At 65.6% G+C, this 55,342-nt stretch carries 54 protein-coding genes (2 of these 54 only partly in view); 26 read left to right on the top strand and 28 right to left on the bottom strand.

Annotated features, from left to right (window positions below; genetic code table 11):
• On the bottom strand, positions 1 to 195 hold the 5' portion of the coding sequence (locus AC1DOQ_RS08190; RefSeq protein ID WP_477362013.1) for an IclR family transcriptional regulator domain-containing protein. It extends 579 nt beyond the left edge of the window; only the first 195 of its 774 coding nucleotides appear in the window; its start codon is at positions 193 to 195; the stop codon falls past the left edge of the window.
• A gap of 138 nt (positions 196 to 333) precedes the next feature.
• On the opposite strand from AC1DOQ_RS08190, the gene pcaH reads away from it, so the two are divergent.
• From pcaH to pcaCD, 4 genes are read left to right on the top strand one after another with little or no spacing between them, the layout of a single operon-like run.
• Positions 334 to 1,026: a protocatechuate 3,4-dioxygenase subunit beta gene (pcaH, locus tag AC1DOQ_RS08185; protein ID WP_477250403.1), complete on the top strand. Its 693-nt coding sequence runs from the start codon at positions 334 to 336 to the stop codon at positions 1,024 to 1,026.
• A gap of 11 nt (positions 1,027 to 1,037) precedes the next feature.
• Positions 1,038 to 1,559: a peptidase associated/transthyretin-like domain-containing protein gene (locus AC1DOQ_RS08180; RefSeq protein WP_477362011.1), complete on the top strand. Its 522-nt coding sequence runs from the start codon at positions 1,038 to 1,040 to the stop codon at positions 1,557 to 1,559.
• A gap of 36 nt (positions 1,560 to 1,595) precedes the next feature.
• Entirely contained in the window at positions 1,596 to 2,990 is a 1,395-nt protein-coding gene (pcaB, locus tag AC1DOQ_RS08175) for a 3-carboxy-cis,cis-muconate cycloisomerase (RefSeq protein ID WP_477362009.1), read from the top strand.
• A 9-nt stretch (positions 2,991 to 2,999) separates the two neighbouring features.
• On the top strand, positions 3,000 to 4,262 hold the full coding sequence (gene pcaCD / locus AC1DOQ_RS08170; RefSeq protein WP_477362007.1) for a bifunctional 4-carboxymuconolactone decarboxylase/3-oxoadipate enol-lactonase PcaCD: 1,263 nt from the start codon (positions 3,000 to 3,002) through the stop codon (positions 4,260 to 4,262).
• Between the two features lie 48 nt (positions 4,263 to 4,310).
• On the opposite strand, the gene AC1DOQ_RS08165 is transcribed toward pcaCD, so the two are convergent.
• Positions 4,311 to 5,267, bottom strand: coding sequence for a PDR/VanB family oxidoreductase (locus AC1DOQ_RS08165; protein ID WP_477362005.1), 957 nt, complete (start codon positions 5,265 to 5,267; stop codon positions 4,311 to 4,313).
• Positions 5,264 to 6,319: an aromatic ring-hydroxylating dioxygenase subunit alpha gene (locus AC1DOQ_RS08160; RefSeq protein WP_477362003.1), complete on the bottom strand. Its 1,056-nt coding sequence runs from the start codon at positions 6,317 to 6,319 to the stop codon at positions 5,264 to 5,266. The genes AC1DOQ_RS08165 and AC1DOQ_RS08160 overlap by 4 nt, the downstream gene beginning before the upstream one ends.
• Positions 6,320 to 6,446: 127 nt before the next feature.
• Between AC1DOQ_RS08160 and AC1DOQ_RS08155 the strand changes: the two genes are divergently transcribed.
• Positions 6,447 to 6,959: a MarR family winged helix-turn-helix transcriptional regulator gene (locus AC1DOQ_RS08155; protein ID WP_477362001.1), complete on the top strand. Its 513-nt coding sequence runs from the start codon at positions 6,447 to 6,449 to the stop codon at positions 6,957 to 6,959.
• Between the two features lie 25 nt (positions 6,960 to 6,984).
• Here AC1DOQ_RS08155 and AC1DOQ_RS08150 read toward each other — a convergent pair whose 3' ends face one another.
• From AC1DOQ_RS08150 to AC1DOQ_RS08115, 8 genes are all read right to left on the bottom strand, one after another.
• The gene (locus tag AC1DOQ_RS08150; RefSeq protein ID WP_477362051.1) at positions 6,985 to 8,160 is read right to left on the bottom strand and encodes an ABC transporter substrate-binding protein; all 1,176 of its coding nucleotides are present in this window, start codon (positions 8,158 to 8,160) and stop codon (positions 6,985 to 6,987) included.
• A gap of 195 nt (positions 8,161 to 8,355) precedes the next feature.
• Positions 8,356 to 9,057: an ABC transporter ATP-binding protein gene (locus tag AC1DOQ_RS08145; protein WP_477361999.1), complete on the bottom strand. Its 702-nt coding sequence runs from the start codon at positions 9,055 to 9,057 to the stop codon at positions 8,356 to 8,358.
• Positions 9,050 to 9,811 carry an ABC transporter ATP-binding protein gene (locus AC1DOQ_RS08140; protein ID WP_477362049.1) on the bottom strand — a complete coding sequence of 254 codons (762 nt, stop codon included), beginning with the start codon at positions 9,809 to 9,811 and terminating at the stop codon, positions 9,050 to 9,052. Before AC1DOQ_RS08140 ends, AC1DOQ_RS08145 begins: the two co-directional genes overlap by 8 nt.
• Positions 9,812 to 9,816: 5 nt before the next feature.
• Positions 9,817 to 10,869 (bottom strand): branched-chain amino acid ABC transporter permease, encoded by a 1,053-nt coding sequence (locus AC1DOQ_RS08135; protein ID WP_477361997.1) that lies wholly within the window; start codon positions 10,867 to 10,869, stop codon positions 9,817 to 9,819.
• Positions 10,866 to 11,732: a branched-chain amino acid ABC transporter permease gene (locus tag AC1DOQ_RS08130; RefSeq protein WP_477361995.1), complete on the bottom strand. Its 867-nt coding sequence runs from the start codon at positions 11,730 to 11,732 to the stop codon at positions 10,866 to 10,868. The genes AC1DOQ_RS08135 and AC1DOQ_RS08130 overlap by 4 nt, the downstream gene beginning before the upstream one ends.
• Before the next feature lie 71 nt (positions 11,733 to 11,803).
• Positions 11,804 to 13,006, bottom strand: coding sequence for a 3-oxoadipyl-CoA thiolase (gene pcaF, locus AC1DOQ_RS08125; protein WP_477361993.1), 1,203 nt, complete (start codon positions 13,004 to 13,006; stop codon positions 11,804 to 11,806).
• An 8-nt stretch (positions 13,007 to 13,014) separates the two neighbouring features.
• A complete protein-coding gene (locus AC1DOQ_RS08120) occupies positions 13,015 to 13,659 on the bottom strand; it encodes a CoA transferase subunit B (protein WP_477362047.1) in 645 nt (214 codons plus the stop codon).
• Between the two features lie 2 nt (positions 13,660 to 13,661).
• On the bottom strand, positions 13,662 to 14,327 hold the full coding sequence (locus AC1DOQ_RS08115) for a 3-oxoacid CoA-transferase subunit A (RefSeq protein WP_477361991.1): 666 nt from the start codon (positions 14,325 to 14,327) through the stop codon (positions 13,662 to 13,664).
• Positions 14,328 to 14,523: 196 nt separating this feature from the next.
• Here AC1DOQ_RS08115 and AC1DOQ_RS08110 point away from each other — a divergent pair, with 196 nt between their 5' ends.
• Positions 14,524 to 15,381: an IclR family transcriptional regulator domain-containing protein gene (locus tag AC1DOQ_RS08110; protein ID WP_477361989.1), complete on the top strand. Its 858-nt coding sequence runs from the start codon at positions 14,524 to 14,526 to the stop codon at positions 15,379 to 15,381.
• 20 nt (positions 15,382 to 15,401) lie between these two features.
• On the opposite strand, the gene AC1DOQ_RS08105 is transcribed toward AC1DOQ_RS08110, so the two are convergent.
• Positions 15,402 to 16,490 carry a porin gene (locus AC1DOQ_RS08105; RefSeq protein WP_477361987.1) on the bottom strand — a complete coding sequence of 363 codons (1,089 nt, stop codon included), beginning with the start codon at positions 16,488 to 16,490 and terminating at the stop codon, positions 15,402 to 15,404.
• Between the two features lie 143 nt (positions 16,491 to 16,633).
• Between AC1DOQ_RS08105 and AC1DOQ_RS08100 the strand changes: the two genes are divergently transcribed.
• Positions 16,634 to 17,812: an ABC transporter substrate-binding protein gene (locus tag AC1DOQ_RS08100; RefSeq protein ID WP_477361985.1), complete on the top strand. Its 1,179-nt coding sequence runs from the start codon at positions 16,634 to 16,636 to the stop codon at positions 17,810 to 17,812.
• A gap of 1 nt (position 17,813) precedes the next feature.
• On the opposite strand, the gene AC1DOQ_RS08095 is transcribed toward AC1DOQ_RS08100, so the two are convergent.
• A complete protein-coding gene (locus AC1DOQ_RS08095; protein ID WP_477362045.1) occupies positions 17,814 to 18,275 on the bottom strand; it encodes a MarR family winged helix-turn-helix transcriptional regulator in 462 nt (153 codons plus the stop codon).
• 96 nt (positions 18,276 to 18,371) lie between these two features.
• On the opposite strand from AC1DOQ_RS08095, the gene AC1DOQ_RS08090 reads away from it, so the two are divergent.
• The 7 genes from AC1DOQ_RS08090 to AC1DOQ_RS08060 all read left to right on the top strand — a co-directional run bounded on the left by AC1DOQ_RS08090 (position 18,372) and on the right by AC1DOQ_RS08060 (position 26,758).
• Positions 18,372 to 19,205, top strand: a complete 834-nt coding sequence (locus tag AC1DOQ_RS08090) for a p-hydroxycinnamoyl CoA hydratase/lyase (RefSeq protein ID WP_477361983.1) — start codon at positions 18,372 to 18,374, stop codon at positions 19,203 to 19,205.
• A gap of 96 nt (positions 19,206 to 19,301) precedes the next feature.
• A complete protein-coding gene (locus tag AC1DOQ_RS08085; RefSeq protein WP_477361981.1) occupies positions 19,302 to 20,747 on the top strand; it encodes an aldehyde dehydrogenase in 1,446 nt (481 codons plus the stop codon).
• An 11-nt stretch (positions 20,748 to 20,758) separates the two neighbouring features.
• Positions 20,759 to 22,648 (top strand): feruloyl-CoA synthase, encoded by a 1,890-nt coding sequence (locus tag AC1DOQ_RS08080; RefSeq protein WP_477361979.1) that lies wholly within the window; start codon positions 20,759 to 20,761, stop codon positions 22,646 to 22,648.
• A gap of 56 nt (positions 22,649 to 22,704) precedes the next feature.
• The gene (locus AC1DOQ_RS08075) at positions 22,705 to 23,877 is read left to right on the top strand and encodes an ABC transporter substrate-binding protein (protein ID WP_477361977.1); all 1,173 of its coding nucleotides are present in this window, start codon (positions 22,705 to 22,707) and stop codon (positions 23,875 to 23,877) included.
• A gap of 114 nt (positions 23,878 to 23,991) precedes the next feature.
• Positions 23,992 to 25,731 (top strand): tannase/feruloyl esterase family alpha/beta hydrolase, encoded by a 1,740-nt coding sequence (locus tag AC1DOQ_RS08070; RefSeq protein ID WP_477361975.1) that lies wholly within the window; start codon positions 23,992 to 23,994, stop codon positions 25,729 to 25,731.
• Positions 25,732 to 25,986: 255 nt separating this feature from the next.
• Positions 25,987 to 26,190, top strand: coding sequence for a DUF4148 domain-containing protein (locus AC1DOQ_RS08065; RefSeq protein ID WP_477361973.1), 204 nt, complete (start codon positions 25,987 to 25,989; stop codon positions 26,188 to 26,190).
• Between the two features lie 70 nt (positions 26,191 to 26,260).
• Positions 26,261 to 26,758: a MarR family winged helix-turn-helix transcriptional regulator gene (locus AC1DOQ_RS08060; RefSeq protein WP_477361971.1), complete on the top strand. Its 498-nt coding sequence runs from the start codon at positions 26,261 to 26,263 to the stop codon at positions 26,756 to 26,758.
• Positions 26,759 to 26,762: 4 nt separating this feature from the next.
• Here the strand turns inward: AC1DOQ_RS08060 and AC1DOQ_RS08055 are convergent, their stop codons facing one another.
• Entirely contained in the window at positions 26,763 to 27,776 is a 1,014-nt protein-coding gene (locus AC1DOQ_RS08055) for a Rieske 2Fe-2S domain-containing protein (RefSeq protein WP_477361969.1), read from the bottom strand.
• Between the two features lie 26 nt (positions 27,777 to 27,802).
• A complete protein-coding gene (locus tag AC1DOQ_RS08050; protein WP_477361967.1) occupies positions 27,803 to 28,972 on the bottom strand; it encodes an ABC transporter substrate-binding protein in 1,170 nt (389 codons plus the stop codon).
• A 94-nt stretch (positions 28,973 to 29,066) separates the two neighbouring features.
• On the opposite strand from AC1DOQ_RS08050, the gene AC1DOQ_RS08045 reads away from it, so the two are divergent.
• Positions 29,067 to 29,987, top strand: a complete 921-nt coding sequence (locus AC1DOQ_RS08045) for a LysR family transcriptional regulator (protein ID WP_477361965.1) — start codon at positions 29,067 to 29,069, stop codon at positions 29,985 to 29,987.
• Here the strand turns inward: AC1DOQ_RS08045 and AC1DOQ_RS08040 are convergent.
• Entirely contained in the window at positions 29,984 to 30,880 is an 897-nt protein-coding gene (locus AC1DOQ_RS08040; RefSeq protein ID WP_477361963.1) for a LysR substrate-binding domain-containing protein, read from the bottom strand. The genes AC1DOQ_RS08045 and AC1DOQ_RS08040 overlap by 4 nt on opposite strands.
• A 97-nt stretch (positions 30,881 to 30,977) precedes the next feature.
• Between AC1DOQ_RS08040 and AC1DOQ_RS08035 the strand changes: the two genes are divergently transcribed.
• The gene (locus AC1DOQ_RS08035; RefSeq protein ID WP_477361961.1) at positions 30,978 to 32,180 is read left to right on the top strand and encodes an MFS transporter; all 1,203 of its coding nucleotides are present in this window, start codon (positions 30,978 to 30,980) and stop codon (positions 32,178 to 32,180) included.
• Positions 32,181 to 33,028: 848 nt separating this feature from the next.
• Here the strand turns inward: AC1DOQ_RS08035 and AC1DOQ_RS08030 are convergent.
• On the bottom strand, positions 33,029 to 34,024 hold the full coding sequence (locus AC1DOQ_RS08030) for a LysR family transcriptional regulator (protein WP_477361960.1): 996 nt from the start codon (positions 34,022 to 34,024) through the stop codon (positions 33,029 to 33,031).
• Positions 34,025 to 34,227: 203 nt separating this feature from the next.
• Here AC1DOQ_RS08030 and AC1DOQ_RS08025 point away from each other — a divergent pair, with 203 nt between their 5' ends.
• The 8 genes from AC1DOQ_RS08025 to AC1DOQ_RS07990 all read left to right on the top strand — a co-directional run bounded on the left by AC1DOQ_RS08025 (position 34,228) and on the right by AC1DOQ_RS07990 (position 42,967).
• The gene (locus tag AC1DOQ_RS08025; protein ID WP_477361958.1) at positions 34,228 to 35,505 is read left to right on the top strand and encodes an MFS transporter; all 1,278 of its coding nucleotides are present in this window, start codon (positions 34,228 to 34,230) and stop codon (positions 35,503 to 35,505) included.
• Between the two features lie 27 nt (positions 35,506 to 35,532).
• Complete coding sequence (locus AC1DOQ_RS08020) at positions 35,533 to 36,600, top strand: porin (RefSeq protein ID WP_477361956.1); 1,068 nt, start codon at positions 35,533 to 35,535, stop codon at positions 36,598 to 36,600.
• Positions 36,601 to 36,701: 101 nt separating this feature from the next.
• Positions 36,702 to 38,159 (top strand): FAD-dependent monooxygenase, encoded by a 1,458-nt coding sequence (locus AC1DOQ_RS08015; protein WP_477361954.1) that lies wholly within the window; start codon positions 36,702 to 36,704, stop codon positions 38,157 to 38,159.
• Positions 38,159 to 39,496, top strand: a complete 1,338-nt coding sequence (locus tag AC1DOQ_RS08010) for an amidohydrolase family protein (RefSeq protein WP_477361952.1) — start codon at positions 38,159 to 38,161, stop codon at positions 39,494 to 39,496. Before AC1DOQ_RS08015 ends, AC1DOQ_RS08010 begins: the two co-directional genes overlap by 1 nt.
• Entirely contained in the window at positions 39,493 to 40,518 is a 1,026-nt protein-coding gene (locus AC1DOQ_RS08005; RefSeq protein ID WP_477361950.1) for an alpha/beta hydrolase, read from the top strand. Before AC1DOQ_RS08010 ends, AC1DOQ_RS08005 begins: the two co-directional genes overlap by 4 nt.
• Positions 40,519 to 40,538: 20 nt before the next feature.
• The gene (locus tag AC1DOQ_RS08000; protein ID WP_477361949.1) at positions 40,539 to 41,384 is read left to right on the top strand and encodes a fumarylacetoacetate hydrolase family protein; all 846 of its coding nucleotides are present in this window, start codon (positions 40,539 to 40,541) and stop codon (positions 41,382 to 41,384) included.
• Positions 41,385 to 41,455: 71 nt separating this feature from the next.
• The gene (locus AC1DOQ_RS07995) at positions 41,456 to 42,367 is read left to right on the top strand and encodes a VOC family protein (protein WP_477361947.1); all 912 of its coding nucleotides are present in this window, start codon (positions 41,456 to 41,458) and stop codon (positions 42,365 to 42,367) included.
• 39 nt (positions 42,368 to 42,406) lie between these two features.
• On the top strand, positions 42,407 to 42,967 hold the full coding sequence (locus tag AC1DOQ_RS07990) for a carboxymuconolactone decarboxylase family protein (RefSeq protein ID WP_477361945.1): 561 nt from the start codon (positions 42,407 to 42,409) through the stop codon (positions 42,965 to 42,967).
• 115 nt (positions 42,968 to 43,082) lie between these two features.
• Here AC1DOQ_RS07990 and AC1DOQ_RS07985 read toward each other — a convergent pair whose 3' ends face one another.
• Positions 43,083 to 44,150 carry an NAD(P)/FAD-dependent oxidoreductase gene (locus AC1DOQ_RS07985; RefSeq protein ID WP_477361943.1) on the bottom strand — a complete coding sequence of 356 codons (1,068 nt, stop codon included), beginning with the start codon at positions 44,148 to 44,150 and terminating at the stop codon, positions 43,083 to 43,085.
• An 80-nt stretch (positions 44,151 to 44,230) separates the two neighbouring features.
• On the opposite strand from AC1DOQ_RS07985, the gene soxR reads away from it, so the two are divergent.
• The gene (gene soxR / locus AC1DOQ_RS07980) at positions 44,231 to 44,692 is read left to right on the top strand and encodes a redox-sensitive transcriptional activator SoxR (protein WP_477361941.1); all 462 of its coding nucleotides are present in this window, start codon (positions 44,231 to 44,233) and stop codon (positions 44,690 to 44,692) included.
• A gap of 161 nt (positions 44,693 to 44,853) precedes the next feature.
• Complete coding sequence (locus AC1DOQ_RS07975) at positions 44,854 to 46,743, top strand: glycoside hydrolase family 35 protein (protein ID WP_477361939.1); 1,890 nt, start codon at positions 44,854 to 44,856, stop codon at positions 46,741 to 46,743.
• On the opposite strand, the gene AC1DOQ_RS07970 is transcribed toward AC1DOQ_RS07975, so the two are convergent.
• From AC1DOQ_RS07970 to AC1DOQ_RS07925, 10 genes are all read right to left on the bottom strand, one after another.
• Complete coding sequence (locus AC1DOQ_RS07970) at positions 46,667 to 47,452, bottom strand: SDR family oxidoreductase (protein ID WP_477361937.1); 786 nt, start codon at positions 47,450 to 47,452, stop codon at positions 46,667 to 46,669. The genes AC1DOQ_RS07975 and AC1DOQ_RS07970 overlap by 77 nt on opposite strands.
• A gap of 81 nt (positions 47,453 to 47,533) precedes the next feature.
• On the bottom strand, positions 47,534 to 48,643 hold the full coding sequence (locus AC1DOQ_RS07965; protein WP_477361935.1) for a porin: 1,110 nt from the start codon (positions 48,641 to 48,643) through the stop codon (positions 47,534 to 47,536).
• 75 nt (positions 48,644 to 48,718) lie between these two features.
• Positions 48,719 to 49,357 (bottom strand): maleylacetoacetate isomerase, encoded by a 639-nt coding sequence (gene maiA, locus AC1DOQ_RS07960; protein ID WP_477361933.1) that lies wholly within the window; start codon positions 49,355 to 49,357, stop codon positions 48,719 to 48,721.
• A 32-nt stretch (positions 49,358 to 49,389) separates the two neighbouring features.
• The gene (locus tag AC1DOQ_RS07955; RefSeq protein WP_477361931.1) at positions 49,390 to 50,778 is read right to left on the bottom strand and encodes an MFS transporter; all 1,389 of its coding nucleotides are present in this window, start codon (positions 50,776 to 50,778) and stop codon (positions 49,390 to 49,392) included.
• A gap of 63 nt (positions 50,779 to 50,841) precedes the next feature.
• Entirely contained in the window at positions 50,842 to 51,156 is a 315-nt protein-coding gene (locus AC1DOQ_RS07950; RefSeq protein WP_477361929.1) for a non-heme iron oxygenase ferredoxin subunit, read from the bottom strand.
• A 16-nt stretch (positions 51,157 to 51,172) separates the two neighbouring features.
• Positions 51,173 to 51,655, bottom strand: coding sequence for an aromatic-ring-hydroxylating dioxygenase subunit beta (locus AC1DOQ_RS07945; protein ID WP_477361927.1), 483 nt, complete (start codon positions 51,653 to 51,655; stop codon positions 51,173 to 51,175).
• A gap of 3 nt (positions 51,656 to 51,658) precedes the next feature.
• Entirely contained in the window at positions 51,659 to 52,894 is a 1,236-nt protein-coding gene (locus AC1DOQ_RS07940) for an aromatic ring-hydroxylating dioxygenase subunit alpha (protein ID WP_477361925.1), read from the bottom strand.
• 14 nt (positions 52,895 to 52,908) lie between these two features.
• On the bottom strand, positions 52,909 to 53,607 hold the full coding sequence (locus AC1DOQ_RS07935) for a fumarylacetoacetate hydrolase family protein (protein ID WP_477361923.1): 699 nt from the start codon (positions 53,605 to 53,607) through the stop codon (positions 52,909 to 52,911).
• Positions 53,608 to 53,626: 19 nt separating this feature from the next.
• Positions 53,627 to 54,673: a gentisate 1,2-dioxygenase gene (gene gtdA / locus AC1DOQ_RS07930; RefSeq protein WP_477361921.1), complete on the bottom strand. Its 1,047-nt coding sequence runs from the start codon at positions 54,671 to 54,673 to the stop codon at positions 53,627 to 53,629.
• 15 nt (positions 54,674 to 54,688) lie between these two features.
• Positions 54,689 to 55,342, bottom strand: the 3' portion of a protein-coding gene (locus AC1DOQ_RS07925) for a 2Fe-2S iron-sulfur cluster-binding protein (RefSeq protein WP_477361919.1). The gene runs 306 nt beyond the window's last position; 654 of the gene's 960 nt are visible here — the last part of the coding sequence; its start codon lies beyond the right edge, outside the window; its stop codon occupies positions 54,689 to 54,691.

Here is a 55,342-nt window from a genome sequence, read left to right as displayed (position 1 = left end):
GTGCCGCATATAGCCCAGGTGGGTCAGCGTGATCAGGTAGCGGCGCGCCGCCGCCCGCGTCAGGCCGGTGGCCTCGGCCACCTCGGCGATCGACAGGCGCGAGCGCTCCTGGTCGAAGGCCTCGATCACCTTCAGGCCTTTTTCGAGGCCGCCGACGAGGTCCCGCTCCAGCGGCGCATCAGGTTTTTCGCTCATGTGCAAATTGGCAGGGGTTTTGTGCGAGTATCGCACAAAGTGCGCGCATAGTGAACGCTGCAGCACTTTGCCGGCTTGTCGCTGCCGCCGTCCTTCCCTACCATCGTTTGCACAACAACCCTCCCAAGGAGACTCGCTGTGAAATTCGATGCCATCGAGCCGGGCGTCTATCCGGAACTCGTCTATCCCGCCTATAAATCGACCGTCAAGCGCGGCCCGCTGCAGCCCAACCTGCGCATCGAGGCCCCGGCGCCCGTCACGCGCAACATCGTCGCCGGTCCCCACATCCTGCTGCCGAACGACACCGACCTGACCGCCCACGGCCAGGGCGAGCCGCTGGGCGAGAAGATCGTGGTCACCGGCCGCGTGGTCGACGAGGACGGCAAGCCGGTGCGCAACTCCCTGGTCGAAGTCTGGCAGGCCAATTCGGCCGGCCGCTACTGGCACAGCAAGGACCAGCACGCGGCGCCGCTGGATCCGAACTTCCACGGCCTCGGCAAGATGCTGACCGACGACGACGGCCGCTACCGCTTCGTCACCATCAAGCCCGGTCCCTACCCCTGGGGTAACCACGACAAGGCCTGGCGTCCGGCCCACATCCACTTCTCGCTGTTCGGGAACGTGTACGCGCAGCGCCTGGTGACCCAGATGTACTTCCCGAGCGACCCGCTGTTCGACTACGACCCGATCTTCCAGAGCGTGCCTGACGAAGCCGCGCGCCAGCGCCTGATCTCGCGCTTCAGCCTCGAACACACGGTCGGCGCCGAGATGCTCGGCTACGAATTCGATATCGTCCTGCGCGGACGCGACGCCACCCCGATGGGCCTGTAAGGAGACAGCACATGAGCAAGATCACGACTTCCCAGACCGTCGGCCCGTTCTCCCACGAAGCCTGGCAGTGGGCCGCCGACGCCTGCACGCCCGCCAACCTGAAGACCAGCGGCCCCACCGTGCTGGTCGGCGGCATCATCTACGACGGCGACGGCAACCCGATCAACGACGCCCAGATCGAAGCCTGGACGCCGGATGCCGCCGCCCTCGAAGCCGAGCACATGATCCCGGGCTTCCGCCGCGTGCCGAGCGGCGCCGACGGCGAATTCAGCATGCGCATCGCCGCGCCGCTGGATGCCGCGGCGGGCGAACCGCTGGCCTACATCACCGTGTTCGCGCGCGGCCTGGTCAAGCACCAGTTCACCGCCGTCTTCCTCGAGGACGCCGCCGGCCTGTCCGAGTCCGCGATCCTGAACCAGGTGCCGGAAGCGCGCCGCGCCACCCTGCTCGCCCGCAAGACCGGCGACGGCCAGTACCGCTGGGACATCCGGATGCAGGGCGAGCAGGAAACCGCCTTCTTCGATTATGTATGATGGTGCGTGCATGACAGACAAGCGACGGGAGCGCCAGTGAGTGTATCGATCTTCGACAGTTTTCTGACCACGCCCGACATGGAGGCCGTTTTCGACGACGGCGCGGTGGTGCAGGCCATGCTCGACTTCGAAGCCGCGCTGGCGCGCGCCCAGGCGGCGGAGGGCCTGATTCCGCAGGCCGCCGCCGGCGCCATCGCCAGCGTCTGCAAGGCCGGGCTGTACGACATCCCGGCCCTGGTCCGCGCCGGCCGCCGCGCCGGCAGCCTGGCGATCCCGCTGGTGAAGGAGCTGCAGAAAACCGTGGCGCTGTACGACGAGGAAGCGGCGCGCCACGTACACTGGGGCAGCACCAGCCAGGACGTGATCGACACCGGGCTGGTGCTGGTCACGCGCGATGCCCTGCGCCTGCTCGACGAAGGCCTGCGCGAGCTCGCCGGCCACCTGCTGAAGCTGGCCGAAGACCACCTGTCCACGCCGGTGCTGGCACGCACGCTGATGCAGCCGGCCCAGGTGACCAGCCTGGGCTTCAAGGCCACCGGCTGGCTGGCGCCCCTCGTGCGTGCGCGCGAACGCATGCGCGAGGCGGCAGCACGTGCCCTCCAGCTGCAGCTGGGCGGCGCCGTCGGCACCCTGGCCGTGATGGGCGAGCAAGGCCCCGCGGTGGCGCTGCGGGTCGCCGCCGAGCTGCGCCTGCGGGTCGCGGACGCCGCCTGGCACACCCAGCGCGACGAATGGGTGCGCCTGGGCCTCGAAGTGGCGGTGCTGGGCGGCAGCCTGGGCAAGCTGGCCACCGACCTCGGCCTGATGGCCCAGGGCGAGGTCGGCGAACTGGCCGAGCCGTCCGGGAATGGCCGCGGCGGCTCCTCGGCCATGCCGCACAAGCGCAATCCGGTGTCCACCATGATCGCGCTGGCCGCTGCGCGCCGCACGCCCCAGCATGCGGCGGCCCTGCTGGCCTGCATGGACCAGCAGCACGAACGGGGCCTCGGCAACTGGCAGGCCGAACTGGCCGAATGGCCGCAGATCTTCCTGTCCGTCCACGGCGCCCTGGGCGCGCTCAACGAAGCCTTTGCCGGCCTGGCGGTCGACCGCGAGCGCATGCTGCACAACATCCACGCCCTGCATGGCCTGGTATTCGCCGAGGCGGTATCGAGCTACCTGGCCGGCGCCATCGGCCGGCCGAAGGCGCATGCGCTGCTCGAAGACCTGAGCAAGCGCGCGGCCGCCGGCCCCCAGGGTCTCGACCAGCTGGTACGCGATGCCGTCGCCGCCGATCCGGCGTTGGCCGCCCACGTCGATGCCGCCCGGCTGGCGCGCCTGTTCGATCCGGTGGCAGCCGCCGAACCGGCACGCCGCCTGGCCGAAACCCAGCTGCATGGCCTGCGCCTGTCCATGGACAGGCTGGCAGCCTCCCACCCATTTCATGAATGAGCCACACCGATGAGTTTCGATCCGCTTGACCACGATTTCGAACGCGGCCTGCAGAACCGCCGCAACGTCCTCGGCGACGCCTGGGTCGACCGTTCCCTGAACAACGCGACCAGCTTCAATGCCGAATTCCAGAACCTGATCACGCGCTTCGCCTGGAACGAGATCTGGGGCCGCCCCGGCCTGGACCACAAGACCCGCCGCGCGATCGTCCTGTCGATCACGGTGGCGCTCGGCCGCTGGGAAGAATACGACCTGCACGTGCGCGCCGCCCTGCTGGGCGAGGAAGGCAGCCGCCTGACGCCCGACGAGATCAAGGAAATCCTGATGCAGTCGGCCATTTACGCCGGCGTCCCCGCCGCAAATACCGGCTTCACGCACGCGCTGGCGATCCTGCGTGAAGTGGCGGACCAGATCGGCTACGTGCTGGAGCCCTCCGCTCCCGGCGCGGTCTCGCATTCCGGCCTCGGCCGCAAAGGCCGCACCACGAGCACGCCGGCCCTGCACTACAGCGTGCGCGAACCACGCAGCGGCAAGGCGCCGCGCCATACCGTGGTGCTGAGCCATGCGCTGGGCTGCGACCTGAGCATGTGGGACGGCCTGGCCAAGCTGCTAGCCAGCGACTGCCGCGTGATCGCCTACGACCACCGCGGCCACGGCAGCTCGGACGCCGGCGACGGCCTGTACTCGATGGCGGAACTGGCCGACGACGCCGCCCGCCTGCTGCGCGAACTCGATACCGGTCCCGTGGTCTGGGTCGGGCTGTCGATGGGCGGCATGGTGGGCCAGGAGCTGGCACTGCGCCACCCTTCCCTGGTGCGCGCGCTGGTGCTGGCGAACACCACCAGCGGCTATCCACAAGCCGCGCGCGAAGTCTGGGAACAGCGCATCGTCACCGTGCGCGAACGGGGCATCGAGGCGATCGCCGACGCCGTCATGGCGCGCTACTTCCACGACGGCTTCCGCGCGCAGAAAGCCGGCACGGTGGCCCGCTTCCGCCGCCGCCTGGTGACGACCGATGCGGTGGGCTATGTGGGCTGCTGCAACGCGGTGGGCAAGGTCGACACCACCGCGCGGCTCGGGCAGATCGGGGTGCCGGCGCTGGTGATCGCAGGTGAGCTGGACCAGGGAACGCCGGTGGCCATGGCGCAGGCTTTGGCAGACGGGATTCCGGGGGCGTCGCTCACGGTGCTGAAGGAGGCTTCGCATTTGAGTGCGGTGGAGCAGCCGGAGGCGTTCGACAAGGCCGTTGCCGGGTTTATCGATACCCTCTAAGCCTACGCGTGGGCACGGGGTGCCCACCCTACGATTACAGATCCAATCTTACAGGTCCAACACGAGCATGGGCGTCTTCGCCCGCGAACAACAAGGCGTAAACTGGTCGTTCGCCGCCTGCTCCTCCTCGGTCAGGTACATGTCGCGGTGCTCCGGCACGCCCTCCAGCACCCGCGTCAGGCAGGTGCCGCACACGCCCTCTTCGCAGGAATAGGCGATCTCGATGCCCTCGGCTTCCAGCGCCTTGAGCACCGTGGTGCCGGCCGGCACCGTCACGATCCTGCCGTTCGAGGCCAGTTTCACTTCGAAGGCCCGGTCGCCGCCGGTGTCCACCGCCGCCGCGCTGAAGTACTCGACGTGCAGCTGGGCCGCCGGCCAGCCGAGGGCCTTGGCACTTCCCAGTACGTGGTCGATGAAGCCCTGCGGGCCGCACACGTACAGGTGGGTGCCCGCCTGCGGATTCGCCAGCAGCGCGGCCAGGTCCAGCTTCTGGGCGGCATCGCCGCTGTCGTAGTGGAAGTGCACCTGGCCCGCCAGGTGGGAGGCCGCGAGGCGCTCCCTGAAGGCGGCGCGTTCCGGCGAACGCGTACTGTAGTGCATCTCGAAGGCGGCGCCCTTGGCGGCCAGGGTCTCGGCCATCGCCAGGATCGGCGTGATGCCGATCCCGCCCGCGAACAGCAGGGTGCGCCGTGCCTCGACCAGCGGGAAGTGGTTCTTCGGCGCGCTGATGGTCAGCTTCGAGCCGGTGTCGATATGGTCGTGCATGGCCTGGGAGCCGCCGCGCGAATTGGCGTCGCGCAGCACGCCGATCTGGTAGCGGTGCGTCTCGCCGGGCGGATTGCACAGCGAGTACTGGCGTACCAGCTTGTCGCCCAGGTGCACGTCGATGTGGGCGCCGGCCTCGAAGGGCGGCAGCGGCGCGCCGTCCAGGCGCACCAGTTCGTAGCTGCAGATGCCGTCGGCCTCGCTGGCCTTGCGCGCCACGCGCACGTCGAAGGTGGTCATGCCGCTGCCTCCCCTGCCGACTGGCCGGCGTGCTCGCGCGCCAGCCACTGGTCGATGATGCGGCGCGACTGCACGCCGCCGGCGTCGATGTTCAGCATCAGCAGCTTGCGCTCCGGATGGCGCAGGATGTTCTGCTGCTGCAGTTCCAGCATCTCGCGGTCCTCGCTGAAGATCTTGCCCTGGCCTTCGCGGATGGTGCGGGTGAGCTCTTCGTCCTGCGGCTTGAAGTTGCGCGCCATGCCCCAGAAGTACCAGTGGGAGGTCTCGGTTTCCGGCGTGATGAAGTCGACCACGATGCTGGATGCCTTGTGCGCCGCGTCCGCGTGATAACCGCCCTTGCCGGCGTGCGCGACCCCGACCTCGATCATCACGTGGCTGGGCGCGTTGAAGCGGCAGATCTGCCAGCGGTCGACCGGCACGTCGTCGGCCAGGCCGTTGCCGCGCAGGGCCGCCTGCCAGAACGGCGGCGCGCTGATGTTCTCCATGAAGCGGCTGGTCACCACCTCTTCGCCCTCGACCTTGGTGTTCACCGGCGCCTCGTCGATTTCCTTCTGGCCGATGCTGGACGCGTGCACATAGGTCTCGTGGGTCAGGTCCATCAGGTTATCGACCATCAGGCGGTAATCGCAGTTGATGTGATACAGGCCGCCGCCGTAGGCCCATTCGGGGTTGTCGGCCCATTCCAGGTGGTGGATGGTTGCCGGATCGGCCTTGTCCTTCTCGCCCGGCCAGACCCAGATGAAGCCGTAGCGTTCCTCGACCGCGTAGCTGCGGATGCAGGGGAAGCCGCGCACGCGCTGGCCCGGCATGCTGATCGCCTTGCCTTCGCAGCCCATTTCCAGGCCGTGGTAACCGCACACCAGGTTGCCGTCGCGGACGAAGCCCAGCGATAGCGGCGCGCCGCGGTGCGGGCAGAAATCCTCGACCGCCGCGACCTTGCCCTCCTTGCCGCGATAGAACACGATTTTCTCGCCGCAGATCTGGCGGCCGAGCGGCTTGCCGTCGATTTCATCCGGGGTGCAGGCCACGTACCAGGCGTTTTTCGGGAACATCTTTGTCTCCTATTTGTTTGCGATATTCAGTACACTGAATGTGAGAAAAGTATCACGCGTTTGAGCGACGAAGTAAACTACGATCACGAATATTTTGATGGTGCAGCGCACCAAACAGACGGGAACCATGCCGACCAACAACGCACGCGCCATTGACGCCGCACCGCTCGACCTCTATGAACATCCGGGCCACCTGTTGCGCCGCGCCCAGCAGATCGCGGTGTCGATTTTTTACGACGAACTGGGCTCCGAACTGACGCCGGTGCAGTACGCGATCCTGAGCCGCCTGGCCGAGCATCCCGGCATCGACCAGGTATCGCTGGCCGGACTGGCCGCCATCGACACCTCGACCGGGGCGACGGTGTGCGCCCGGCTCGAAGAGAAAGGCTTGCTGGAACGCAAGGTGATTCCGCACAACCGGCGCCAGCGGGCGCTGAGCATCACGCCCACCGGCGCGCGCCTGCTGGCGGCGCTGGAAGCCGGCGCCCTGCGCCTGCGCCAGCGCCTGCTCGCGCCGCTGTCGCCGCCGGAGCAGGCGCAGTTCATGGCGCTGCTGGAAAAGCTGGTGAATGGGAACAATGAGCAGAGCCGGGCGCCCTTGAATCCCCGTCGTCCCCGCGAAGGCGGGGACCCATGCTGAGCAATGCCCGGCATGACGGGTGGTATTACTCCACGCCCGGATCCTTGAACTTCTCGACCTTGTCGAACTCGACGTTGTACACCCCGCCATTCACCTGCTCGGCCTTGCGGATGTAAACCGTCTGCACGATGTCGCGGGTCGCCGGGTCGATGCTGACCGGGCCGCGCACGCTGTTCCAGGACATGCCCTTCATCGCTTCCAGCAGCTTGCTGCCGTCGCTGTTGCCGCCGGTTTTCTTCAGCGCCGCGTACAGCAGCTGCATGCCGTCGTAGGCGCCGACCGCGTGGAAGTTCGGACGCATGTCCTTGTTGGCCTTGGTGAAGGCGGCGACGAAGGCCTGGTTTTCCGGCGACGGATGGGCGGCCGAATAGTGGTGGCTGCTGACCACGCCCAGGGCGGCATTGCCGATCGAGGGCATCAGGTCGTCGTCGAGCACGTCGCCGGTGGCGATCAGGCGGATGCCGGCGGCGGCCAGGCCGCGGTCGGTGAACTGCTTGAGCACGGCCGCGCCCTCGCCCGAGGGCACGAACACGAACACGGCGTCCGGCTTGGCGTCCTTCACGCGCGCCAGGAAGGGCGCGTAGTCCGGGTTGCGCAGCGGCGCGCGCAGCGAGGCGAGGACCTTGCCGCCGGCCTGGGTGAAGTCCTTGACGAAGACCTTCTCGGCGTCGATGCCGGGGCCGTAGTCGGCCACGAAGGTCACCACCGACTTGATCTTGTTCTTCGCCGCCCACTGGGCCAGCGGCGCGGTCACCTGCGGCAGCGTGAAGCCGGTGCGCACGATGTAGGGCGAGCGCTGCGGGATCACCGAGGTGGCCGCGTTCATGACGATCATCGGCACCTTGGCCTGGGTCGCGATCGGCGCGGCGGCGAATGCCAGCGGGGTCAGGCCGAAACCGGCCAGCACCTGCACCTTGTCGCGCGCCACCAGTTCCTGGGCCAGGCGCTTGGTGACGTCGGGCGAGACGCCACCGTCGTCCTTCAGGATGATTTCGATCTTGCGGCCGGCCACGGTGTCGCCGTTCTGCTGCATGAAGAGCTTGACGGCGGCATCGACCTGGCGGCCGGTCGAGGCGAAGGGGCCGGACATCGGCACGATCAGGCCGACCTTCAGCGGCTCGGCGGCGTGGACACTGCCGGCGGACAGGCCGGCAGCCAGCATGGCGGCGCCGAGGACGATGCTGCGGCGGGTGGGGTTCATTCGGTTCATCGGGCTTATCTCCTGTTTATATTGTTTGATTGTCGTGCACTTCGTGCGTGGGCTCGGGGAGCCCACCCTACCGGCACATTTTCTGGTTGCTGCGGGTGTCGTGCGTGGGCTCGGGGAGCCCACCCTACCGGCATCCGCCGTAGGGTGGGCACACCGTGCCCACGCAGATGCGCGCATCCTGAGAACTCAGGCCACCGCCACCAGGCGGTCCAGCTTGTCGCCATCGGCCAGCAGGCTGGCACTGTCGGACTCGTGGACGATGCGGCCGCGGTCCAGCACCATGGCGCGCTCGGTCAGCGACAGCGCCAGGCGCGCGTGCTGCTCGACCACGATCACCGACATGCCTTCGTCGGCGATCAGGCGCCGGATCACGCGCACCAGTTCCTGCACGATGATCGGCGCCAGGCCTTCCATCGGCTCGTCGAGCAGCAGGATGCGCGGGTTGGTCATCAGCGCGCGCGCGATCGCCACCATCTGCTGTTCGCCGCCCGAGAGCTGGTTGCCCATGTTCGCGCGGCGCTCGCGCAGGCGCGGGAAGATCTCGTAGATGCGCTGCAGATTCCACGGACCCGGGCGCTCCACTACCGTCAGGTGTTCCTCCACCGTCAGCGAAGGGAACATATGGCGCTCCTGCGGCACCCAGCCGAGGCCGGAGCGCGAACGCTGGTGGGTCGGCATGCGCGCCAGGTCCTTGCCGGCCCAGCGCACCGCGCCCTTGTGCATGCGGGTCAGGCCCATCAGCGTGACCAGCAGGCTGGTCTTGCCGACGCCGTTGCGGCCCAGCAGGGCCAGGCTGGCGCCCTCCTCCATCGTGAACGAGACGTCTTCCAGGACGATGGATTCGCCGTAGCCGGCGCTCACCCGGTCGAATGCAAGCAGTTCAGGCATGTTCGGCCTCCCCCAGATAGACTTCCTTGACGCGCGGATCGGCCGCGATCTCCGCCGGCGTGCCCTCCGTCAGCACGCTGCCGCCCACCAGCACCGTGATGCGCTCGGCAAAGCGGAACACCAGCCCCATATCGTGTTCGATGAACAGGATCGTGACGTCGCGCGGCAGCTGGGCGATCACCTCGAACAGCTCGCGGCTCTCGGCCTGCGGGATGCCGGCGGCCGGTTCGTCCAGCAGCAGGATGGCCGGCTTGGTGGCCAGCGCCAGCGCGATCTCGACCAGGCGCTGCTTGCCGTAGGCCATGCTGCCGGTGATGCTGTTGGCTTCGTCGGTCAGCTTCAGCGTGGCCAGCAGGGCCATCGCCTCCTCGACCACGTCGGCATGCTTCTCGACCGTCTTCCACCAGACCTTCTGCAGGCCGCGGCGCTCGCAGATCGCCAGCGCCACCGATTCCAGCACGGTCATGCCGGCGAACAGGGTGTTGATCTGGAAGGTGCGGGTCATGCCCAGCTTGACCCGCTCGTGCTGCGGCAGGGTCGTGATGTCGTGCGCGCCAAGCCATACCTTGCCACTGGTCGGCAGCAGGGCGCCGGTCAGCAGGTTGATGAAGGTGGTCTTGCCGGCGCCGTTCGGTCCGATCAGCGCATGGCGCGCGCCGGGCGCGAAGCTCAGCGAGACGTCGGTATTCGCCTTGAAGGCGCCCCACTGCTTGGACAGCGCTTCGGTGCGCAGGGTGCGGTCGTTGGTGCTCATGTCTCTCATGCTTGCTCCTTGCGCGCGGCCGGCTTGAAACGCCGGGCCAGCTTTTCCAGGCCGCCGAGGATGCCGCCGCGTGCGAACAGCACGATCAGCACCAGCAGCAGGCCGATATAGAACTGCCAGTAGGCGGGATCGAGGCCGGAGATGTAGTCCTGCGCAACCATGAACACGGCCGCGCCGACCAGCGCGCCGTACAGGCGGCCGGTACCGCCCAGCACCAGCATGATCAGCAGCTCGGCCGAGCGCGGGAAGCCGAGCGAGTCGAGGCCCACGAACTGGGTGGTCTGGGCCAGCAGCGCGCCGGCCACGCCGGCGATCGCGGCGCCGATGGTGAAGGCGACCTTCAGGCGGCGCTCAACGTTGGCGCCGATCGCCGGCATGCGGCGGCCGCCTTCGCGGATGCCGCGCAGCGACAGGCCGAACGGCGAGTTGACGATCCGGCGCAACAGCACGAACAGCAGGAACAGCACGCCCAGACTGTACCAGAAGGCGGTCTTGCCGTAGAGGTCGAACTCGAAGCTGCCGAACAGCGGCTTCACGACCATGCCGGACAGGCCGTCGACGCCGCCGGTGATGAAGGCCGCCTTGTTGGCCGCCTCGAACAGCATCAGGCCGATGCCGAGGGTGACCATCAAGCGCGCCAGGTCCTGCCCGCGCACCACCAGGAAGCTGACGATGAAGCCCGCCACGCCGGCCACCAGGGCGGCGGCGAACAGGCCGGACACCGGTTCGCCCCAGCCATGCACCGACAGCAGGCCGGCGGTGTAGGCGCCGAGGCCGAAGAAGGCCGCGTGGCCGAGCGAGACCATGCCCGCATAGCCCAGCACCAGGTCGAGCGAGAGCGCGAACAGGCCGACGATCATGATCTGGCTGACCAGCACCAGGTGGTTCGGGAACAGGAACCAGGACGCCACCGGCAGCAGCCAGAACGCGATCTCGAGCGGCTTCCAGCGGTCGTTCGGCAGGCGCGCCAGGGCGGACGCCGCGGCCGGCGATGCCGGGGCGGCCGGCTTGGCGGAAGACGCCAGCTTAGTGTCGATGGGTGCGCTCATGCTTTCCTCCTGACGAGGCCGAAGGGGAAGAGGATCAACAGCACCACCATCAGCGTGTAGATGACGAAGGCGCCGACTTCCGGCACGTAGTACTTGCCGGCGACGTCGAACACGCCGAGGATCAGGGCGGCGATCAGCGGGCCCTTGATCGAACCGGCGCCGCCGACGGCCACCACCAGCAGGAAGTAGACCATGTACTTGACCGGGAAGCTCGGGTCCAGGCCCAGCACGTCGATGCCCAGGCCGCCGCCCAGGCCGGCCAGGCCGGAACCGAGGGCGAAGGTCAGGCTGAACACGCGGCTGACGTTGATGCCCAGGCCCGCGGCGGCGGTCTGGTTGTCGACCGAGGCGCGGATCTGGGCGCCGAAGCGGGTGCGCTCGATCAGCAGCACCAGAGCGGTGGTCACCAGCACCACCACGCCGATCAGGAACAGGCGGTAGACGCCGAGGTCCAGACCCAGCACGTGCACCTGGCCGCGCAGCCAGTCCGGCAGGTTGACCGGCTGCTGGGTCGGGCCGAACAGCCAGGTGGCGCCGGCCACCGCCATGAAGGTCAGGCCGATCGAGAACAGCACCTGGTCGAGGTGGCTGGCCTTGTACAGGCGGCGGTACAGGGTCCGCTCCAGCACCAGGCCGACGACGGCGGCGGCCAGGAAGGCCAGCGGCAGGGTCGCCAGGAAGGGCAGCCCGAGCCGGGACAGCAAGGTCACGCAGACATAGCCGCCGATCATGGCGAAGGCCCCGTGGGCCAGGTTAATGAAGTTCATCATGCCCATCGTTACCGATAGGCCGACGCTAATCAGGAACAACAGGCTGCCATAGGCTATCCCGTCGAACAGCACGCCGATCATATTGCCGATCATGGCTGCCTCCCGTCTGTCTCGTGTCGCTTGTCCATGCTTGTCTCCTGCTACTCTTCTTTTCTAAACCTGCTTTATACCCGTTCGATCACCATCGCGATACCCTGCCCCACGCCGATGCACATGGTGCACAGCGCATAGCGGCCGCCGGTGCGCTGCAGCTGGTACAGCGCGGTGGTCACCAGGCGCGCGCCGCTCATGCCGAGCGGATGACCGAGGGCGATGCCGCCGCCGTAGGGGTTCACGCGCGGATCGTCGTCGCGCACTTTCAATTCGCGCAGCACCGCCAGCGCCTGCGAGGCGAAGGCTTCGTTCAGCTCGATGACGTCGATCTGGTCGATCGTCATGCCGAGGCGCTCCAACAGCTTCTTGGACGCCGGCGCCGGGCCCATGCCCATCACGCGCGGCGCCACGCCTGCAGTCGCCATGCCGACGATGCGGGCGCGCGGGGTCAGGCCGAACTGCTTGACGGCGTCGGCATTCGCCAGCAGCAGCGCGCAGGCGCCGTCGTTCACGCCCGAGGCATTGCCGGCGGTGACGCTGCCTTCCGCATGCACCACGCCCTTCAGCTTGGCCAGCGCTTCCAGGCTGGTCTCGCGCGGATGCTCGTCGCGGGCGAAGACGACCGGGTCGCCTTTCTTTTGCGGGATCGTCACCGGCACGATCTCTTCGTCGAACAGGCCTTCGCGCTGGGCGCGCGCCACCTTCTGCTGGCTGGCCAGTGCGAAGCGGTCCTGGTCTTCGCGCGACACCTTGTAGTCGACCGCCACGTTCTCGGCCGTCTCCGGCATCGAATCGGTGCCGTACAGCTGCTTCATCAGCTTGTTCGGGAAGCGCCAGCCGATGGTGGTGTCGTAGATCTGGGCGTTGCGCGAGAAGGCGCTGTCGGCCTTGTCCATGACGAAGGGCGCGCGGGTCATCGATTCGACGCCGCCGGCGATCATCAGGCGCGCTTCGCCGGCGCGGATGGCGCGCGCGGCGATGCCCACCGCATCCATGCCGGAGCCGCACAGGCGGTTCACGGTGGTGCCGGGCACTTCCTGCGGCAGGCCGGCCAGCAGCGCCGACATGCGGGCCACGTTGCGGTTGTCCTCGCCGGCCTGGTTGGCGCAGCCGAAGATCACGTCGTCGACCTGGCTCCAGTCCACGCCGGGATTGCGCTTCACGAGTTCGCGCAGCGGGATGGCGCCGAGGTCATCGGCGCGCACGTCCTTCAGCGCGCCGCCGTAGCGGCCGATCGGGGTGCGGATCGCATCGACAATGAATGCATCTTCCATGGTGTTCCTCATTGCTTGGGTTGTACGAGCGGAGCTTCGGTGACGGCCTGCAGCTCCTCGAAAGTCAGTCCCGGCGCCATCTCGCGCACGACCAGGCCCTGCGGGGTGACGTCGAGCACGGCGAGGTCGGTATAGATGCGATTCACGCAGGCCACGCCGGTCAGCGGATAGCTGCAGTTGCGCACGATCTTGCTCTCGCCGGTCTTGGTCTGGTGGTCCATCATGACGAAGACCTGCTTGGCGCCGATCGCCAGGTCCATCGCGCCGCCCACCGCCGGGATCGCGTCGGGCGCGCCGGTATGCCAGTTGGCCAGGTCGCCCTTTTCCGACACCTGGAAGGCGCCCAGCACGCAGATGTCGAGGTGGCCGCCGCGCATCATCGCGAACGAGTCCGCATGGTGGAAGTAGGCGCCGCCGGTCAGCAGGGTCACCGGCTGCTTGCCGGCGTTGATCAGGTCCTCGTCTTCCTCGCCGGGCGCCGGGGCCGGGCCCATGCCGAGCACGCCGTTCTCGCTGTGCAGCAGCACTTCGCGGTCGGCCGGCAGGTAGTTGGCAACCTTGGTCGGCAGGCCGATGCCGAGGTTGACGTAGGCGCCTTCGTGGATGTCCTGGGCCACGCGCGCGGCGATCTGGTCGCGGGTATAACGGTTCATGCTCATGCTGCCTCCTTCACCACGCGCTGGACGAAGATGCCCGGCGTGACGATGACTTCCGGATCGAGTTCGCCGAGTTCGACGATCTCGCTCACCTGGGCGATGGTGGTCTTGGCCGCCATCGCCATGACGGGGCCGAAGTTGCGCGCCGTCTTGCGGTAGACCAGGTTGCCCCAGCGGTCGCCGCGCAATGCCTTGATCAGCGCGAAGTCGGCGTGGATGGGCGACTCCAGCACGTAGTTGCGGCCGTCGATGACGCGGGTCTCCTTGCCTTCGGCCAGCAGGGTGCCGTAGCCGGTCGGGGTGAAGAAGCCGCCGATGCCGGCGCCGGCCGCGCGGATGCGCTCGGCCAGGTTGCCCTGCGGGGTCAGCTCGAGCTCGATCTCGCCGGCCCGGTACAGGGCGTCGAAGTGGTGCGAGTCGGCCTGGCGCGGGAAGGAGCAGATGATCTTGCGTACCCGTTTGGCCTTCAGCAGCGCCGCCAGCCCGGTTTCGCCGTTGCCGGCATTGTTGTTGACGATCGTGAGGTCGCGCGCGCCCTGCGCGATCAGCGCGTCGATCAGGCTGGAGGGCATGCCGGCATTGCCGAAGCCGCCGATCATCACCGTCGCGCCGTCGTGGATATCGGCGACCGCCTTCTCCAGCGATTCGAATGTTTTATCAATCATGGTTCCACCTTGTCCGTGCGCCGGATCTGCCGCCGCACTTGAAATCGTGCACTTGAAATTCCCGCTTCGTTGTTCGATAATCGCACACATGATCGATTACCGTCCATCCAAGTGTATCGGCAGGCTGGCCGGAAGGTCAAGAAAAAACACCAACCCGACGCGAAAACCCACCCGCCCCTGTTTTACAATCGCCGCCATGACAAAAACGACCACCAAGACCACGGAGCCCGCCGAACCGGCCGAGGCTATTGCTGCGCAGGAAGAGCGCGAGCCGACCATCGCCGAGCAGATCGACGCCCTGACCGACCCCAGCTTCATGACCTCGCTGGCGCGCGGCCTGGCCGTGGTGCGCGCCTTCAGCGATTCGCGCAAGCCCCAGACCATCGCCCAGATCAGCCAGAAGACCGGGATCCCGCGCGCCGCCGTGCGCCGCTGCCTGTACACCCTGCAGCAGCTGGGTTACGTGGACGCGGAGCTGAACAACTTCTCGCTGCGCCCCAAGGTGCTCACGCTCGGCTATTCCTACCTGTCGTCGACCCCGCTCACGGTCTCCAGCCAGCCCTACCTGAACAACATCAGCCGCGAGCTGGGCGAATCGAGTTCGCTGGCGGTGCTGGAGGATGGCGAAGTGCTGTACGTGGCGCGCTCGGCCGCCTCGCGCGTGATGTCGGTGGCGCTCAACACCGGCAGCCGCCTGCCGGCCTACTGCACCTCGCTGGGACGGGTGATGCTGGCCCACCTGCGGCCGGACGAGCTGGACGCCTACTTCGCGCGCGTCAAGCTGCGCCCGATGACCGAGCACACGGTGGTCAACCAGAAGCGCCTGCGCGAGCTGCTGGCCGGCGTGCGCCAGGACGGCTACGCGCTGATCGACGAGGAGCTCGAACTGGGCCTGCGCTCGATCGCCGTGCCGGTGCGCGGCGCCTCGGGCCAGGTGCTGGCGGCCCTCAACGTCGGCGCCCAGGCCGCGCGCGTCACCGTGGAACGGATGAAGCAGGAGTTCCTGCCGGTGCTGCTGCGCGGCGCCCAGGAGCTGTCGGTGCTCCTGCCCTGAAAAGGCCGCGACCTTTTAATTTAGAAGGTATGACGCAGGCCGGTCATGACACCGTTCTGGCCCAGGCCGGCGCCCACGGTGCCGCCGGCATCCAGGGCCACCGCCGAGGTGCCCTTGTTGGCCATGCGGCCGATCGAGGCGTACCAGGCGGTGCGCTTGGAGAAGTTGTAGGTCAGGCGTCCCACCAGCATGTTGACGTCCGAGCTGGAGTTCTTGGTGTCGCGGCGGGCGACCTGGGCGTCGATGACGTAGGCGCCGATCGGGTGGCTGACGCCGATGTAGTAGAGATCGGATTCGGTGCGGCCGGTGGCGGCGTGGGTGTCGCGGTCGATCAGGCCGGCGCCGATCTTGGTCGCGCCCAGCATCACGTAGCCGTTGAGGGTGGTGCGGACGTCGGTGTTGTCGCTGCTGGTCAGGCCGCCGGCGGCGCCGGTATTGCCGTACATGCGGTCGTAGGAGGTGTTCACGCCCCAGTCCTTGACCTCGTAGCCCACCAGGGTCGTGTACTGGCGGCAGGCCCGCGAATTGCCGGCGACCTCGCCCGGGCAGTTGGTGGCGGCCGGTCCGCCGGCGGCGGAGGCGTCGCGCCCGAAACTCCAGGTGGCGCCCACCACGAAACCATTGAAGTTGCCCATGTAGCCGATCGCATTGTCGCTGCGCGCATTCGGCAGGTAGGCGTCGATGCTGCCGACCGCGAACAGGTGCGGTCCCAGCACGTCGGACTTGAGCTGCGAGATATAAGTCATGTTCAGCTGGCGGCCCAGGGTGATGGCGCCCCACGATCCCTTCAGGCCGACGTTGGCCTGGCGTCCGAACAGGCGGCCGCCCTGCTGCTGGGTGCCGGTGTCCATCGCCAGGCCGTTTTCCAGTACGAAGAAGGCCTGCAGGCCGTTGCCGAGGTCTTCGGTGCCACGGAAGCCGATACGCGACGGGAAGGAGCTGGTCAGCGAAGGCATCTTGAACATGTTGTCGCCGGCGGCGTTCACGTTGGTCATGTAGGCCACGCCGCTATCGACGATACCGTAGATCGTGACATTGGTCTGTGCGCCGGCGGCGGAAGCGGCGAGGCCGCAGGTCAGCGCCACTGCGCTGCAGAGGGTGTTCTTCATTGTGTCTCCTAGGATTAATTATCTGCGTTCGATTATCGAACAAGTTGTTGCTTATCGAACGCTAAATAAATACTATGTTCGGTAGCCTGATAATGTCAACAAGATACGTGCAATAAGACAACACCCAACCACAGGAGACATGCATGAAGCGCAGGACCCTCGCAACCGCAATCGCCACGCTGGCCGCCATGAGCACCCTGGGCGCCCTGCCCGCGCAAGCCCAGGACACCATCAAGGTGGGCGTGATCGCCGCCTTCTCCGGCCCCTTCGCCGACTACGGCAAGCAGATGGAAGGCGGCATCAAGGCCTGGATGGCCCAGCATGGCGACACGGTCGCCGGCAAGAAGATCCAGGTGATCTACAAGGACACCACCGGTCCTTCGCCGGAAATCGCCAAGCGCCTGGCGCAGGAACTGGTGGTGCGCGACAAGGTCGACTTCCTGGCCGGCTTCGGCCTGACGCCGGAAGCGCTGGCGGTGGCGCCGATCGCCCAGCAGGCGAAGAAGCCGATGATCGTCATGAACGCGGCGACGTCCATCATCACCACCAAGTCGGACTACATCGCGCGCTTCTCGATGACCCTGCCGCAGATCTCGGCGCCGATGGGCGACTGGGCGGTCAAGAACGGGATCAGGAACGTCGCCACCGTGGTGGCCGACTACGGCCCCGGCATCGATGCCGAGAAGGCCTTCAGCGAGCGCCTGCAGAAGAACGGCGGCAAGGTGGTCGAGGCGATCCGCGTGCCGCTGAAGAACCCGGAATTCGCACCCTTCATCCAGCGCATCAAGGACGCCAAGCCGGACGCCGTGTTCGTGTTCGTGCCGGCCGGCGAACAAAGCATCGCCTTCATGAAGGGCTACCGCGAGCGCGGCCTGGCGGAAGCCGGGATCAAGGTGATCGCCACCGGCGACCTGACCGACGACCACGTGCTGCCGGCGATCGGCGACGCCACCCTGGGCGTGATCACCACCTTCCACTACTCGGCGGCCCACAAGTCGCCCGAGAACGATGCCTTCCTGAAGAGCTTCGCGCAGGCCAATCCGAACGGCGGCCGTCCCAACTTCATGGCGGTGGGCGCCTATGACGGCATGCATGCGATCTACGAGGTCAGCCAGAAGCTGGGCGGGAAGATCGATGGCGACAAGGCCATGGCGGTGCTGAAGGGGATGAAGTTCGAGAGCCCGCGCGGCCCGGTCGCGATCGACCCGGCCACCCGCGACATCGTGCAGAACGTCTACGTGCGCAAGGTCGAGAAGGTCAACGGCCAGCCGTACAACGTCGAGTTCGACAAATTCCCGAACCAGAAGGATCCGGGCAAGTAATTCACAGCCCCTGCACGCTCAGCGCGTGCACCGCCGCGCGCAGCTGCGCCTGCAGCTGCGCGCGTTCTTCCTTCCCGAGGCCGGCGGTCATGATGTTTTCCACTTCCACCACCTGCGCGTCGCAGTCGCGCAGGACCGCTTCGCCGGACGCCGTCAGGCTGATCTGGATGATGCGTCCGTGGGCCGGGTCCGGCCTGCGCTCGATCCAGCCCTTCCCCTCCATCTGCTTGACCATCTCGTTGGCCGACTGCGGCGAGATCATGGTGCGCGTCGCCAGCTGGGCGTTGGACAGCGAGCCGTACGCGCGGAACACCGACAGCGCGGTGTACTGCGGCACCGACAGGCCGTACGGCGCCAGGCTTTCGCGCAGGCGCTGGTTGAGGACGTGGTCGAGGCGTCCGGCCAGGTAGGCCAGGCCGGTCGGTTTTGCCGGCGTGGCGGCTGGCTGGGATTTTTTTTCGATTGCCATAAAAGATGCTTGTCAGGGAAAAGAGCTGCGTATAGTATAAGGCACATATCAGGTAGCCTGATACTACACAAACCACTGAGGAGACATTGTATGTCCAAATACGAAGCGCGCTGGCAGACCGTCAAGGTCGACGTCGACAACGGGATCGGCTGGATCACCCTGAACCGCCCGGAAAAGCGCAACGCCATGAGCCCGACCCTGAACCGCGAGATGATCGACGTGCTGGAAACGCTCGAACTGGACGACGAGGCCCAGGTGATCGTGCTGACCGGCGCCGGCGAGTCCTGGACCGCGGGCATGGATCTGAAGGAGTACTTCCGCGAGACCGACGGCAAGCCGGAAATCATGCAGGAGCGCATGCGCCGCGACTGCTCGCAATGGCAGTGGAAGCTGCTGCGCATGTACAGCAAGGCCACCATCGCGATGGTCAACGGCTGGTGCTTCGGCGGCGCCTTCTCGCCGCTGGTGGCCTGCGACCTGGCGATCGCCGCCGACGACGCCGTGTTCGGCCTGTCGGAAGTCAACTGGGGCATCCCGCCGGGCAACCTGGTCAGCAAGGCCGTGGCCGACACCATGGGCCACCGCCAGGCCCTCCACTACATCATGACCGGCGACACCTTTACCGGCAAGGAAGCGGCCGCGATGGGCCTGGTCAACAAGAGCGTGCCGAAGGAAGAGCTGCGCGACGCCGTGATCGAACTGGCCGGCAAGCTGCTGGAAAAGAACCCGGTGGTGCTGCGCTACGCGAAGATCGGCTTCAAGCGCTGCCGCGAACTGAGCTGGGACCAGAACGAGGACTACCTGTACGCCAAGACCGACCAGTCGAACTACCGCGACCCGGAAAAAGGCCGCAAGGAAGGCCTCAAGCAGTTCCTGGACGATAAGACGATCAAGCCGGGCCTGCAGACTTACAAGCGCAGCTGAGCGGGAAATACCCGACAATAAGAAGAATAACAAGCCTGGCGGCGCCCGTGCAGACGGGCAGCCGCCTTTCATCCAGTCACAGTGAGGAGACCTCATATGTTCAACGCAGATCTGCTGTGCGGCGGCGAAGCCCGCCCCGCCTCCAACGGCGCCACCTTCGAGCGCCATGATCCCGCCACTGGCGACGTCGCGACCCGCGCCGCCGCCGCCACCCTGGAAGATGCCGACGCCGCCGTCGAGGCCGCGCGCGCGGCCTTCCCGGCCTGGTCAGCGATGGCCCCCGGCGCCCGCCGCGCCCTGCTGCTGAAGGCCGCCGACGCCATGGAAGCGCTGCGCGGCCGCTTCGTCGAGACCGCCGTGCTTGAGGCCGGCGGCGCGCCGATGTGGTACCAGTTCAACGTGACCCTGGCCGCCAACATGCTGCGCGAAGCGGCTTCGATGACGACCCAGATCGGCGGCGAAGTCATTCCCTCCGACGTCCCCGGTTCGCTGGCGATGGGCGTGCGCCAGGCCTGCGGCGTGGTGGTCGGCATCGCGCCCTGGAATGCACCGATCATCCTCGGCACGCGCGCGCTGGCGATGCCCCTCGCCTGCGGCAACACGGTGGTGCTGAAATCGTCGGAGCTCTGCCCCGCCCTGCACCGCCTGATCGGCCAGGTGTTCACGGACGCCGGCTTCCCGCCGGGTGTCGTCAACGTCATCAGCAATGCGCCGCAAGATGCGCCCCAGGTGGTCGAGCGCCTGATCGCCCATCCGGCCGTGCGCCGCGTGAACTTTACCGGTTCGACCAAGGTCGGCCGCATCATCGCCCAGCAGGCGGCCAAGCACCTGAAGCCGGTGCTGCTGGAACTGGGCGGCAAGAACCCGGTGGTGGTGCTGGACGACGCCGATCTCGACGAAGCAGTCGAAGCGGCCGCCTTCTCCGCCTTCTTCAACCAGGGCCAGATCTGCATGTCGGCCGACCGCATCCTGGTCGACCGCAAGGTGGCCGACCGCTTCGTCGAGAAGCTGGCCGCCAAGACCGCCAAGCTGAAGGCTGCCCGCAGCGACGCCCCGCTGGCCGGCATGATCGACCCGGGCGCCGCGCTGCGCGTGGACGCCATGCTGCAGGATGCGCGCGCGCGCGGCGCGACCGTGACCCAGGCGGACGGCGGCGTGGACGGCAACATCATGCAGCCGGCCATCGTCGACGGCGTCACGCCCGAGATGCTGGTCTACCAGGAAGAATCCTTCGGCCCGATCGTCTCGGTGCTGCGCTTCGACAGCGACGAGGAAGCGATCCGCCTGGCCAACGATAGCGAATACGGCCTCTCGTCGAGCGTGTTCTCGCGCGACATCGGACGCGCGATGGCGGTGGCCCAGCGCATCGAATCGGGCATCTGCCACATCAACGGCCCGACCGTGCACGACGAAGCCCAGATGCCCTTCGGCGGCGTGAAAGGCAGCGGCTACGGACGCTTCGGCGGCAAGGCGGCGATCGCCGAGTTCACCGACCTGCGCTGGATCACGGTGCAGACCGGCCACCGCCACTACCCGATCTGAGCGGAGCTGCCATGACCCAATCGACGAATGGCTTCGATGGCGGCGGCAGCGAATCGGGCCGGACAGCGGGCGTTGCGAAGCGGCGCGAGATCGAACTCGGCAACCCCGAGATCGGCGCTTACCAGGTCGATGGGATCTGGCACGTCGATGCGATCACGCCGCTGGAGGACTTCCCGCCGCGCTTCACCGACCGCCTGGTCGAGGGCGCGCGCAGGCATCCCGAGCGCACCCTGGTGGCGCGCCGCGGCGCGGACGGCGAATGGATCCGCCTGTCCTACGCCGAGGTGCTGCAGCGCGTGCGCCGCATCGGCCAGGCCCTGCTCGACCGCGGCCTGTCGGCGGAGCGGCCGCTGGCCATCCTGTCCGGCAACGACCTCGAGCACTTCCAGCTGGCCCTTGGCGCGATGTACGCCGGGATCCCGTATGCGCCGCTGTCGCCGGCCTATTCGCTGGTCGCCACCGACCCGGCCAAGCTGGCCGACCTGATCGCCCAGCTGACGCCGGGCGCCATCTTCGCCTGCAACGGCACGGCTTTCGCGCGCGCGATCCAGGCCGTGATGCCGGCCGGCGCGGAACTGATCCTGTGCGACGGCGAAGTGCCCGGCCACGCCGCCACCCGCTTCTCGGACCTGCTGGAGACGGTAGCGACCACCATCGACGCCCGCAACGAGGAAGTTGGCCCCGGCACCATCGCCAAGTTCCTGTTCACCTCCGGCTCGACCAAGAAGCCGAAGGCGGTGATCACCACCCACGGCATGCTGACCAGTAACCAGCAGATGCTGCTGCAGACCTTCCCCTTCTTCGGCAAGGAGCCGCCGGTGCTGCTCGACTGGCTGCCCTGGAACCATACCTTCGGCGGCAGCCACAACGTCGGCATCGTGCTGTACAACGGCGGCACGCTCTATATCGACGATGCCCGCCCGACCCCGCGCGACTTCGCCGTCACGCTCCATAACCTGCGCGAGATCGCGCCGACCGTCTACTTCAACATCCCGGCCGGCTGGGAAATGCTGACCGAGGCCCTGGAAACCGACGCCGCCCTCGCCGCCAACTTCTTCTCGCGCGTGAAGCTGTTCTTCTGCGCCGGCGCCGGCCTGTCGCAAGCGGCCTGGGAGCGCCTCGACAAGGTGGCGATCGCCTGCTGCGGCGAATCGATCCGCATCATGACCGGCCTCGGCATGACCGAGACCTCGCCCTCCTGCACCTTCGGCACCGGGCCGATCGTGGGCGCCGGCTATGTCGGCGTGCCGGCGCCGGGCTGCAAGGTCAAGCTGGTGCCCGTCGGCGACAAGCTGGAAGCGCGCTTCCACGGCCCGCACGTGACGCCGGGCTACTGGCGCGCGCCCCACCTGACGGCCGAAGCCTTCGACGACGACGGCTACTACTGCACCGGCGACGCCCTGCGCTTCTTCGACGAGAACCGGCCGGAACTCGGCTTCATGTTCGATGGCCGCATCGCCGAGGACTTCAAGCTCAGCACCGGCACTTTCGTCAGCGTCGGTCCGCTGCGGGCCCGGGTGGTCAGCATGGGCGCGCCTTATGTGCAGGACGCGGTGGTGACGGGCCTGAACCGCCCCGTCATCGGCCTGATGGTGTTCCCGCGCCTCGAGCACTGCCGCGAACTGTCCGGCCTCGGAGCGGATGCTTCGGCGGCCGAGGTGCTGGCCAGCGCGCCGGTGCGCAGCTTTTTCAAGAACCTGCTGCGCGAGCTGAATCGCGACGCCAGCGGTTCGTCGAAGCGGGTCGACCGCCTGCTGCTGCTGGCCGAACCGCCCTCGATCGACCACCGCGAACAGACCGACAAGGGCTCGATCAACCAGGCCGCGGTCCTGCAGCGCCGCGCCGCCCTGGTCGAGGCGATGTATGACGGCAGCGAGGAGCAAACCATCGTCGCCGACTGAGACGTAAGGAACAAGAGTCACAACAACAGGCAGCACTCATACAACGAGGAGACAGCATGAAACTGAAGACACTGGCATGCATCGGACTGGCCTTTCTACCCTTCGCCGGCACGTCCGCCTATGCCCAGGAAGGCGACACCATCAAGATCGGCGTGATCGCGGCCCTGACCGGCCCCTTCGTCCAGATCGGCAAGCCCTTCGAGGACGGCATCAAGACCTATATGCATCAGTACGGCGACAAGGTGGCCGGCAAGAAGATCGAGATCCTGTACCGCGACGACGGCGGCAGCAACGTGGAACTCTCGAAGCGCGCCGCCCAGGAGCTGATCGGCCGCGAGAAGGTCAGCTTCCTGATCGGCTTTTCGTTGACCCCGAGCGCGCTGGCGGTGGCGCCGGTCGCCACCCAGGGCAAGGTGCCGATGATCGTCATGAACGCCGTCACCACCGGCATCACGGCCAAGTCGCCCTATATGCTGCGCACCTCGATGACGATGCAGCAGATGACCGAACCCTTCGGCGACTGGACCGCGAAGAACAAGATCGGCAAGGTGTATTCGCTGGTGAGCGACTACAGCACCGGCGTCGACGCCGAGGCACGCTTCACCAAGGGCTTCACCGAAGGCGGCGGCAAGATCGTCGGCTCGGCGCGGGTGCCGCTGGCGAATCCGGACTACTCGCCCTTCGTCCAGCGCATCAAGGACCAGAAGCCGGATGCCGTGTTCTTCTTCGCCCCCGGTGTCGAGGATGGCGTCGGCATGCTGAAGGCCTATAGCGACAAGGGCCTGGACAAGGCCGGCATCAAGTTCCTCGGCGTGGGCGACATGACCAGCGACAGCCCGACCCTGGAAGCCCTGGGCGACCGTGCGCTGGGCGCGGTGACGGTGCTGAACTACTCGACCGCGCTCGACAACGAGGTCAACAAGTCCTTCCTGAAGGCCTATGCGGCGGCCAATCCGAACCGCCCGGCGCCGACCTTCGTCACCGTGGCCGCCTACGACACCATGGGCATGATCTACGAGACCATCCGCAAACTGAACGGCAAGGTGACCGGCGACGCCGCCGTCAAGACCCTGACCGGCATGAAGTGGAACAGCCCGCGCGGACCGATCAGCATCGATCCGAAAACCCGCGACATCGTACAGAACATGTACATCCGCGAAGTCAAGAAGGTCAACGGCAAACTGGTCAACGAACCGATCGGCGTCCTCAAGGACGTCATGCCCGACTAAGCAGCAAACCCCGCCATCGCAGTAAGCCGCCGCGGCCTCCACCAGGGCCGCGCGGGTCCCGTTCGTCCCCACGTTTTGTATTCGATCTGTCATTTTGCAGAGGACCAGACACGTATGAACACGCGACACACCACTACCGCTACCACCATCGCCGCGGCGCTCGCCGCCCTGCTGCTTGCCGCCTGCAGCGACAACGACAGCCCGCCCGCCGCCGACAACCCGCCCGTCACGCCGCCGGTGCAGGCCCTGCCGCAACTGGGCGCGGCCACCGGCGCCAGCATGGCGAGCTGCGCCGACCTGGCAGCCAGGCTCACCTATCCCGACACCACCATCAGCGCCGTCAATGCGATCGCCGCCGGCACCATCAGCGTGGGCGGCAAGCCGGTGCCCGCCCACTGCCAGGTGCTGGGCGAGATGCTGCGCCGTACCAGCCCGGTCGACGGCAAGAGCTATGCGATCGGCTTCGAGATGCGCCTGCCGCTCAACTGGAACGGCCGCTTCTTCTACCAGGCCAACGGCGGCGTCGACGGCAGCGTCGCCAGCGCCCTCGGGCCGGTGGGCGGCGGCGGGCCCCTCGACAATGCACTGAACCAGGGCTTTGCCGTGATCAGCTCGGACGCCGGCCACGGCGCGCCGACGCCCTTCTTCGGCATCGATCCGCAGGCGCGGCTCGACTACGGCTACCAGGCGGTCGGCAAGCTGACGCCGATGGCCAAGGCCGTGATCAAGGCCGCCTACGGCAAGGCGCCGGACCGCTCGTACATCGGCGGCTGTTCGAACGGCGGCCGCCACACCATGGTGGCGGCGGCGCGCTACGCCGACCAGTACGACGGCTTCCTGGTGGGCGACCCCGGCTTCCGCCTGCCGCTGGCGGCGATCGCCAACATCGCCGGCGGCAAGACCTATGCCGCGCTGGCCTCGACGCCGGGCGACCTCGGCACCGGCTTCACCCAGGCCGAACGGGCGCTGGTCTCGAATGCGGTGCTGGGCAAGTGCGACGCCCTCGACGGCGCCGCCGACGGCCTGGTGCAGGATACCAAGGCCTGCCAGGCCGCCTTCGACATCAACCGCGACGTACCGAGCTGCGGCGGCGCGCGCGACGGCACCTGCCTGACCACGGCCCAGAAGAGCGGCATCGCCGCCCTGTTCGCCGGCGCGAAGACCGAAAGCGGCAAGCCGATCTACACCAGCTTCCCCTGGGATGCCGGGCTGGCGACCAACGGCTGGGCGAGCTGGAAGTTCAGCTCCCCGATCGACCGCGATGCCGGCGCGGTCGGCCTGATCTGGCAGGTGCCGCCGGAAGACCCCGCCACCTTCGACGGCCGCAGCTTCGTGCTGAACGGCAGCCTGGACACGATGCTGGCGAAGATCAACGCGACCAATGGCATCTACACGGAGAACGCGCTGTCCTTCATGACGCCGCCGAATCCATCCAACCTGGCCGCCCTGAAGAACCGCGGCGCCAAGATGCTGGTCTACCACGGCACCAGCGACCCGATCTTCTCGAGCGACGACACCACGTCCTGGTATGAAGCGCTGCGCACGGCCAACGGCGGCGACGCCGCGAACTTCGCGCGCTTCTTCCGGGTGCCCGGCATGAACCACTGTTCCGGCGGCCCTGCCACCGACCAGTTCGACATGCTGACGCCGCTCGTCGCCTGGGTCGAAAAAGGCCAGGCGCCGGACACGGTGACGGCAGCGGCCCGCGGCAGCGGAAATGCCGGCGGCGTGAACGCCGACCTGCCGGCCAACTGGTCGGCCTCGCGCACCCGTCCGCTGTGCGCCTATCCGAAGGTCGCGCGCTACAAGGGCAGCGGCAGCGTCGACGACGCCGCCAACTTCAGCTGCCAGTAATCCTCCTTCCCCTTCCATGGCCGCATGTCAATCTTGGCATGCGGCCATGCCGTTCTCCGCTTGCCAGGCAGGCCGCCCCGGCGTAGCGTCCTCGTTCAGACCATCTACCCGCTCCGCATGAGCATGCGCCGTGCTCAAGCGGACGCATCCGTATTTATACTTACGCGAATTTACTTCACAAATGAACTATCCAGTACTAAAATATGTCCTGTACCTAATCTTTTCCACTGGTCCTCCTTCAATGAGGTGAACATCATGAACCTGAAAACCCTGATCCCCGTCGTCCTCGTCGCCGCCCTGGCCGGCTGCGCGTCCACCAATAGCAATGTCGCCTCCAACGACCCGGTCCGCGCCCGCGTCCAGGCCGAACTGGCACAAGCCAGGGCCGACGGCACTTACCCGCTGACCGAAGCGCAATACGTCTATCCGAACTGGCCCGAACTGCACAAGGCACCCTGAAGCCTGCGAATGCACTCTTTCGGCCGCGTCGGTGCGATAATCGGCACTTTGAAAAGCTGCAAGGAATGCAATGAGTGATTTTGGTCCGACCGAACAGCGCCTGCGGCGAGTCCAGGCCCGCGTCCCCGGATTCCCGTTCGAGAAGATGCTGTTGGTCCGGATGGCCTACCATCTGCAGAAGAACCTGCGCGACAGGAGCAATGCCGCGCTGCGGCAGTACGAGCTGGGCGACACCCACTACATGGTGCTGGCGATCCTGTATGGCAGCGTCGACGAGACCTCGACCGCCTCGGAGCTGAGCGAAGCCTGCAACGAGAAGCCCGCCAACCTGACGCGCGTGTGCGACGAGCTGGCGGCCAAGTCCCTGGTCCGGCGCGGCCCCAAGCCGGGCGACCGCCGCGCGGTGATGATTTCCCTTAGCGACGAGGGCCGCGTGCTGATCGAGCGCATCCTGCCCGAGGTCTCCGCCGCCACCACCGCCGCCTTCGCCGGCTTCACGCCGGCCGAGCTGGAAACCCTGGCCAGCCTTAACGCGCGGGTGCTGCGGAACCTCGATACGAAAGCCTGAGCGCTCAGGCCCTCGCCAGGCGTTCGATGACCCGCCGCGCGCGATTCGGACCCACGTCGACGTGGATGTCGACCTGCGGCGCGCCGGGATGGCGCAGCATGTTGCGGTACTGGGCTTCGATCACCACCTTGTCCTCCTCGAAAGTCAGCGCGGTCTGGTCGAACACGACGCCGCTGACGTCCGGCCGCTCCGGGTGGCTGTTGGACGCCATGGTCCACATATAGTGGGCAGTGGTGTCGGTTTCCGGCGTGATCGCATGAAAGCCGCGCATGTGGAAGCCGCCGCGCTGCGGGTCCGTCATGTCCTCGGTGCCGGCGTCGGCACCGCCGGTCCAGATGTTCAGGTGGCTGACGTTGAACTCCACTTCCTGCCAGCGGTCGATCCTGCCCTTGAAGGGCCAGGCGTCGAGGTAGGTCGGCGGCGGCGCCGAATCCGGCATGTAGCGCAGCACCCTGACCTGGTCGCCGCTGGCCTCCACCTTCAGCTCGGCGTTCATGTGCACGGCCGCGTTGCCGCCGATGGTCTTCAGGTGCACGTAGCCCAGGTGGCTGAGGTCCAGCAGGTTATCGTGGATCAGCTGGTAGGGCGCGTCGTAGTGGAACACGTCGCCCTTGAAGGTGTAGCGCGGATCGCGGTGCACCCAGTAATCCGGCGGGTCGATCGTCGGCTGGCCACCCTCTTCGCGCGGCATCCAGATCCACAGGATGCTGTCCTTCTCGCTCAGCACATACGACTTCACCTTCGCCTTGCCCGGGATGCGCTCCTGGCCGGGCACCTCCAGGCAGGCGCCGTCCGGCGCGAACAGCAGGCCGTGGTAGCCGCAGCGCACGCCGCGGTTCTCGACCGTGCCGCAGGACAGCGGCAGCGACTTGTGGCAGCAGCGGTCTTCCAGCGCGGCGGCCACGCCTTCGCCGGTGCGGAACATCACGACGTTCCGGTTCAGCAGGGTCCGGGCCAGCGGCCGGTCCTTCAACTCCCAGGAAAACCCGGCGACATACCATTGATCGAGCGGGAACATGGCTAATCTCCTTATGAATGCGCGGCTTACTTGGCCGGGTCCTTGACCGCGTCGAAGCGGTCGATCTCGGTGGCCACCAGCCTGCCGTCGCGCTTGTCGATGCGGCGGATGTAGATGGTCTGGACGATGTCGCGGGTGGCCGGATCGATGGTCACCGTGCCGCGCGGGCTGCTGCTGGTATAGCCCTTGAGCGCCTGCATGAAGGCCGCGCCGCCCGGTTTGCCGCCGGTCTTGGCCAGGGTCTTGGCGATCAGCGCCATGCCGTCGTAGGAAGACGCCGCCAGGAAGCTGGGTTGCATGCGCCCGCCCACCGTCTTGCCGAAGGCGTCGACGAAGCTGGCGTTGTCGGCGCCCGGCCGGGTATAGGAATAGAAGCCCGAGGAATAGATGCCGACCAGGGAATCGCCGCCCGCCTTCAGCACGTCCTCGTCGCCCCAGCCCTCGCCGCCCAGGAAGCGGATGTTCGCCTTGTCCAGGCCCTTCTCGCGGTAGGCCTTGGTGAAGGCCACCATCGGCTGGCCGTTCGGCAGGAAGACGTGGATGGCGTCCGGCTTCTCGTCCTTGACGCGCTGGACGAAGGCGCCGTAGTCGACGCTACCCAGCGGCATGCGCACCGAGCCGACGATCTTGCCGCCCAGGCCAGTGAAGGTCTTGTTGAACCAGGTCTCGGCATCGATGCCCGGCGCGTAGTCGGCCACCACGGTGAACACGCGGCGCGCCCCGGTGCGGTAGGCCCATTCCGCCAGCGGCTTGGCCGACTGCGCGATCGTGTAGGAGACCCGGGTCACGTAGGGCGAGCGCGCGGTCAGGCTCGAAGCGGCGGCGTTCATCACCACCATCGGCGTCCTGCTCTGGTCGGCGACGCCGGCGGCGGCCATCGCATTCGGCGTGAACACGAAGCCGGCCAGCACGTCCACGTGGTCGCGCGTGACCAGCTCGTTCGCCAGGCGCTTGGCGATGTCCGGCTGGGTGCCGGTATCGTCCTTGTAGATGACTTCGATGCGCTTGCCGGCCACCTTGTCGCCGTTCAGGCGCAGCCAGGTGTCGATCCCGGCCTTCATCTGCGCGCCGCTCTCGGCGGCGGGGCCGCTGAGCGAGGTGATAACGCCGATCCGGATCGTGTCGTCCTGGGCCTGGACGGCGCCGCCGGCAAGCGATGCCGCGATCAGGCAAGCGCCGAGAGTGAACCTGTTCATGCATGTCTCCTGTCGTTGTAGTGCATGCAATCATAGGCCGCTTGTGTTATATCTCAAGACAATTCAGAGAATAACGTTTATTCGATATTTAGATATGAGCACGGACGCCGGATTCGACCTCAACCTGCTGCCGGTGGTACTGGCCATCGCCGAGGAGCGCAGCGTCAGCCGCGCCGCCCAGCGCCTCGGCTGGAGCCAGCCCAAGGTCAGCATCGCCCTCAACAAGCTGCGCGTGGCGCTCGGCGATCCGCTGTTCGTGCGCGGCTCGCACGGCATGTCGCCGACGCCGCGCGCCACCGCCCTGCTGGGGCCGACGCGCGAGATCCTGGGCCGCGTGAAGACCGAGGTGCTGGCCAGCACCCGCTTCGAGCCGGGCGAGACCACGCGCCGCTTCACCTTCGCGCTGTCGGACATCGGCGAGATGACCTTCCTGCCGAAACTGCTGGCCTACCTGCAGGCCCACGCGCCGCATGCCACGGTGCGCTCGGTCACCCTGCCGCCGGAGGAGATCGCGGCGGGTCTGGAATCCGGCGAGATCGACCTCGCCCTCGGCTACTTCCCGGACCTGAAGGCGCGCAACTTCTTCCAGCAGCGCCTGTTCACCCACAACTTCATCAGCCTGCTCAACGCGCGGCACCGGATCAAGGGCGAGCGGATCTCGATGGCGGACTTCCTGCGCATCGGCCATGCGGTCATTCGCGCGGAGGGGCGCAGCCAGGAGATCTTCGAACAGCTGCTGGCCAAGCACAAGATCGAACGGCGGGTGGTGCTGTCGACGCCGCACTTCATGTCGATCCCCTTCATCATCGCTTCCACCGACCTGCTGGTGACGGTGCCGTATGCGGTCGGCGAATCCTTCGCGCGCATCGCCAGCATCCGCCTGATCCAGCCGCCGCTGGAAATCCCGCAGTTCGACCTGAAGCAGTACTGGCACCGCAAATTTCACAAGGACGAGCCGAACGTGTGGATCCGCACGGTGGTGGCGAAACTGTTCGCCGACCGCGCCGGGCGTTAATGCTCCTCGGCGGCCGCCTGCGCCAGCGCCACGAAGGCTTCCGCCAGCGGGCCGCCGCCTTCGGTGTGGCGGGCCAGCAGCATCGAGGTGGTGGCTTCCGGGTCGGCCAGGGGGCGGTAGACCACGCCCTCCATGTGGATGCCTTCGAAGGAACCCGGCAGCACCGAGATGCCGCAGCCGGCCGCCACCAGGCCGATGATGGTCGAGGGCTCGCCCGCCTCCATCGCGATGTGGGGCGTGAAGCCGGCGGCGCGGCACAGCTCGAAGATCTGGTGGTAGATGCCGGTGCCCGCATCCTTGGGGAACACGACGAAGGCCTGGCCGGCCAGGTCCTTCACGGCGATGCTTTCCTGCCGCGCCAGCGGCGAATCGGTCGGCAGCACCAGCCGCAGCGGATCGCTGCGCAGCTTCGTCAGCGCCACCTTGTGCGGCAGCTGCATCGAGGCCGGGCGCACGAAGCCGACATCCAGTTCGCGCGCCTCGATCTTCGCCAGCTGGTGCAGGGTCGTCATCTCCTGGAAGCTCAGCAGCACGCGCGGATAAGCCTGGCGGTAGCGCCGCACGACCTTGGCGAACAGCGGCGTGAAGGGTGTCGAAAAGGTGAAGCCGACCCGCAACTCGCCCGCTTCGCCCATGTGGGCGCGGTGCGCGGTTTCCTTGGCCTGCTCGGCCAGCGCCAGCATGCGCCGCGCGTCCGCCAGGAACAGGCGGCCGGCTTCGGTCAGCAGCACGCGCCGCTTGTTCCGCTCCAGCAGCCTGGCGCCGATCTCGGCTTCCAGCGCCTGGATCTGCTGGCTCAGCGGCGGCTGGCCGATGTGCAGGCGCTCGGCGGCGCGCGTAAAGCTCAGTTCTTCCGCCACGGCGACGAAGTAACGCAGATGCCGAAGTTCCATGTTATCTGTTTAAACGATAAGTAGAGCCACAAATATATATTGGACAGATGGCTCGCGCAATCCTAGGATGGAGTATCAAAGCCTCACGCCTAGCGCCATGTCCAGCCCCACCGCCGTCCCCGCCTACCGCCGCACCAACCGCGCCCTGTTCTTCGGCGGTTTCTCCTGCTTTGCCCTGCTCTACTGCGTGCAGCCGCTGATGCCGCTGCTGGCCCGCGATTTCGCCCTCACGCCGGCGCAGAGCAGCCTGTCGCTGTCGATGGCGACCGCCGCGCTGGCCTTCTCGCTGCTGTGCTCTTCCGTCATCTCCGACCGCGTCGGCCGCAAGAACCTGATGGTGGTGGCGCTGGTGGTGGCCGCCGCGATGACGGTGCTGTCGGCATTCGCGCGCAGCTATACCGAGCTGCTGGTGGCGCGCACCCTGCTCGGCCTGGCGCTGGGCGGCATGCCGGCGGTGGCGATGGCCTACCTCAGCGAAGAGATCGAACCGGCCTCGCTGGGCGTCTCGATGGGCCTCCTCATCAGCGGCAATGCCTTCGGCGGCATGCTGGGCCGGATGCTGGCCTCGACCCTGTCCGACTTCCTGTCCTGGCGCGTGGCGCTGGGTACGATGGGCGTGGCCGGCCTGCTGGCGGCCTGGGAATTCTGGCGCAGCCTGCCCGCCTCGCGCAACTTCAAACCTTCCTCGGGCGGCCTGGCGATGACCCTGCACGGCCTGCGCCGCCACTTCGGCGACGACGGCCTGCCCTGGCTGTTCGGCCTGTCCTTCCTGCTGATGGGCTGCTTCGTGAGCGCCTACAACTTCATCGGCTTCCGCCTGCTGGGCGCGCCCTACGGCCTGCGCCAGAGCGTGGTCGGGGGAATCTCCCTGCTCTACCTGCTCGGCATCTTCAGCTCGGTCTGGGCCGGCCGCCGCGCCGACCGCCTGGGCCGCCGCCACGTGCTGTGGTCCGTGATGGGGACCATGTTCGCCGGCCTGCTGCTGACCATGGCGCACAACCTGGTGCTGATCGTCGCCGGCATGGCCATCTTCACCTTCGGCTTCTTCGCCTCGCACTCGATCGCCAGCAGCTGGGTGGGCCGCCGCGCCCGCACCCAGCAGGCACTGGCCTCGGCGCTCTACCTGTGCTTCTACTACCTCGGCTCCAGCGTGGTCGGCTGGCTGTGCGGCTTCCTGTGGGAGCACGGCGGCTGGGGCGGCGTCGTCATGCTGCTCGGGAGCCTGCTGGCGGCGGCGCTGCTGATCTCGCTGCGCCTGCGCAGGCTGGCGCCGCTCGGCCAGGCGCTGGCGCCGGCTTAAGAGTCATCCAACCCGTTTCGGTGGTCTACCGATGCCGGGATCCGATTCGCCAGCGTAATGGCTTCCCACCAGAGCCGGTGCGCATCGCGCTACGAACGATGCGCACGTCGCGGATGACGGGATCGGAACCGCCCCAAAGCAGGCGTTACTATTTCAAGCCTTTACGTCACTGCTATTCCGCACGGTCATCGGAAGGTGGCTTGAACAGTGCGGCTTGTCTCATCGATAAAGATGATTCCCACAATGCGGGCATTTATGCATTGCAGTTCCAGATTTGACAGGAAGCTTAATGATTGCCTTCGCCGGAAATTCGGCTCGGTCAGAATAGTAACCCCCTGGTAGCGGATCAGGACCGTGCCTTTGCGGCGCCGGTGACCGCCGTTTGCTCCTGGGCCCGTGCGAACGAAGAGGACGCCAATGCCATGAAGGCGGCCAGGATCAATCCAGCGAATTTCATGCAATTTTCCCGATGAGTTACAAAAATAACTGAAAAAAAATTATAAAACCAAACGGAGTTAATTGCTTAGGGAGAAACGTAGTGACGGCGTGCCTGGTTGGATCAAACCAGTCACCTTCCGCTCAGAAGTCAGACATTCCATGGAGCGCACGAATGCTACTACTGAGGAAATATCCGAAGCTAGCACGAGTCAACTTACCCTACTCACAAGAAGAAATCGACGAAGTAGCCAGGCGGCTAAATGAAAGCCCTTGAAAAACACCAACGACCAATCACCTGCTCAGGGATTTGCTGAGTGTGTTGCGTCGACCGATTAAATGCGCGGTCCTAAGTAACTCACTAAAAGTGTGATGCAAGCTAATTGAAGTTGCGGGCGCGAAGATCGTCATTGTCAGGCCTTTCGCGCTGTGACTGTCCGCTTCGCTCGTGTCTTTGTTGGCCGCGTGCCAGCATTATTTTCCGGCGCGATATCTTGCCCTTTCATACTCGCAGCCGTATCTTGGAACAACTGCCTTAACCACAAAACTGATGGGTCACTGTCGCGGAACTTGTGCCACTGAACGTACTCCGTGAAGTGAGGAATATCTACAGGGCAAGGTAGTATCTTCAGCGGAAATTGCTTTGCAATCTTTGCGGCAAGCCTGTGCGGTAGCGTCGCGATCATGCTGGTGCCGATGAGCAATTCCGGAACCAGAGAGAAGCTAGGCGCTACCACCGTCTGCCTCCGGTGCTTATTGCTGGTCGAAATTACACGGGTATCGAAGCTTATTCTTCGGCCTCCACCCCATTCAACGCTGATGTGATTCGCGTCGAAGTATTCGTCTACGGTCAGCTCTTTCCTATCTTTAAACGCTCGATTTGCACAGACCAAGCACGAGAATTTGTCCTGGAACAGTTCTTCTTTTGGATGGCCTTGGACAGTTGCGTAGTGCGGGATGATAAGAATCTCCGCATCACCATTTTCCAAATTGTCGGGAGTCTGAGGGCTGATTGAACGTAAGTCGAACTCCATCATCGGCGCCAGCACTGACGCGCGCCTGATCACCTCGGACAGGAAAACATTGATGACGTAGTCGGACGACTCGATAGTGAATTTGCGAGTCGATGTCGACGGGTCGAATGACGGCCGCGCGCGGGTGATTGTCTGCACCTGCAAAAGTACATCCCTCACTGGCTTGATGAGGCTGGCGCCTAGCGGTGTCAGTGCATTTGTCTTGCCAACGGACACGAGCAATTCATCCTCAAAATACTCGCGAAGTCTTGCAAGAGCGCAGCTAGTGGCCGGTTGGCTGAGGAATAGGCGCTCAGAAGATTTGCTGACGCTACGTGTGGAGAGCAGCGCATCAAGCACAACCAACTGGTTCAAATCAAGCTTATTGAATCTCATCGTATGGCATTTACGCTGTAAATGTTTTGAATTTAAACCATCAATTTTACAAATGTAATGCGAACCCTATAATCCAGTCAAGCGGTGCTCAACAACCGTCACAAATCAACTACAACGGGAGACAGAAGGTGATCGTTCAAAATGGAAGGCCACGTTCGAGATTCGAACAGTGGGGGCTTGTCGTCACCTTGACGATACTGAGCATGCTGGCCCAGCTCGACAAGAACATCCTGGTTCTGATGGTCGCCCCGATTCAGAAGACCTACGGCGTCAACGACGTCGAGATCAGCTTCCTGATAGGTGCAGCTTTTGCAATTGCCAACATTGCAGTCGGTATCCCGGCTGGCTGGATGGCGGATAAGTACAACCGCCGCTTGATCATCGCGGCTGGTGTCATTATCTGGTCAGTGGCGCTGTCAGCTAACGCCGTTGCGGCCAGCTTCTCCAGTCTTGTGCTCGCCCGGGTGATTGTCGGTGGTGCGGAAGCGCTGATTCCACCCTCGTCGTACTCCCTCATCCGTGATGGCGTCGATGAAGACCGCCGAGCGCGCGCTCTCTCCATCTACACCATGGCGCTGATGCTGGGAACGGGCCTGTCTCTGGTCCTTGGTGGCCCGCTGCTTGCTGCTGTTCACAATGCAGGGTGGACCTACATACCAATACTCGGGCATGTCACCTCTTGGCAATTCACGCTGTTCCTGATTGGTGCAGTGGGCTTGCCGTTAGCACTGTCCGTATTCCTGAACCGTGACCCCGGTCGGTCGGCTGCAGCGCCAGCTGAGTTGACTGCCTCGAATGCGCTAACCTCGTCTCTGACGCGCTATCTGTGGGCGAACCGCGCGTTCTTCATCCCCATTCTGTTGTTCGTCGTTGCCAACGCAATTATCACTTTCGGCATTGCGGCATGGTTGCCGGCAATGGCTGGTCGCAAGTTCATGCTCGAGATGCGCACGTTCGGCCTGTCTCAAGGCGTCATCATGCTGACCGCCGGCCCACTGGGCCTCTGGCTGGCCGGTATCGCGATGCAGAGGAAGAACGCCAACAATCCGCTCGCTCGAATCATGTCCGTCGGCTTGGTTTCGAGCCTGGCGATGACCATCATGCCGACCGCACTGGTCTTGTCTACAAGCTTGCAGTCGTTCTGGATCATCAACTGTTTCGTCGTTCTGAGCTCCTGGACTTTCATGTCCGTTACCTCCGTGCTTATCGCACGCAGTGTACCCGCTGCATCTGTCGGCTTAGTGATGGCGGTCGTGCTCTTCCTCAATGGTTTGGTCGGCCAAGGCTTCTCACCGACCCTGATTGCCCTGGTGGGTCGCTATGTCTACGGCGGTGGTGAGCATGCGCTGCCCTATGCGATGGCTACGGTGTTCGTTACAGCAGGATGCATCGCTTGCCTTGCGGCGATGAGACTGGTCTTTGTTGTGCAGCGCAGGTTCGCATGCGGAATCAAAGTCGAGCATCCAAATTCGGCCACCTAATTACATAAAAAGCAGGGAGACATAGACGTGTTGAAGAAGAGCATATTCGCAGGAGCAGTGACGCTGGTTGTCGCGTCGGCACATGGCCAGACGCAGAACGTGACGATTTCGGGTGTGTTGGGCGCAGGGATGTCCTACACGAACAACGCAAGCTACCCCGATGGTGGTGGTCGTATGCAGCAAGGTGGTACCCATGCCATCCCATTCATCGCCTTTACCGGCCGTGAGGACCTTGGCGGAGGCGCATCCGCCATCTTCAAGTGGTCTAACTACATTGCTCTCGACACCGGTGGTTCCAGCCCATTCGAGACCTTCGTTGGACTGAGTTCGAGGGACTGGGGCACTGTGACGCTGGGGAACCAGTATGACCTGCTGGCCGATTTGGTTCCTTATACGTCTGAACGCTTTACCTCGAATCTGGCGACGCACCCGGGCAACCTGGACCGCACGGTGGGGAATCCGCTAAACAGCCTGGTCAAGTACAAGTCGCCGGAAATGAAGGGCTTCCAGTTCGGTGCCCAATATGGCTACGGAAAACCGACATCGACCACAAACAACGGTAACACGATGGGTTTCAGCGCCAGCTACTCCTCCAACCCGTGGCAGTTCCTGGCCGTGTGGGAAAACGTCCATGACGTCCCTTACTCGCCGCGTAGCTCTTTGGGTGTGCCTACGCTGTATGGCATTGACCTGGTGAAGAACCCCACCACCAAAGTGGCACAGGACCAGAACACGGCCAGCGCAGGCGTGGTGTATTCCGACGCAGGATGGCGCCTTATGGGCAACTACAGCTACACCAGGCTGTCAGCGCTGGGCATGTCAGCAAAGGCCCAGACCATCGACGTCGGCGCCTATAAATACGTGACCGCAGCCTTGCGCCTAGGTGGCGGCTATGCCTACACGAAGCTCGAGAACTACAAGTGGAATGTGGTCCATGCGCACGCGGATTACGCCTTGTCGAAGCGTACGAGTCTCTATGCGCTGAGCGTCTTCCAGGCAGCCGGCCAAGCGCAGGTCGCCGCCATGCGGTTCCAGCCTATCGCTTCGACAAACAGGCAGGTCGTGTTTGAAGTCGGCATCACTCATGTCTTCTGACCAAAATTAAGCGGTTTGTTGATTCGTTCAACTCATTCATACGGAGAGTGGAAATGCAGTGGGATGTGGTCGTAGTCGGGGCAGGGCCCTCGGGTTTAACAATGGCGGGTGAACTGGCTGGCGCCGGCGTGAAAACCCTGGTAGTTGAGAGGCGCACCGCAGGCGTCCAGTCACGCGCAGGAACCATTCTTCCTCGTGTGCTCGAGCTGTTCGATGCCCGCGGTATTGCAGACCGATTCATCAACAAGACGAAGCAGATCGCTCCGTATCCGTTCCGCCCATCGCATATCTGGGCGGGCTTCCACCCGATCGACTGGAAATACCTGGATTCGCGCTTCGGCTTTACGTTGGGACTGCCGCAGAACCATACCGAGGAAATCCTCTGGGAATGGGCGAAGGAGTGCGGTGCCGAAGTTGTCTCGGACAGCGAGCTTGTCGACTTGCGTCAGGATACCGAAGGCGTAACGATTCTGGTGCGTTCGTCAGCTGGCGAAGAGAAGGAAATCCGCGCGCGCTATGTGGTGGGTGCCGATGGCGGCCGTAGCGCCGTCCGCACGAAGCTGGGTCTCGACTTCGAAGGCCACTCTGGCACGTTCCGCGGCATCGTGGTGGATGCGCACCTGGAGGCGCCGTGGCCGGGCGGCCGTATCAACGTCGACAATGAGATGGGCTGGGTTCGCGGCTACACGTTCGGCGATGGTATCACCCGCTTCAATATCGTTCACCGCGACAGGCGTCATGCCCCCAAGGAGGAACCTGTCGAGTTGCCGGAGGTGCTCCAGTGCCTGCGCGACGTGCATGGCACCGACTACGGGATTACCTCCTATCGCTGGGCCTCGCGCTTCGACGATCAGATGCGCAGCGTGAAGCAGCTCCGCCAAGGCCGCGTATTCCTGGTCGGCGAGTCGGCCCGCATCCACTACCCGGCCAGCGGTGTGGGTATGAACTTCTGCCTGCAGGACGCCTTCAACCTGGGCTGGAAGCTCGCGAACGTGGTGAACGGCCACGCCAGCGACGACACCCTGGATAGCTATGAATCCGAGCGTCTGCCGGTCATGCGGCGTCTGCTGGAGAGCGTGAAGGCGCAATGCGCGCTGCAGTTCAACTTCTCCGAAGACGCCGTCGTCCTGAAGCGGCGCATGCAGGAACACCTGATTCCGCTGCCGGATGTCCAAAAGAAGCTGGCGCTGGAACTGTGCGGCCTGGAAACCCCGTATCCCCGTGCCGAAGATGCGCACCCGGCGGAGGGGTTGCGTTGCCCGGACATCCTGCTGACGCTGCTGGATGGTTCCACGCCCAGCATGCTGTCGCTGCTGCGGTCGCGCAAGTTCCTGTTGCTGGACCTGGAGGGTTTCAGTCGACAGTTTGCCGGCCTTGATGTCTCGAAGTACCCCATCGACGTGGTTCAAGCGCGACTGGCGAAGATTCCTGACGTGCTCGGCGACGTCAAGGCCCTGCTGATCAGGCCTGACGGCTATATCGCCTGGGCCGGCAGCAGCACTGGCCTGGTGGGCGAAGTCGAGGGGCAACTTTCGAAATGGTTTAACGGGAGTATCTGATGCAAGCGCAGCGGAAGGTTTTGAAGGGCGGCTGGGTCATCAGCATGGACCCGACGGTGGGTGATCACCGTTCGGCCGATATCCTGGTCGATGGTGACAAAATCGTTGATGTCGCCCCCAATTTGGACGTGGCGGATGCCGAGCAGATTGACGCCACCGGGATGATCGTCATCCCTGGCTTCGTAGATACCCATCGGCATACCTGGCAGACCTGTGTCCGTCATCGCTACGCTGACATCGACCCGCAAATCTACTTTGCGGAGATGCTGGGCGCCAAGGGGGCGGCGTACCGTCCGGAGGACGTGTACATCGGCACACTGCTGGGTGCTGTCTCGGCGCTGGATTCCGGTATCACCACGATGCTGGACTGGTCGCACATCCAGAACAGCCCCGAGCACACGGATGCCGCGGTCATCGCCCTGCAGGACTCCGGCATGCGCGCCATCTTTGCCCACGGCTGGCCGCTGGTCGAAGGCGCGTCCTGGATGTTCAACAGCCAGCGCGGTCACCTGCAAGACATCCGCCGCCTGCGCCAGCAGTTCTTCTCGTCGGACGACCAGCTGGTCACCCTGGCCATGGCGGGTCGTGGTCCTGAAATGGCCACCCGGGACGTCTGGCTGGGCGACCTCCGCCTGGCCCGTGAGCTGGGCATCCGCTCAAGCATCCACATGGGCGCCTATGCGCGAAACGCCACAGTGCGCGCCATCGCGCAGATGCAAGAGGCTGGCGTCCTGGGCGAGGACTTGACCTTCGTCCACTGCTGCTGCTGCCACGACGACGAGATTTCGATGATGGCCGACGCTGGCGTCACCGCCTCCCTCGGGGTGCATTGCGAGCTGAATGCCCAGGGCATCGGGGACATTCCGTTCGACCGCCTGCTGGCGGCAGGCATTCGCCCCAGCCTGAGCGGCGACACGGAAACGAAGTGCGCCGGTGACATGTTCACCCAGATGCGGCATGCATTCGCCTACTACCGCTCCTGGATGGGTGGTGGCCACTCCAAGGCGAAAGGCGCTCCGGAAACGATGACGATGCGCGACGTGCTGGAGTTCGCAACCCTGGCCGGCGCGAAGGCGACTGGTTTGGAAAGCAAAATCGGCTCCCTGACCGCAGGCAAGCAGGCCGACATCGTCATGATTCGTATGGACGACATCAACCTGGCGCCGGTATCGGATGCAGTCGGAGCTATCGTCCTGGCTGCGCACTCAGGAAACGTCGACTCGGTGTACGTTGCCGGCCGCGCGGTCAAGAAGGGCGGCAAGCTGCTATCCGTGGATCTCGACCAAGTGCGCGACCGCGCCGTGAGGTCGCAGAAGTTCGTTCTGGGGCTGCCATGACGTCGACGATTTCAGTGCAGGCGCTGGACCCTCAGCTGGCGGATATCGTCCGCAAGGTGGCTGAAGTCGGCGCACCCCCACCGTTTTCTGGCACCCCAGAGCAAGCGCGGGGGCGCATGCGGCAGGCAATCGAGCGCACAAGGGCGGGTAAAACTTTACCGGAGGTGCTATCTGCGGAGGATGTCACGGCATCTGACCTGGTGGACGGACAGCTTATCGAGGTGCCGGTCCGGGTATACCGGCCATTGGCTTCCGAAGGGCGGGTGCCAACCATCGTGTTCTTCCATGGCGGCGGCTTCGTACTGGGCAGCGTTGAGCTCATGGACGACATCGCGCGGAAGCTGTGCCGAGATACCGGCGCCGTCGTGGTCTCCGTCGATTACCGGCTGGCGCCGGAAAACCCCTTCCCGGCCGCACACGATGACGCCCTGGCTGCCACCCGCTGGGCCCTGAAGAACGTCGGCATGCTCGGCGGCGACCCGTTTCGTGTAGCTGTTGCCGGTGAAAGCGCCGGCGCCAACCTGGCAACCACCGCCGCAATTCTGGTCTCCCGCGAGTCTCCAAGGTGCCTCGTCGCCCAGTTGCTGGTAGTTCCTGGTGTCGATATGGCTCGCGACGTGTCAGAGATCGAGGCGCGTGGAATCGACTATCCCATGCTCACGCCCAACGACTTGCGGGACATTTTCCGCCTGTATATGGGGGAAAAGGTGGCCCAAGCAACGGAATTCCCCCCGTCGCCGCTACGTGCCACGGCCCTGGAAAGCGCGCCGCCAGCGCTCATCGCGGTCGCTGGCCACGACCCTTTGCGATCGGAGGGCTTGGCCTATGCAGACAAGCTGGCCCAAAACGGAATCCCGGTGAAGGTGCTCAACTTCGACAGCATGTTCCACCTTTTCTTCGGGATGTTCGAAGCCTCGGCCGGCGCACGGCTCGCCAATGACCAGATTTGCCAGTCTTTCTCTCGCTGGATGGATGCATATGCCAGCGAGGTCGCGGGATACAGCGCCGCTACTTTCAGCTGATTTTTTCTTAGGAGTTTGTAATGCGTTACGTATCGGTTGAGTATCAAGGTAGAAAAGTTCTTGGTGTCCGCGAAAGCAATGGCATTCGTATCGTTGGCGATGAGTCCCTGGAAGCCCTCCTTGCGCGCGGCGTCGACCTCAAGAACTATGGCGATACCTTCAAGGAAGGCATCGTTGTGGCGGAAAAGGACGTCACCTATCTGCCACCCCTTTCCCTCCCGCCGAAAATCATCTGCGTTGGCCTGAACTATGCTGACCACACGAAGGAAAGCAACTTCGTTCAGCCCGACTATCCGACGCTGTTCTTCCGTGTAAACACCAGCTTGGTGGCGCATGCTCAGCCGATGATTCGCCCCGCAGTGAAGGACAGCGAAGGCCTGGACTTCGAGGGCGAGATTGCCGCCGTGATTGGCAAGGGCGGTCGTCACATCTCTTCCGCTGACGCTCTGGAGCACGTAGCAGGCTACAGCCTGTTCAACGATGGCTCTGTGCGCGAATACCAGTTCAAGACCCCGCAGTGGACCGTCGGCAAAAACTTTGACGGTACCGGCGCCTTTGGCCCGGACCTGGTCACTGCCGACGAGCTGCCGGCTGGCGCCAAGGGCCTGCGCCTGGAAACCATTCTGAACGGCCAAGTGGTGCAGTCGGCCGGCACCGACGAGATGGTCTTCGATGTCGCGACCGTCATCAGCATCGTCAGCCAGGCCATTACCCTCGAACCGGGTGACGTGATTGTCACAGGCACCCCCGCGGGCATCGGCTGGGCACGTTCGCCGAAGCTGTTGATGAAGGCCGGCGACGTGTGCGAGGTCCGCGTCGAGGGTATCGGCACGCTGCGCAACGTCATCGAAGACGAAGCTCGCTAAAAGCAGTCTTGGAGGTAAAACGGGCCTCCGGCAACGCATCGTGAGGCCTGTCGTGTTAGGGAGATATTGTCGTGACAGCAATCCATTCGATTGACCACTTCGCACTGGCTGTACCCGATTTGAATGAGGCAAGGACATTCTTTTCCTCGTTCGGGCTGGATATTCATGAAAACACGGCGGAAAGTGGGCTGAATGTCTTCGCAGCTGACGGCCACCGGTGGGCCCGCCTGGTGCTGGGTGACAGGAAGCATCTGGACTACTTGAGCTTCAACGCCTACAAAGAGGACATCTTCCGGCTGCACAGCCAGGTGGTGGAGGCAGGCGCGACCCATGTGTCGGCCATTTCGCAAGGCGATAAGGCCTCTTTCTGGTTCTGCGACCCGGACGGCAATCGGATTGAGGTGCGAGTAGGGCCCAAGACCATACCGGATGAGAAACCTACCAGGACGAGTACGAGCACGCCGGCGGACAAGCGAGGGGCATGCACGCGCTCGCAGGTGATGACCGTGCGCCCCTCGCGGCTCTCGCACGTGCTTCTGTTTACACCCGATGTTCTTGGTTCGGTAGGGTTCTATGAGCGTGCCTTGGGGCTGCGCCTTTCAGACAAGTCCCTCGACATCATCGCCTTCATGCATGCACCTCATGGCTGTGACCACCACCTGGTGGCTTTCGCCAAGAGCAGCGCCCGGGGATGGCATCACTCTTCCTGGGATGTATCAGACGTCAATGCGGTGGGTGCCGGCGCGGCCCAGATGGCCGCGGCCGGGTATGCGAAGGGCTGGGGTACCGGGCGTCATGTCCTCGGCTCCAACTACTTCCACTACGTAGAGGACCCCTGGGGTTCCTTCTGCGAGTATTCGGCCGATATCGACTATGTGTCGGCAGACAAGCCGTGGCCGGCCGGCGATTTCCCGCCTGAAGACTCCTTGTACCTTTGGGGGCCTGGCGTGCCGGAGAACTTCATCTTCAACACCGAGGCATGAACTTGTATTGAGCGCTCATTCATTTTAAGGAAGTACAACTTGAGTTTCAGACTGCCCCAATTCTCCGTCGAAGGTGCGACCCTAGAGCAAAAGGACGTGCTGCGGGCGATTCTCTCCGGTCCGCGCGGAAACTTGAATGGCCCATTCCTCTCTTGGATTCATAGCCCCGAGCTGGCCAGCCGAGCACAGGAACTGGGTGCCTTCTGCCGCTATGGCACAGGATTGCCCCTGCGGCTGTCGGAGCTCGCCATCCTGTGCACCGCGGCAAAGTGGAAGTCGCAAGCCGAGTGGTACATCCACTATCCGATAGGTGTCGAGGCTGGCCTCAAGCCCGAAATGCTTGAAGACCTCCGGCAAGACAAGACGCCCGGATTCGAGAACAGTGAGGAATCCCTGATTTGGCGATTCGTTGAAGAACTGTACGGGAAGAAGCGGGTTTCAGAAGAGATTTACCGGGAGGCAGTCGACAGCTTTGGCATCAAGACGGTCGTGAATCTAGTGGGGCTGCTGGGGTACTATGCCTTGGTGGCGATGAGCCTGAACGTATTCGACGTCAAAGCGGACGGGCAGGCCGAACTGCCTTTCCCAGATACCCCATAACCGTCGGCTACAACCGGGCCGGTCCATTTTTCGAGCGGATAACTGCCCTTGCTCCGTCAGCCGTCCGCTTCCAACGCCGATAGCGGACGGTCGGATCGGCCTTTGTTAAGCGTACTTAATCCAGCACCGGCGTTTCGACACCCAGCAGCTTGTGGATCTTCGGCGAGGTCGTCGTGTACAGCATGTGCACCTTCTTGTCCGGGAAGATATAGGGCGCCGCGCCGAAGGCCGCCAGGGCGGCCTCGTGGAAGCCCGACAGGATCAGCTTCTTCTTGCCCGGATAGGTATTGATGTCGCCGACCGCGAAGATGCCGGGCACGCTGGTCTCGAAGGTCTCGGTGCTGCTCACCTTCAGCTGGCGCATCTCCATGTCCAGCCCCCATTCGGCGATCGGTCCCAGCATGGGCAGCAGGCCGAAGAACACCAGCACCATCTCGGCCGGCAGGCGGCGCGTGACGCCGTCGCTGCCCAGCACCTTCAGCTCCGTCAGCCTGCCCTCCTCTTCGCCGAAACCCGTCACCTGGCCCGAGACGAACTGCATCTCGTGCGCCTCGCACAGCGCCTTCATCTTCGCGATCGAGGCCGGCGCGGCGCGGAAGCTGTCGCGGCGGTGCACCAGCACCACCGACCCGGCCTTGCCGACCAGGTCCAGCGCCCAGTCCAGCGCGGAATCCCCGCCGCCGCAGATCACCAGCTGCTTGCCGTGGAAGCGGGCCGGCTCACGGACGCGGTAGAACAGCTGGCTGTCCTCGAATTTGTCGATGCCGCCGACCTTGAGCTTCCTCGGCTGGAAGGCGCCGACGCCGGCGGCGATGAAGATGGTTTTGGTGACGAAGCGGGTGCCGGCCGAGGTCTCGAGGTCGAAGCGCCCGTCCTCGCGCTTGCGGACCAGGCGCACTTCCTGGCCGAGGTGGAAGGCCGGCTCGAAGGGTGCGATCTGCTTCAACAGATTGTCGGTCAGCTCGCGGCCGGTGAGCACGGGCGCGGCCGGGATGTCGTAGATCGGCTTGTCCGGGTACAGCTCCATGCACTGGCCGCCGGGATAAGGCAGGGAATCGATCACATGGGCCCTCACCTCCAGCAATCCCAGCTCGAACACCTGGAACAGGCCGACCGGGCCGGCGCCGACGATCACGGCATCGGCCTCGATCGCCCCGGCCATCCATTCTTCTTCACGTTTCATACCTTCTTCTCCCGCCAGTCACGGCTTCTGTTGTTCGTATTCGCTTTATAATTCCTCAAGTTACCTTGAGGTCAAGCGCCATGAACAAAGCCATTCCCGCCACCGTCCGCCGGCTGAGCGTCGGCGAAGTCGCCGAGCGCAGCGGCGTCGCCGTCTCCACCCTGCATTTCTACGAAGCCAAGGGCCTGATCAGCAGCGTGCGCAGTTCCGGCAACCAGCGCCGCTACACGCCCGACGTCCTGCGCTACATCGCCATCATCAAGGTGGCCCAGCGCGCCGGCATTCCGCTGGACGAGATCCAGCAGGCCCTCGGTCCCTACCAGCCGGGCCAGAAGATCACGGCCGCGCAATGGAAGAGCGTCGGCTCGAAGTGGCGGGCGGCGCTCGACGAGCGCATCACGCGGCTGCAACGCCTGCGCAGCGAATTGAACGGCTGTATCGGCTGCGGCTGCCTGTCGCTGAAGGATTGCCCGCTGCGCAATCCGGAGGACGTGCTGGGCCAGCAGGGCCCGGGACCGCGTATCCTGGAACGGGATCAATAAATCGAAAGCAGCTTGCCGAGATATCGCTGACATCGAAAGACTTATCAGCAAATATCGATAGTTACCACCGTTATTTCTTTCGTTTTGTTGACGCGTAAGTTTTTTCACCCTACATTTAACGCGCCATAACTTACGAACAGAAAAATAACGGAGACCTCGGCTTGAAGCTTTCGAAGACACTACAAGCAGCCCTGCTGGCCCTCGCCATGACGGGCATGACCAGCACCCCGGCGGCGACGGCGGCCAGCGCCGCCCCGGCGCGCCCGCCCCATTTCGCCATCGACGGCGCGGATTTCAAACTCGACGGCAAGCCCTATGTCATCCGCTCCGGCGAGATGCATTACCCGCGCATCCCGCGCGCCGCCTGGCGCGAGCGGCTGCGCATGGCACGGGCGATGGGACTGAACACCGTGACCACCTACGCCTTCTGGTCGCAGCACGAGCCCGAGCCCGGCCAGTGGGACTTCTCCGGCCAGAACGACCTGCGCGCCTTCATCAAGACCGCGGCCGAGGAAGGCCTGAACGTGGTGCTGCGGCCGGGACCTTACGTGTGCGCCGAGGTGGACTTCGGCGGCTTCCCGGCCTGGCTGCTGCGCACGCCGGGGCTGCGCGTGCGCTCGATGGACGCGCGCTACCTGGCCGCCAGCGCCCGCTATTTCAAGCGCCTCGGGAAGGAAGTGGGCGACCTGCAGAGCAGCCGGGGCGGCCCCATCCTGATGCTGCAACTGGAGAACGAATACGGCTCCTTCGGCCGCGACCACGACTACCTGCGCGCCGTGCGCGAACAGGTGCGCGCGGCCGGATTCGACGCCCCGCTGTTCACCTCGGACGGCGGCGCCGCCCGCCTGTTCGAGGGAGGCACCCTGCCCGAGGTCCCGGCGGTCGTCAACTTCGGCGGCGGGCTGGAGGACGCCAAAGAATCGATCGAGGCGCTGGCCGCCTGGCGCAAGCAGGGGCCGCGCATGGCCGGCGAATACTGGGCCGGCTGGTTCGACCACTGGGGCGAACAGCACCATAGCCAGAGCCCGGAAGATGCCGCGCGCACGGTGGACTGGATGCTGTCCCGGGGCGTGTCCTTCAACCTCTACATGTTCCACGGCGGTACCAGCTTCGGCTGGCTGGCCGGCGCCAACTATTCGGGCACCGAGCCCTACCAGCCCGATACCACCAGCTACGACTACGACGCCGCGCTGGACGAAGCCGGCCGCCCCACGTCCAAGTACCAGGCCCTGCGCGAGGTCATCGCCAGGCATGTGAAGGAAGCGCTGCCGCCGGTGCCTGCGGCGCCGGCGCCGCAAGCCCTGCCCGCCTTCGCGCTGGTGCCCGCCGGCAGCCTGCTGGCGCAGCTGGACATCCTGTCGAAAGGACAGCCCGCGCGCTGGGTGCGGGCGATGGAGGAATTCGGCCAGAATTACGGCTACATCCTCTACCGCAAGCGCTTGGCGGCGCCGCTCAAGGGACAGCTGGTGCTGGACGAGTTGCGCGACCAGGCCACCGTGCTGGCCGACGGCCGCGTCATCGGACGGCTCGACCGCCGCCGCGGCGACAAGGCGCTGGCGGTGGACCTGCCCGCCGGCACCCGGCTCGACCTGCTGGTCGAGGCCATGGGCCGCATCGGCTTCGGCGCAAAACTGGTGGAGGACAACAAGGGCATCGTCCGCGGCGTGAAACTGGACAAGCAGGAGCTCGAAGACTGGACGGTCTACCCGCTGCCGCTGGATGCCGGAGCGCTGAAACGCCTGGCCGCCGGCGCGCCGGCCAGCGCGGGCGGCGATACGGCGGGGCCGGGCTTCTGGCGCGGCACGCTGAAGCTCGACAAGCCGGTGGACAGCTTCCTGGACACCCGCGGCTGGGGCAAGGGCCAGGTCTGGGTCAACGGCCACCACCTGGGCCGCTTCTGGCACATCGGGCCGCAGCAGACGCTCTACCTGCCGGCCTCCTGGCTGAAAGCGGGCGCCAACGAGGTGCTGGTCTTCAGCACCGAGGCTCCCACCGCGACCACGATGCAGGGACGCGCCGATCCCGTGGTCGAGACCCCGCCATCGCATTGATTGCCGCGCTGTGGCGGATGGACAGCCGCTCGACGTGGCTGTCCGCGGACTGGCCGACCGCGAAGCGCACGGCGCGGGAGACCGACTGCGCCAGCGAGCGTTCCACCTCCGCCGGGTCGCCGGGCGCAGGCAGCAAGGACGCTTCCGTGCTCACCAGCGTGGCACGCAAGGGATAGCCATCGCTCCCGTTCTGCAGGCCATCGGTGATGTCCGCCAGCGCCTGCGCCAGCGAACGGAACACGGTGCCATGCGCCACGCCGGGCAGGCCGCCGAGCCGCGGCACGAACAGCGGCGCGACGTTGACGATGTGGCCGGCGCCCTGCCGCGCCATCTGGGTATTCGCCGCCACCACGCCGTACAGGTAGGCCCGGATCTGCTCGTCCGCGACACGGGTCCAGTCGATGCCGGCGCCATCGCCGATGGCCGCCGCGCGCGGGCTGTTGATCACCACGTCGACCCGGCCATGCCCGCGCACCGCATGGGCGACCAGCTTTGCCACCTGGGCGTAGTCGGCGCCGTCCGTCCGCAGCGCCGAGACCGATGCGCCGTCCCAGCGCAGTTCACCCGCCAGTTCTTCGAGGCGCTCGCGGTCGCGCGCCCCGAGCACCAGCAGCGCACCTTCCTCCGCCAGGCCGCGTGCGCATGCCGCGCCGGCTTCCCCGTCCGCCTCCGTGATCACGACGACTTTTCCCCGACCCTGCTTTGCCATGTTTCCACTCCATCCCTGTACGACGATGGGACGGAGTGTAGGACCTCAAGCAAAGTCGAGGTCAAGCGTTCATTGCAAGGATCAGAAGACGTGCCGGATCCCGGCCATCAGGCCGTTCTGCGCCTTGCCCGGCGCAACGGTGCCGCCGGCGTCGAGGGCTACCGCAGCCTGTCCGTGGTTGTCCATGCGGCCGGCTCCGGCGTAGACCACGCTGCGCTTGGATAGCGCGTAGGTCAGGCGCGCGACCACCATTGTGGTGTCGTCCGGCGAACCCTTGACGTTCTTCCTGGCCACCTGGGCGTCGAGGGTCAGTTGCGGGCCGACCGGCTGGCTGAGGCCCAGGTAGTAGAGGTCGGACTCGATGACGCCGGTGGCGGCGAAGGTCTTGCGGTCCATGACGCCGCCGCCCACCTTGGTCTTGCCCAGCATGACGTAGCCGTTGAGCGTCGTGCGGCGGTCGTAGTTGGCGCTGCTGGTGAGGCCGAAGGCTGCGCCCTTGTTCCCGTACAGCTTGTCGTAGGAGGCGGTCGCGCCCCAGGTATCGGCGTCATAGCCCAGCAGGCCGGTGTACTGGCGGCAGGCGCGCGCATCGCCGGCCACTTCGCCTGCGCAATTGGTCGCCGCCGGACCGCCCGCGGACGAAGCGTCGCGCCCGGTGCTGTAGGTGGCGCCCAGCGTCACGCGGTTAAAAGTGCCCATGTAGGCGACGGCGTTGTCGCTGCGGGCGTTCGGAATGTACAAGTCGATGCTGCTGATCGAGAACAGGTTCGGGCCCAGCACGTCGCTCTTCACCATCGAATAGAAGGTCATGTTCGGCACCCGGCCCAGCTGAACGCTGCCCCAGCTCCCCTTCAGGCCGACCCAGGCCTGGCGCCCGAACAGGCGCCCGCCCTGGCTCGCGGTACCGACGTCGGGATTCAGGCCGTTCTCGAGGGTGAAGATCGCCGACAGGCCGTTGCCCAGGTCTTCCGAACCGCGAAAGCCCAGGCGTGACGGCACGCTGCCGGTCAGGGAGGCCATCTTGGTCATCGAGTGGCCGGCGGCGTCGACATTGTCGGTGCGGGCCACGGCGGCATCGACGATGCCGTAGACGGTGATATTGGTCTGGGCGGATGCCGCGCCTGCGCACAGGCATGCCGCCAGGGCGATAGCCGTGACGGGGCCGCGCCGGAAGGCTGCAAATTGGTTCATGCTCGTCTCCTGATGGTGATGTTATTGCCCGCCACGGCAGTGTGGCGGCCGGTGCTGCCGGATCGTTCGCCCGGCTCAGCCCACGTAGTCCGGTTGGTTCTGCGGCGCCGCCGCGATGAAGGCCGGCTGCTGCATGCAGTGCTCATGGACGGCCAGCACGCGCGTAAAGCGCGACAGGTCGCAGCCCATGCGCATGGCGTTCGCCACCTGGGGCACCAGGCAGCAGTCGGCCAGGGTCGGCGTGTCGCCGAAGCAGTAGGCGGCCGCCGGAAGCTTGGCCAGCAGGCGCTCCACCGCGCCCAGGCCCTCGTCGACCCAGTGCGCGTACCAGGCCGACTTGGCCTCCTCGCTCACGCCCAGCTTGCCGGTCAGGTACTTCAGCACGCGGATGTTGTCGATCGGGTGGATCTCGCAGGCGATGGTCTGGGCCACTTCCAGCACGCGGGCGCGCAGCACCGGATCCTCCGGCAGCAGGCGCGGCTCGGGATAGCGGTGGTCGAGGTAGTCGATGATCGCCAGCGACTGGGTCAGGGTGACGTCGCCGTCGACCAGCACCGGCACGATGCCGGCCGGGCTCAGCTCGCGGTAGGCCGGCTGGCCCTGCTCGCCGCCGCGCAGGTTGACGCCGGCGTAGTCGTAGTCCAGGCCCTTCAGCGCCAGCGCGATGCGCACGCGGAAGGAGGTGGAACTGTTGAAGAAGCTGTAGAGTTTCATGTGTAGGCTTTGCTGCTAAAAAGGTCGAAAGATCAGGTCGATGCCGGCGTCGATGCCGGCGCGGCGCCCTTGCGGCCCGCCGCCGCGCCGCCGGCACCGGCCATCGGATAGCGCATGAACATCGCGAACACCGACAGCGATGCCAGCAGCGCCGGGATGGCGAGCAGCAGGATGATGGCCGAGAAGCCGAGGCCTGCGCCGAGCAGCGCGCCGCCCATCAGCGAACCGAGGATGGCGCCGCAGCGGCCCACGCCCAGCGCCCAGCTGACGCCGGTGACGCGGTTGCTGGTCGGGTAGAAGGCGGCGGCCAGGGCGTTGGCGCCGATCTGGGAACCGCTGATGCAGAAGCCCACGCCGGCCACGCCGATGTTGAGCAGCACCAGGTCGGTGTACTGGAAGCCGATCAGGGCGATGAAGGCGATCGCGCACAGGTAGGACAGGGCCAGCACGCGGTAGGGATTGAAACGGTCCATCAGGCGGCCGATGACGATGGCGCCGACGGTGCCGCCGACCTGGTACATGGCCGACACCAGGGCCGCCTTGGCGATCGGGAAGCCGGCGTCCTTGAACAGGGTCGGCAGCCAGTTGGTCAGCAGATAGACGATCAGGAGGCTCATGAAGAAGGCGGCCCACAGCGCCAGGGTGCCGAAGGCCAGCGGCGATGCGAACAGCTGGGCGACCGGCGAACGGCCGGCGGCGGCCGGCGCTTCCGGAATGAAGAAGCGCGCGCCGTCGAGCTTCGCGCCCGGCGCGATGCGGCGCAGGGTCGCGGCGATCTGCGGGCTGCCGGGTTTACGCAGCACCAGGAAGCGCACCGATTCCGGCAGCAGGAAGTAGAACAGTACTGCGCAGGCAATCGGCAGGTAGCCGCCCACCAGCAGCACGCTGCGCCAGCCGTATTCCGGAATCAGGTGGGCCGCCAGCACGCCGCCCAGGCCGGAGCCGAGGGTGAAGCCGCAGAACATGATGGTGACCACGGTCGACTTGCTGCGCTGGGGCGAATATTCGGAAGTCAGGGTGATCGCATTCGGCATGGCGCCGCCCAGTCCCAGTCCGGTCAGGAAGCGGAAGATGGTCAGGGTCATCAGCGAATCGGTATAGGCCGAGGCCAGGCTCCAGATGCCGAAGAACAGCACCGACAGCACCAGGATGGTCTTGCGGCCGATGCGGTCGCCCAGCGGGCCGGCCAGGAAGGAGCCGAAGGCCAGGCCGACCAGGCCGGCGGACAGCAGCGGCGCCAGGTGCTGCGGGGTCAGGTGCCACTCGCCGCGCAGCGACGGGGCGATGAAGCCGATGATCGCCGTATCGAAGCCGTCGATGGCGATGATGATGAAACAGAGGAAGGCGATCAGGAACTGGTAGCGCGTGAAGCGCCCCGTATCGATCAGCTGCTGTACGTCGACTTGCGCGGTAGTGGACATGGTGTCTCCTGTTGATTGTCGTGGTTGGCCGCGGTCTGGGCCGCGGTCCGTGGTGTGGTAGTGTCAGCCGAGGTCGACGAACACCCTGCCGTTCTCGATCTTCACCGGGTAGGTGCGCACCGCCTCGGTGACCGGCTGGCAGGTCGGGCTGCCGTTGCGGATGTCGAACTTGCCCTGGTGGAGCGGGCATTCGATCTCGAAGCCGTCGAGGAAGCCGTCGCACAGGCGGGCGTGCCCGTGGGTGCACAGGTTGTCGGTCGCGTAGACCTGCCCTTCGACCTTGTACAGGGCGAGGTCCTTGCCGCCGGTGTCGACGCCCAGCACGTCTTCGTCGGGCACCTCGTCGAGGGCGCTGATGTCGAGCCAGTTGTTTGCCATGTCTGCTGCCTTTAACTTAAATTGGATAGATCAGGGAATTCGGGATCATCTCGGTGTCGTACACGCACACGCGGGATGCGAACTTCAGCCCTTGCGGCGTGACGCGCACGCGGTCGATGTAGCGGCCGACGTTGAACACCGTGGTCTCCTGGCTCAGCTTGGTGCGGAAGACCGCGTAGTTCGCCTCCGCCTCGATCACGTCGCCGTCGACGCGCAGGAGGCGCGGCAGGCCGACCGTGTGGCGCTGGTAGTAGGGATCGTGGAACAGGGTCTCGCGGATGCCGTAGACGCGGTCCCTCAGCATCCCCTTGCTCAGCAGGGCCAGGGTGGACAGCGGGAAGCCGCGTTCGAAGTTCTCGCGCGGCTGCACCTTGTACACGCAGTCGTCGACGAAGAAGTCGACCCAGCGCTCCCAGTCGGCGGCGTCGACGGCGGCCGCGTAATCGGCGTTCAGCCGGGCCAGCGCCAGGTAGAGTTGCAGGTCATCGTTGCCGTTCATCGTTCAGTCCTCCATCACCGTGCGCCAGTACTCGTACATCCCGCGGATCAGGGTCTCGGTGACCATGTGGTCGGTGTTCTCGACGCCGTAGCCGCCGAGTTCCGCCAGCGCGCGGTGGAAGGGCTTCTGCTCGAAGCCGTACTGCGACAGCTCGATGACTTCGCCGTCGTCGGCCGAGACGAAGCCCGCCGGTCCGAACAGGTTGGCCTGGATCAGGCGGCGCTCGGTCATTTCCTCGCTGTCGTCCTCGAAGCCGAAGTGGGTCCAGACGAAGTCGAAGGAGCCCTTGCCGTCCGGCTGGATGTGGCGGGTGGAGACGCTGTTGACCTGCTGCTGGAAGATCACGCTCGGGAACACCGTCATCATCACCGCCGTCGGCCCGCCCCACCACTCCTCGGGCACGATGTCGAGCAGGCGCTTGTCCTCGATCTGCATGCTCTCCTTGAAGCTGGTGATGCCGGAGGTGACGTCGGCCTTGCTGCCGGCGCCGCTGCCGCGGGTCGAGATCATCGCCGCGTGGCGGTGGCGCTCGTCCATCACCAGCTGGGACTTGTTATCCGCGCGCCACAGGCCGTAGGTGACGAACCAGGTGTGCAGCAAGCCCGGATGGTAAGGGTCCTTGATGTTTTCCTGCATCAGCTTCCAGTTGCCGGGGATGCGCTGGCGGTTGTAGCCGAGGATCTTCAGCTGGCGGCCGTTGAACAGGCGGTCGAAATAGCGCGTGATCTCGGGACCGAGGAAGTCTTCCAGCGATTCCACCTCATGGTCGAAGGAGGCGAACACCACGCCGCCGCGGGTGGCCACCTTCAGCCGGGTCAGGCCGTGTTCCTCGGGCTTGAATTCCTTGGGCATGCCGCCCTGGATCTTGCCCTCCTGCTTGACGCCGCGGCGGAAGGGCACGCCCTGCAGGTCGCCGTTCAGCCGGTAGTTCCACTGGTGGTAGGGACAGACGAACTCCTTCCGGTTGCCGTGGCGCTCGCGGCAGAACTGCATGCCGCGGTGGGCGCACACGTTTTCCACCACGTGGATGCCGTCCTCGCCGCGCACCATGATCACCGAGCGTTCGCCGATCACGCTACGCTTGAAATCGCCCACGTTCGGGATCTCGGCCTCGAGTCCCACGTAGCACCAGTGGCCGCGGTAGAACAGCCTTTCCAGCTCGCGCTGGTGGAGCTGCTCGTCGGTGTACACCGCGAACGGGATCCGGCTGCTGCTTTCCTTCGACTCCCACACTGCCATGACCGCCTCCTGTTTCAGCCCGCGACGCGCACGCGGATCTCGCCCAGGCCGGCCACGCTGCCGACCATCAGATCGCCCTGCCTGACGGCGTTCACGCCTTCCGGGGTGCCGGTCATGATGATGTCGCCCGGCTCCAGGGTTTCGTACTCGGACAGGTAGGCGATCGATTCCGCCACCGACCAGATCAGCTTGGACACGTCCGAACGCTGGCGCGATTCGCCGTTCACGGTCAGGGCGATCTCGCCTTCGCGCACGTGGCCGACTTCGCTGGCCTTGTGGATGGCGCCGATCGGCGCCGACTGGGCGAAGGACTTGCCGAATTCCCAGGGACGGCCCTTGTCGCGCGCTTCCAGCTGGACGTCGCGGCGGGTCATGTCGAGGCCGACCGCATAACCGTAGACATGTTCGAGCGCCTGCTCCACCGGAATGTTGGCGCCGCCCTTGGCGATCGCGACCACCAGTTCGATCTCGTGGTGGAAGTTGGCGGTCTTCGGCGGATACGGGATCGTGACTTCCTGGCTGCCGGCGGCCACGGTGGCATTGGCCGGCTTCATGAAGAAGAACGGCGGTTCGCGGTCCGGATCGCGGCCCATCTCGCGCGCATGCGCGGCATAGTTGCGGCCGACGCAGAAGATGCGGTTGATCGGGAACTGCTCGTCGCTGCCGGCGATCGGCAGGGTGTAGACGGGGGCCGGGGCTACTGCGTATTTCATGGGATTCTCCTGATAAGAGTTACTGCATTTTTTCTTCGCGCCACAGGCCGATCGCCTGCTGCATCGGACGGTCCGAGAAGCTGAACAGGATGGTCTGTTCGCTGGCTTTCAATGTCAGCGTGTGCCAGGACGGCACCACGAACACATCGTTCGGGCCGAAGGTCCAGGTTTCGTCGCCTACCTGCGCGCTGCCCGCGCCTTCCAGGCAGACGTAGACGGTGGCGTCGGTGCTGCGGTAGGGCGCGGTCTCGAAGCCGGCCGGCAGCAGTTGGGCAAAGGCGCCGATGGTCGGCATCGGCGAGGCGCCGGTGGCCGGGTTCACGTAGCGCAGCTTGTGGCCGAAGTGGGCGTCCGGCGCGGTGCGCGCGATGCCTTCCAGCGCCTCCTTGGTCTGGACGAAGGGATAGACGAAGACCTTGGTCGGATCGGAAGCTTCCTGCTTCAGGTCCACCGGCAGCATGTTGTGGCCGTAGCGGGCCAGTGCATCGCCTTCCGGACGCGAAGCCTGCTGGGTGGCCTCGCTGCCATGCTCGGCGAAGCCGGCGTCGAAGAAGCGCAGGGTCGGGATGTCGAGCCCGTCCAGCCACACCACCGGCTCGCTGCCCAGGTTGCCGTGGTCGTGCCAGGTCCAGGACGGGGTGATGATGAAGTCGCCGCGGCGCATGGTGGTGCGCTCGCCGTCGACCGCCGTGTAGGCGCCCTCGCCGTCCAGCACCAGGCGCAGGGCCGACTGGGTGTGGCGGTGGGCAGGCGCCACCTCGCCCGGCATGATCAGCTGCAGGCCGGCGTACAGCGATTGCGTGATCGAGGAATTGCCGCGCATCGCCGGGTTCTCGAGGATCAGCACGCGGCGCTCGGCTTCTTCGGCGGTGATCAGGCGGCCGGCTTCCATGACCTGCTCGCGCACCTCGGCATAGCGCCACAGCGCCGGCGCCACCGGGGTCCTGGGCGACTTCGGCACCAGGGCGCCGAGCACTTCCCACAAGGGGGTCAGGTTATGGCCGCTGATGCGGCGGTAGAAGTCGGCGCGTTCCTGCTTCACGCCGGCGTTGGCTTGCATGTCCATGTGGTCTCCTCGGATTCAGGCTGCCTTCGCGTAGAACGCGTCGGCGTAGATGTGATCGGTGTCGATGCCGCGTTCGCGCGCCACCAGGGTCGCCGCGTCCACCATCGGCGGCGCGCCGCACAGGTAGGCGCGCCAGCCGGACAGCGAGGTCCAGTCGCGGGCCACGGCCTCGGTGACGATGCCGCTGCGCTGGCCGGCGCCGGCCTGGCCTTCCGTGACCACCACGTGCACCTTCAGGTTGCGATGGCGTTCGGCCAGGCCGAAAAGTGTCTCGGTGCAGTAGACGTCGCGGGCGCTGCGCACGCCGAAATACACGTGGATGTCGTTGCGCATGCCTGACTGGAGCGCCCCGCGCACGATGGCCAGTACCGGTGCCAGGCCGGTACCGCCGGCCACGCACAGCATCGGTCCCTCGTGTTTGGTGCGCAGGTAGGAGGTGCCGAGCGGACCGCTGACGCGGACGGCGTCGCCGAGCTTCAGCTCGCGGTCGACATAGCCGCTCACCAGGCCGTCCTTGACCAGGCGGATGTGGAATTCCAGTTCGCCGTCGTCCGGCAGGCCGGCCATCGAATAGGGACGCACGTGCTCGGGGGTGAACTGCAGGGTCGCGTACTGGCCCGGCGAGTACTCGAGCGGCTTGGCACTGCGCAGGCGCAGGCGGACGATGTC

Source organism: Massilia sp. 01N417 (assembly GCF_056399645.1).
Note: the sequence above shows the minus strand (reverse complement) of the source record. Positions and strands in the feature narration are given on the sequence as shown.

Excerpts from the sequence above, each read along its gene's own strand:
- AC1DOQ_RS08090 (WP_477361983.1), top strand. The coding sequence starts at position 18,372 with ATGTCCAAATACGAAGCGCGCTGGCAGACCGTCAAGGTCGACGTCGAC.
- AC1DOQ_RS08070 (WP_477361975.1), top strand. The coding sequence starts at position 23,992 with ATGAACACGCGACACACCACTACCGCTACCACCATCGCCGCGGCGCTC.
- AC1DOQ_RS07935 (WP_477361923.1), bottom strand. The coding sequence starts at position 53,607 with ATGAAATACGCAGTAGCCCCGGCCCCCGTCTACACCCTGCCGATCGCC.
- AC1DOQ_RS08005 (WP_477361950.1), top strand. The coding sequence starts at position 39,493 with ATGACGTCGACGATTTCAGTGCAGGCGCTGGACCCTCAGCTGGCGGAT.
- AC1DOQ_RS08100 (WP_477361985.1), top strand. The coding sequence starts at position 16,634 with ATGAAGCGCAGGACCCTCGCAACCGCAATCGCCACGCTGGCCGCCATG.
- AC1DOQ_RS08085 (WP_477361981.1), top strand. The coding sequence starts at position 19,302 with ATGTTCAACGCAGATCTGCTGTGCGGCGGCGAAGCCCGCCCCGCCTCC.
- AC1DOQ_RS08015 (WP_477361954.1), top strand. The coding sequence starts at position 36,702 with ATGGCGGGTGAACTGGCTGGCGCCGGCGTGAAAACCCTGGTAGTTGAG.
- AC1DOQ_RS07955 (WP_477361931.1), bottom strand. The coding sequence starts at position 50,778 with ATGTCCACTACCGCGCAAGTCGACGTACAGCAGCTGATCGATACGGGG.
- AC1DOQ_RS08165 (WP_477362005.1), bottom strand. The coding sequence starts at position 5,267 with ATGACCACCTTCGACGTGCGCGTGGCGCGCAAGGCCAGCGAGGCCGAC.
- AC1DOQ_RS08040 (WP_477361963.1), bottom strand. The coding sequence starts at position 30,880 with ATGGAACTTCGGCATCTGCGTTACTTCGTCGCCGTGGCGGAAGAACTG.
- AC1DOQ_RS08115 (WP_477361991.1), bottom strand. The coding sequence starts at position 14,327 with ATGATTGATAAAACATTCGAATCGCTGGAGAAGGCGGTCGCCGATATC.
- AC1DOQ_RS08055 (WP_477361969.1), bottom strand. The coding sequence starts at position 27,776 with ATGTTCCCGCTCGATCAATGGTATGTCGCCGGGTTTTCCTGGGAGTTG.
- AC1DOQ_RS08110 (WP_477361989.1), top strand. The coding sequence starts at position 14,524 with ATGACAAAAACGACCACCAAGACCACGGAGCCCGCCGAACCGGCCGAG.
- AC1DOQ_RS08105 (WP_477361987.1), bottom strand. The coding sequence starts at position 16,490 with ATGAAGAACACCCTCTGCAGCGCAGTGGCGCTGACCTGCGGCCTCGCC.
- soxR (WP_477361941.1), top strand. The coding sequence starts at position 44,231 with ATGAACAAAGCCATTCCCGCCACCGTCCGCCGGCTGAGCGTCGGCGAA.
- gtdA (WP_477361921.1), bottom strand. The coding sequence starts at position 54,673 with ATGGACATGCAAGCCAACGCCGGCGTGAAGCAGGAACGCGCCGACTTC.
- pcaCD (WP_477362007.1), top strand. The coding sequence starts at position 3,000 with ATGAGTTTCGATCCGCTTGACCACGATTTCGAACGCGGCCTGCAGAAC.
- AC1DOQ_RS08030 (WP_477361960.1), bottom strand. The coding sequence starts at position 34,024 with ATGAGATTCAATAAGCTTGATTTGAACCAGTTGGTTGTGCTTGATGCG.
- AC1DOQ_RS08155 (WP_477362001.1), top strand. The coding sequence starts at position 6,447 with ATGCCGACCAACAACGCACGCGCCATTGACGCCGCACCGCTCGACCTC.
- AC1DOQ_RS08180 (WP_477362011.1), top strand. The coding sequence starts at position 1,038 with ATGAGCAAGATCACGACTTCCCAGACCGTCGGCCCGTTCTCCCACGAA.
- AC1DOQ_RS08150 (WP_477362051.1), bottom strand. The coding sequence starts at position 8,160 with ATGAACCCCACCCGCCGCAGCATCGTCCTCGGCGCCGCCATGCTGGCT.
- AC1DOQ_RS08160 (WP_477362003.1), bottom strand. The coding sequence starts at position 6,319 with ATGTTCCCGAAAAACGCCTGGTACGTGGCCTGCACCCCGGATGAAATC.
- AC1DOQ_RS07950 (WP_477361929.1), bottom strand. The coding sequence starts at position 51,156 with ATGGCAAACAACTGGCTCGACATCAGCGCCCTCGACGAGGTGCCCGAC.
- maiA (WP_477361933.1), bottom strand. The coding sequence starts at position 49,357 with ATGAAACTCTACAGCTTCTTCAACAGTTCCACCTCCTTCCGCGTGCGC.
- AC1DOQ_RS08010 (WP_477361952.1), top strand. The coding sequence starts at position 38,159 with ATGCAAGCGCAGCGGAAGGTTTTGAAGGGCGGCTGGGTCATCAGCATG.
- AC1DOQ_RS08060 (WP_477361971.1), top strand. The coding sequence starts at position 26,261 with ATGAGTGATTTTGGTCCGACCGAACAGCGCCTGCGGCGAGTCCAGGCC.
- AC1DOQ_RS08050 (WP_477361967.1), bottom strand. The coding sequence starts at position 28,972 with ATGAACAGGTTCACTCTCGGCGCTTGCCTGATCGCGGCATCGCTTGCC.
- AC1DOQ_RS08140 (WP_477362049.1), bottom strand. The coding sequence starts at position 9,811 with ATGAGCACCAACGACCGCACCCTGCGCACCGAAGCGCTGTCCAAGCAG.
- AC1DOQ_RS08145 (WP_477361999.1), bottom strand. The coding sequence starts at position 9,057 with ATGCCTGAACTGCTTGCATTCGACCGGGTGAGCGCCGGCTACGGCGAA.
- AC1DOQ_RS07970 (WP_477361937.1), bottom strand. The coding sequence starts at position 47,452 with ATGGCAAAGCAGGGTCGGGGAAAAGTCGTCGTGATCACGGAGGCGGAC.
- AC1DOQ_RS07940 (WP_477361925.1), bottom strand. The coding sequence starts at position 52,894 with ATGGCAGTGTGGGAGTCGAAGGAAAGCAGCAGCCGGATCCCGTTCGCG.
- pcaF (WP_477361993.1), bottom strand. The coding sequence starts at position 13,006 with ATGGAAGATGCATTCATTGTCGATGCGATCCGCACCCCGATCGGCCGC.
- AC1DOQ_RS08065 (WP_477361973.1), top strand. The coding sequence starts at position 25,987 with ATGAACCTGAAAACCCTGATCCCCGTCGTCCTCGTCGCCGCCCTGGCC.
- AC1DOQ_RS08035 (WP_477361961.1), top strand. The coding sequence starts at position 30,978 with ATGTCCAGCCCCACCGCCGTCCCCGCCTACCGCCGCACCAACCGCGCC.
- AC1DOQ_RS08025 (WP_477361958.1), top strand. The coding sequence starts at position 34,228 with ATGCTGGCCCAGCTCGACAAGAACATCCTGGTTCTGATGGTCGCCCCG.
- AC1DOQ_RS08075 (WP_477361977.1), top strand. The coding sequence starts at position 22,705 with ATGAAACTGAAGACACTGGCATGCATCGGACTGGCCTTTCTACCCTTC.
- AC1DOQ_RS08130 (WP_477361995.1), bottom strand. The coding sequence starts at position 11,732 with ATGATCGGCAATATGATCGGCGTGCTGTTCGACGGGATAGCCTATGGC.
- AC1DOQ_RS08120 (WP_477362047.1), bottom strand. The coding sequence starts at position 13,659 with ATGAACCGTTATACCCGCGACCAGATCGCCGCGCGCGTGGCCCAGGAC.
- AC1DOQ_RS07965 (WP_477361935.1), bottom strand. The coding sequence starts at position 48,643 with ATGAACCAATTTGCAGCCTTCCGGCGCGGCCCCGTCACGGCTATCGCC.
- AC1DOQ_RS08000 (WP_477361949.1), top strand. The coding sequence starts at position 40,539 with ATGCGTTACGTATCGGTTGAGTATCAAGGTAGAAAAGTTCTTGGTGTC.
- AC1DOQ_RS07945 (WP_477361927.1), bottom strand. The coding sequence starts at position 51,655 with ATGAACGGCAACGATGACCTGCAACTCTACCTGGCGCTGGCCCGGCTG.
- AC1DOQ_RS08080 (WP_477361979.1), top strand. The coding sequence starts at position 20,759 with ATGACCCAATCGACGAATGGCTTCGATGGCGGCGGCAGCGAATCGGGC.
- AC1DOQ_RS07985 (WP_477361943.1), bottom strand. The coding sequence starts at position 44,150 with ATGAAACGTGAAGAAGAATGGATGGCCGGGGCGATCGAGGCCGATGCC.
- AC1DOQ_RS08045 (WP_477361965.1), top strand. The coding sequence starts at position 29,067 with ATGAGCACGGACGCCGGATTCGACCTCAACCTGCTGCCGGTGGTACTG.
- AC1DOQ_RS08135 (WP_477361997.1), bottom strand. The coding sequence starts at position 10,869 with ATGAGCGCACCCATCGACACTAAGCTGGCGTCTTCCGCCAAGCCGGCC.